Annotated in this window: 52 protein-coding genes (2 of these 52 running past the window's edge); 37 read left to right on the top strand and 15 right to left on the bottom strand. The window is 58.6% G+C overall.

The features are described from left to right. The 6 genes from DXZ77_RS00275 to DXZ77_RS00300 form a co-directional block, all read left to right on the top strand. Nucleotides 1–1158, top strand: partial view of a phytoene desaturase family protein gene (locus tag DXZ77_RS00275; protein ID WP_115029037.1) — the 3' portion only. 318 nt of this gene lie to the left of the window's left edge; the window shows 1158 of its 1476 coding nt (coding positions 319–1476); its start codon lies beyond the left edge, outside the window; its stop codon occupies nt 1156–1158. Next, on the top strand, nt 1155–2051 hold the full coding sequence (locus DXZ77_RS00280; RefSeq protein ID WP_115029038.1) for a phytoene/squalene synthase family protein: 897 nt from the start codon (nt 1155–1157) through the stop codon (nt 2049–2051). Before DXZ77_RS00275 ends, DXZ77_RS00280 begins: the two co-directional genes overlap by 4 nt. After that, nucleotides 2048–3154, top strand: a complete 1107-nt coding sequence (locus DXZ77_RS00285) for a lycopene cyclase family protein (protein WP_115029040.1) — start codon at nt 2048–2050, stop codon at nt 3152–3154. The genes DXZ77_RS00280 and DXZ77_RS00285 overlap by 4 nt, the downstream gene beginning before the upstream one ends. Continuing rightward, complete coding sequence (locus tag DXZ77_RS00290; RefSeq protein WP_115029042.1) at nt 3151–4425, top strand: cytochrome P450; 1275 nt, start codon at nt 3151–3153, stop codon at nt 4423–4425. Before DXZ77_RS00285 ends, DXZ77_RS00290 begins: the two co-directional genes overlap by 4 nt. Nucleotides 4426–4466: 41 nt before the next feature. Then, a complete protein-coding gene (locus tag DXZ77_RS00295) occupies nt 4467–4934 on the top strand; it encodes an SRPBCC family protein (RefSeq protein ID WP_115029044.1) in 468 nt (155 codons plus the stop codon). Between the two features lie 136 nt (nt 4935–5070). Then, nucleotides 5071–6417: a dicarboxylate/amino acid:cation symporter gene (locus DXZ77_RS00300; protein WP_115029045.1), complete on the top strand. Its 1347-nt coding sequence runs from the start codon at nt 5071–5073 to the stop codon at nt 6415–6417. Between the two features lie 98 nt (nt 6418–6515). On the opposite strand, the gene DXZ77_RS00305 is transcribed toward DXZ77_RS00300, so the two are convergent. Both DXZ77_RS00305 and DXZ77_RS00310 read right to left on the bottom strand, forming a co-directional pair. After that, entirely contained in the window at nt 6516–7571 is a 1056-nt protein-coding gene (locus DXZ77_RS00305) for an NYN domain-containing protein (RefSeq protein WP_115029047.1), read from the bottom strand. A 630-nt stretch (nt 7572–8201) separates the two neighbouring features. After that, nucleotides 8202–8627, bottom strand: a complete 426-nt coding sequence (locus DXZ77_RS00310; RefSeq protein WP_181815973.1) for an META domain-containing protein — start codon at nt 8625–8627, stop codon at nt 8202–8204. Nucleotides 8628–8874: 247 nt separating this feature from the next. Here DXZ77_RS00310 and DXZ77_RS00315 point away from each other — a divergent pair, with 247 nt between their 5' ends. The 4 genes from DXZ77_RS00315 (at nt 8875) to guaA (ending at nt 13008) form a co-directional block, all read left to right on the top strand. Continuing rightward, nucleotides 8875–9996: a GuaB3 family IMP dehydrogenase-related protein gene (locus DXZ77_RS00315; RefSeq protein ID WP_115029051.1), complete on the top strand. Its 1122-nt coding sequence runs from the start codon at nt 8875–8877 to the stop codon at nt 9994–9996. Nucleotides 9997–10188: 192 nt separating this feature from the next. Further along, nucleotides 10189–11007 carry an SURF1 family protein gene (locus DXZ77_RS00320; RefSeq protein WP_115029053.1) on the top strand — a complete coding sequence of 273 codons (819 nt, stop codon included), beginning with the start codon at nt 10189–10191 and terminating at the stop codon, nt 11005–11007. Then, nucleotides 11004–11345: a DUF3817 domain-containing protein gene (locus DXZ77_RS00325; RefSeq protein ID WP_115029055.1), complete on the top strand. Its 342-nt coding sequence runs from the start codon at nt 11004–11006 to the stop codon at nt 11343–11345. Before DXZ77_RS00320 ends, DXZ77_RS00325 begins: the two co-directional genes overlap by 4 nt. A 91-nt stretch (nt 11346–11436) precedes the next feature. Further along, nucleotides 11437–13008, top strand: coding sequence for a glutamine-hydrolyzing GMP synthase (gene guaA / locus DXZ77_RS00330; RefSeq protein WP_115029057.1), 1572 nt, complete (start codon nt 11437–11439; stop codon nt 13006–13008). Between the two features lie 98 nt (nt 13009–13106). Here guaA and hemG read toward each other — a convergent pair whose 3' ends face one another. Next, nucleotides 13107–14564 (bottom strand): protoporphyrinogen oxidase, encoded by a 1458-nt coding sequence (hemG, locus tag DXZ77_RS00335; protein ID WP_147279124.1) that lies wholly within the window; start codon nt 14562–14564, stop codon nt 13107–13109. Nucleotides 14565–14723: 159 nt separating this feature from the next. On the opposite strand from hemG, the gene DXZ77_RS11565 reads away from it, so the two are divergent. After that, the gene (locus DXZ77_RS11565) at nt 14724–15710 is read left to right on the top strand and encodes a hypothetical protein (RefSeq protein ID WP_147279125.1); all 987 of its coding nucleotides are present in this window, start codon (nt 14724–14726) and stop codon (nt 15708–15710) included. Here the strand turns inward: DXZ77_RS11565 and DXZ77_RS00340 are convergent. Together DXZ77_RS00340 and DXZ77_RS00345 are read right to left on the bottom strand one after the other, a co-directional pair. Further along, entirely contained in the window at nt 15707–17023 is a 1317-nt protein-coding gene (locus DXZ77_RS00340; RefSeq protein ID WP_115029061.1) for an anaerobic C4-dicarboxylate transporter family protein, read from the bottom strand. The two genes, DXZ77_RS11565 and DXZ77_RS00340, sit on opposite strands and share 4 nt — an antisense overlap. Before the next feature lie 78 nt (nt 17024–17101). Continuing rightward, a complete protein-coding gene (locus tag DXZ77_RS00345; protein ID WP_147279126.1) occupies nt 17102–18418 on the bottom strand; it encodes a GNAT family N-acetyltransferase in 1317 nt (438 codons plus the stop codon). Between the two features lie 98 nt (nt 18419–18516). Between DXZ77_RS00345 and DXZ77_RS00350 the strand changes: the two genes are divergently transcribed. Next, nucleotides 18517–19851, top strand: coding sequence for a Mur ligase family protein (locus DXZ77_RS00350; RefSeq protein ID WP_115029064.1), 1335 nt, complete (start codon nt 18517–18519; stop codon nt 19849–19851). Nucleotides 19852–19856: 5 nt separating this feature from the next. Then, nucleotides 19857–20783: a type 1 glutamine amidotransferase gene (locus DXZ77_RS00355; RefSeq protein ID WP_258553048.1), complete on the top strand. Its 927-nt coding sequence runs from the start codon at nt 19857–19859 to the stop codon at nt 20781–20783. Here DXZ77_RS00355 and DXZ77_RS00360 read toward each other — a convergent pair. Together DXZ77_RS00360 and DXZ77_RS00365 are read right to left on the bottom strand one after the other, a co-directional pair. After that, nucleotides 20672–21814 carry a lysylphosphatidylglycerol synthase transmembrane domain-containing protein gene (locus DXZ77_RS00360; RefSeq protein WP_181815974.1) on the bottom strand — a complete coding sequence of 381 codons (1143 nt, stop codon included), beginning with the start codon at nt 21812–21814 and terminating at the stop codon, nt 20672–20674. The two genes, DXZ77_RS00355 and DXZ77_RS00360, sit on opposite strands and share 112 nt — an antisense overlap. Continuing rightward, nucleotides 21811–22623, bottom strand: a complete 813-nt coding sequence (locus DXZ77_RS00365; RefSeq protein ID WP_258553049.1) for a PIG-L deacetylase family protein — start codon at nt 22621–22623, stop codon at nt 21811–21813. The genes DXZ77_RS00360 and DXZ77_RS00365 overlap by 4 nt, the downstream gene beginning before the upstream one ends. Here DXZ77_RS00365 and DXZ77_RS00370 point away from each other — a divergent pair. The 6 genes from DXZ77_RS00370 (at nt 22568) to DXZ77_RS00395 (ending at nt 30665) form a co-directional block, all read left to right on the top strand. Next, nucleotides 22568–23821 carry a glycosyltransferase family 4 protein gene (locus tag DXZ77_RS00370; protein ID WP_181815975.1) on the top strand — a complete coding sequence of 418 codons (1254 nt, stop codon included), beginning with the start codon at nt 22568–22570 and terminating at the stop codon, nt 23819–23821. The two genes, DXZ77_RS00365 and DXZ77_RS00370, sit on opposite strands and share 56 nt — an antisense overlap. 190 nt (nt 23822–24011) lie before the next feature. Beyond that, nucleotides 24012–25736: a fumarate hydratase gene (locus tag DXZ77_RS00375; RefSeq protein ID WP_115029072.1), complete on the top strand. Its 1725-nt coding sequence runs from the start codon at nt 24012–24014 to the stop codon at nt 25734–25736. A 108-nt stretch (nt 25737–25844) separates the two neighbouring features. Next, nucleotides 25845–26477: a class I SAM-dependent methyltransferase gene (locus DXZ77_RS00380; RefSeq protein ID WP_115029074.1), complete on the top strand. Its 633-nt coding sequence runs from the start codon at nt 25845–25847 to the stop codon at nt 26475–26477. 45 nt (nt 26478–26522) lie between these two features. Beyond that, a complete protein-coding gene (locus DXZ77_RS00385) occupies nt 26523–27551 on the top strand; it encodes a Gfo/Idh/MocA family protein (RefSeq protein WP_115029076.1) in 1029 nt (342 codons plus the stop codon). A gap of 62 nt (nt 27552–27613) precedes the next feature. Beyond that, nucleotides 27614–27964, top strand: coding sequence for a hypothetical protein (locus DXZ77_RS00390; RefSeq protein WP_115029078.1), 351 nt, complete (start codon nt 27614–27616; stop codon nt 27962–27964). A gap of 109 nt (nt 27965–28073) precedes the next feature. Then, the gene (locus DXZ77_RS00395; RefSeq protein WP_115029080.1) at nt 28074–30665 is read left to right on the top strand and encodes a UvrD-helicase domain-containing protein; all 2592 of its coding nucleotides are present in this window, start codon (nt 28074–28076) and stop codon (nt 30663–30665) included. Between the two features lie 506 nt (nt 30666–31171). Here DXZ77_RS00395 and DXZ77_RS00400 read toward each other — a convergent pair. After that, a complete protein-coding gene (locus DXZ77_RS00400; protein WP_181815976.1) occupies nt 31172–31744 on the bottom strand; it encodes a M23 family metallopeptidase in 573 nt (190 codons plus the stop codon). A gap of 441 nt (nt 31745–32185) precedes the next feature. Between DXZ77_RS00400 and sucC the strand changes: the two genes are divergently transcribed. Then, entirely contained in the window at nt 32186–33364 is a 1179-nt protein-coding gene (gene sucC / locus DXZ77_RS00405) for an ADP-forming succinate--CoA ligase subunit beta (RefSeq protein ID WP_115032324.1), read from the top strand. Nucleotides 33365–33389: 25 nt separating this feature from the next. After that, complete coding sequence (gene sucD / locus DXZ77_RS00410; RefSeq protein WP_115029084.1) at nt 33390–34280, top strand: succinate--CoA ligase subunit alpha; 891 nt, start codon at nt 33390–33392, stop codon at nt 34278–34280. Between the two features lie 102 nt (nt 34281–34382). Here sucD and DXZ77_RS00415 read toward each other — a convergent pair whose 3' ends face one another. Continuing rightward, complete coding sequence (locus DXZ77_RS00415; protein WP_115029086.1) at nt 34383–34886, bottom strand: prepilin peptidase; 504 nt, start codon at nt 34884–34886, stop codon at nt 34383–34385. A 181-nt stretch (nt 34887–35067) separates the two neighbouring features. Between DXZ77_RS00415 and DXZ77_RS11570 the strand changes: the two genes are divergently transcribed. Continuing rightward, on the top strand, nt 35068–36474 hold the full coding sequence (locus DXZ77_RS11570; RefSeq protein WP_147279127.1) for a cell division protein PerM: 1407 nt from the start codon (nt 35068–35070) through the stop codon (nt 36472–36474). A 4-nt stretch (nt 36475–36478) separates the two neighbouring features. Here DXZ77_RS11570 and DXZ77_RS00425 read toward each other — a convergent pair whose 3' ends face one another. Further along, complete coding sequence (locus DXZ77_RS00425) at nt 36479–37420, bottom strand: nucleoside hydrolase (protein WP_115029090.1); 942 nt, start codon at nt 37418–37420, stop codon at nt 36479–36481. Nucleotides 37421–37464: 44 nt separating this feature from the next. Here DXZ77_RS00425 and purN point away from each other — a divergent pair, with 44 nt between their 5' ends. Both purN and purH read left to right on the top strand, forming a co-directional pair. Further along, nucleotides 37465–38157, top strand: a complete 693-nt coding sequence (purN, locus tag DXZ77_RS00430; RefSeq protein WP_306746255.1) for a phosphoribosylglycinamide formyltransferase — start codon at nt 37465–37467, stop codon at nt 38155–38157. Between the two features lie 49 nt (nt 38158–38206). Continuing rightward, complete coding sequence (purH, locus tag DXZ77_RS00435; RefSeq protein WP_258553050.1) at nt 38207–39865, top strand: bifunctional phosphoribosylaminoimidazolecarboxamide formyltransferase/IMP cyclohydrolase; 1659 nt, start codon at nt 38207–38209, stop codon at nt 39863–39865. A gap of 63 nt (nt 39866–39928) precedes the next feature. On the opposite strand, the gene DXZ77_RS11960 is transcribed toward purH, so the two are convergent. After that, a complete protein-coding gene (locus tag DXZ77_RS11960; RefSeq protein WP_115029092.1) occupies nt 39929–40729 on the bottom strand; it encodes a hypothetical protein in 801 nt (266 codons plus the stop codon). 143 nt (nt 40730–40872) lie between these two features. Here DXZ77_RS11960 and DXZ77_RS00445 point away from each other — a divergent pair, with 143 nt between their 5' ends. From DXZ77_RS00445 to DXZ77_RS00455, 3 genes are read left to right on the top strand one after another with little or no spacing between them, the layout of a single operon-like run. Next, the gene (locus tag DXZ77_RS00445) at nt 40873–41730 is read left to right on the top strand and encodes a bifunctional methylenetetrahydrofolate dehydrogenase/methenyltetrahydrofolate cyclohydrolase (protein WP_115032330.1); all 858 of its coding nucleotides are present in this window, start codon (nt 40873–40875) and stop codon (nt 41728–41730) included. Next, complete coding sequence (locus tag DXZ77_RS00450) at nt 41730–42134, top strand: hypothetical protein (protein ID WP_115029094.1); 405 nt, start codon at nt 41730–41732, stop codon at nt 42132–42134. The genes DXZ77_RS00445 and DXZ77_RS00450 overlap by 1 nt, the downstream gene beginning before the upstream one ends. Then, on the top strand, nt 42127–42903 hold the full coding sequence (locus DXZ77_RS00455) for a siderophore-interacting protein (RefSeq protein ID WP_147279130.1): 777 nt from the start codon (nt 42127–42129) through the stop codon (nt 42901–42903). Before DXZ77_RS00450 ends, DXZ77_RS00455 begins: the two co-directional genes overlap by 8 nt. A 44-nt stretch (nt 42904–42947) precedes the next feature. On the opposite strand, the gene DXZ77_RS00460 is transcribed toward DXZ77_RS00455, so the two are convergent. Then, on the bottom strand, nt 42948–43928 hold the full coding sequence (locus DXZ77_RS00460; RefSeq protein ID WP_115029098.1) for a malate dehydrogenase: 981 nt from the start codon (nt 43926–43928) through the stop codon (nt 42948–42950). A gap of 207 nt (nt 43929–44135) precedes the next feature. After that, entirely contained in the window at nt 44136–44774 is a 639-nt protein-coding gene (locus DXZ77_RS00465; RefSeq protein WP_115029100.1) for a hypothetical protein, read from the bottom strand. A 140-nt stretch (nt 44775–44914) separates the two neighbouring features. On the opposite strand from DXZ77_RS00465, the gene DXZ77_RS00470 reads away from it, so the two are divergent. From DXZ77_RS00470 to DXZ77_RS11600, 6 genes are all read left to right on the top strand, one after another. Next, nucleotides 44915–47134 carry an NADP-dependent isocitrate dehydrogenase gene (locus DXZ77_RS00470; RefSeq protein WP_115029102.1) on the top strand — a complete coding sequence of 740 codons (2220 nt, stop codon included), beginning with the start codon at nt 44915–44917 and terminating at the stop codon, nt 47132–47134. 149 nt (nt 47135–47283) lie between these two features. Next, nucleotides 47284–47463 carry a DUF6767 domain-containing protein gene (locus DXZ77_RS12555; RefSeq protein ID WP_306747268.1) on the top strand — a complete coding sequence of 60 codons (180 nt, stop codon included), beginning with the start codon at nt 47284–47286 and terminating at the stop codon, nt 47461–47463. Nucleotides 47464–47511: 48 nt separating this feature from the next. Beyond that, complete coding sequence (locus tag DXZ77_RS00475) at nt 47512–48396, top strand: exodeoxyribonuclease III (protein ID WP_115029104.1); 885 nt, start codon at nt 47512–47514, stop codon at nt 48394–48396. A 162-nt stretch (nt 48397–48558) separates the two neighbouring features. Beyond that, entirely contained in the window at nt 48559–48792 is a 234-nt protein-coding gene (locus tag DXZ77_RS11590; protein ID WP_147279132.1) for a hypothetical protein, read from the top strand. A 185-nt stretch (nt 48793–48977) separates the two neighbouring features. Then, entirely contained in the window at nt 48978–49424 is a 447-nt protein-coding gene (locus DXZ77_RS11595) for a hypothetical protein (protein WP_147279133.1), read from the top strand. A gap of 21 nt (nt 49425–49445) precedes the next feature. Further along, the gene (locus tag DXZ77_RS11600; protein WP_147279134.1) at nt 49446–50378 is read left to right on the top strand and encodes a hypothetical protein; all 933 of its coding nucleotides are present in this window, start codon (nt 49446–49448) and stop codon (nt 50376–50378) included. A gap of 4 nt (nt 50379–50382) precedes the next feature. On the opposite strand, the gene DXZ77_RS00495 is transcribed toward DXZ77_RS11600, so the two are convergent. Further along, nucleotides 50383–51789 carry a D-alanyl-D-alanine carboxypeptidase family protein gene (locus DXZ77_RS00495; protein ID WP_115029112.1) on the bottom strand — a complete coding sequence of 469 codons (1407 nt, stop codon included), beginning with the start codon at nt 51787–51789 and terminating at the stop codon, nt 50383–50385. A gap of 380 nt (nt 51790–52169) precedes the next feature. Between DXZ77_RS00495 and DXZ77_RS00500 the strand changes: the two genes are divergently transcribed. The 4 genes from DXZ77_RS00500 to DXZ77_RS00515 all read left to right on the top strand — a co-directional run bounded on the left by DXZ77_RS00500 (nt 52170) and on the right by DXZ77_RS00515 (nt 56473). Further along, nucleotides 52170–53273 (top strand): mannose-1-phosphate guanylyltransferase, encoded by a 1104-nt coding sequence (locus DXZ77_RS00500; RefSeq protein ID WP_115032332.1) that lies wholly within the window; start codon nt 52170–52172, stop codon nt 53271–53273. Nucleotides 53274–53302: 29 nt separating this feature from the next. Beyond that, nucleotides 53303–54553, top strand: a complete 1251-nt coding sequence (locus DXZ77_RS00505) for an amidohydrolase (RefSeq protein WP_258553051.1) — start codon at nt 53303–53305, stop codon at nt 54551–54553. 77 nt (nt 54554–54630) lie between these two features. Continuing rightward, nucleotides 54631–56052: an NAD(P)H-quinone dehydrogenase gene (locus tag DXZ77_RS00510; RefSeq protein ID WP_115029114.1), complete on the top strand. Its 1422-nt coding sequence runs from the start codon at nt 54631–54633 to the stop codon at nt 56050–56052. A gap of 100 nt (nt 56053–56152) precedes the next feature. Next, nucleotides 56153–56473: an antitoxin gene (locus DXZ77_RS00515; RefSeq protein ID WP_115029116.1), complete on the top strand. Its 321-nt coding sequence runs from the start codon at nt 56153–56155 to the stop codon at nt 56471–56473. A gap of 49 nt (nt 56474–56522) precedes the next feature. Here the strand turns inward: DXZ77_RS00515 and DXZ77_RS00520 are convergent, their stop codons facing one another. Next, nucleotides 56523–57255, bottom strand: the 3' portion of a protein-coding gene (locus DXZ77_RS00520) for an acetyl/propionyl/methylcrotonyl-CoA carboxylase subunit alpha (protein ID WP_115029117.1). 1058 nt of this gene lie beyond the right edge of the window; only the last 733 of its 1791 coding nucleotides appear in the window; the start codon falls outside the window, past its right edge — the gene reads right to left on this strand; its stop codon occupies nt 56523–56525.

Below are 57255 nucleotides of genomic sequence, written 5' to 3' on the forward strand. Positions count from 1 at the left end.
GCACAACACATCCACCACCTCTGCGGCCCCCACGACGCACAAGCACTGCGAGAACTCGAACCCTTCCTCGCCGAGCTCTACACCACCGCCCTACCCCACTTCATCGACACCAACTTCGACTCCCCACTAGACCTACTCCGCTCACCACAAGCAGCACTCAAACTCCTCAAAATGGGCGCCTTCGCACCCATGGCAAAAATGATCAACACACGCATCAGCGACGAACGCCTCCGCCGCATGCTTACCTTCCAAGCCCTCTACGCCGGACTATCCCCAACCACCGCCCTGGGCGTATACGCCCTCATCACCTACATGGACACATTCCGCGGCGTCTACCTGCCCGAAGGCGGCATGGGCGCCATCCCACACGGCATGGCCCAAGCACTAGCACCCCACGTCACCATCCACTACAACACCACCGTCCACAGCCTCATGCGCGGACGCGGCGGACGCACCGTCGGCGTCAACACCAACGACGGCCCCATCCCAGCCGACGCCGTCATCTGCACCATCGACACCCCCACCGCCTACCGATACCTCCTACCCGACCTGCCCCTACCCCGCCCCCTACGCAACCCCACCTACTCACCATCAGCCGTCGTCTGGCACGTCGGTGCCCGCGGCCCCCTCCCCACCAACGCCGCCCACCACAACATCCACTTCGGCCACGCCTGGGAAAACTGCTTCACCGAACTCATCAACCACCAAACCCTCATGAGCGACCCAGCCCGCCTCGTCACCATCTCCTCACTCGGCGAACCGCAGCTCGCCCCACCCGACACCCACACCCTCTACATCCTCGAACCCGCCCCCAACCTCAACGGCAACATCGACTGGAACACCGAAACCACCCACATACGCGAACGACTCCACGCCTTCCTCGACGCACACAACTACCCCACAGACATCATCACCGAACGACTCATCACCCCCCTGGACTGGAAAAACCTCGGCATGGCAGCAGGCACCCCCTTCGCCCTAGCCCACCACTTCCGACAAACCGGCCCCTTCCGCCCCGCCAACCACGAACCACGCATACCCGGCCTCTTCTTCGCCGGATCCGCCACCATCCCCGGCGTCGGCATACCCATGGTCCTCATCAGCGGAAAACTCGCCGCCCAACGAACCAGAAACTACCTACGGAAAAAACACCTATGACCCCTACCCGCCGCGTCCCCACCCACAGCCACCTCACCCTCGGCTACCGCCACTGCCGCCACCTGACCTGGAAACACGGCACCACCTACTACTGGGGAGCAGCCCTCCTACCACCCCAACAACGCCGCCATGTCCACGCCATCTACGCCCTATGCCGCCTCGCCGACGACATCGTCGACGCCCCCAACGCCACCCACGACCCCACCCTCATCCCCACAACCCGTAAAGCCCTCACCACCTTCGCCAACCGCTTCCACAACGCCATCGATAACCCCGCCAACGAAACCCCCACCCTCGCCGCCATCGCCACCACCATCCGCCACACCCGCATCCCCATGGAATGCTTCGACCGCTTCTTCAACGCCATGGCCATGGACCTCGACACCAAAAAATACGAAACCTGGAACGACCTCCTCCACTACATGGACGGATCCGCAGCTGTCATCGGCGAAATGATGCTCCCCATCCTCGGCGCCACCCATCCCAACGCCCGCGAACCCGCCCGCGCCCTAGGAATCGCATTCCAACTCACCAACTTCCTCCGCGACGTCAAAGAAGACCTCGACCGCGGACGCATCTACATCCCCCAAGAAGACCTACGCCACTTCGGAGCCGACCCCACCCGAGGCCACGTCGACGAACCCTGGCGCCAACTCATGACCTTCCAAATCGCCCGCAACAGACAGCTCTACCAGCAAGCCGACACCGGCATTCCCCTCCTACCCAACGCCTCCGCACGCTGCGTCGCCACCGCCCGAGTCCTGTACTCCCGCATCCTCAACCTCATCGAAAACGCCGACTACGACATCTTCTCCACACGATTACGCCTACCCACCTGGCGCAAAGCACTCACCGCAACCCACGGACTCATCACCCCACCCCACCCCCAATGAACACCGACATCGCCATCATCGGCCTCGGGCCCGCTGGACGTGCACTCGCCCACCGACTCACCACCCACGGCGCCCACGTCACCGCCTACGACCCCCACCCCCACCGCCCCTGGAAACACACCCTCGGCGGCTGGGCCCATCAACTCCCCACCTGGCTCCCACCCCACACCGCCACCACCCGCGCCCCCAACACCGTCATTCACACCCACCACCGCGCACCCCTCTTCGACGAATACGTCATCCTCGACACCCCCGCCCTCCAACACGCCCTCCCCCTCGACAACGTCAACATCCACACCACCACCATCAACACCAACCAACTCCACACCCTCGCACCCATCGTCATCGACACCCGCGGCAACCACCACCCCCCACCAGCACACACCCCCATCCAAACCGCCTACGGCATCACCCTCCACCCCACCCAAGCCGCCCCCCTACTCCAAGACGCCGACGCCGTCCTCATGGACTGGCGCCCCCACGACGGCGCCCCAACATGGGGACACCGCACCGCCAGCTTCTGCTACACCATCCCCCTACCCAACGGCCGCGTCCTCACCGAAGAAACCATCCTCGCCGCCACACCCCCCATCCCCACCAAACACCTCGCCCAACGCCTCCACACCCGCCTCACCCGCCACGGCATACACCCAGACCCCACCAGCACCACCGAACACGTCCACATCCCCATGCTCCCCACCACCCCCCACCACCGACACCCACGATTCGGCGCAGCCAGCCACCAAAACAACCCCCTCACCGGTTACAGCGTCTTCGCCAGCCTCGCCGCCGCAGACACCGCCGCCCACACCCTCATCCACCACGGCCACCTCCCACCCGCACCCCCAGCCACAACCACCATCCGCCGCTTGGCACTCAACGCCCTCATCCGCCTCAACGGACACCACACCTTCAACCTCTTCGACGCCTACAACCACCTCCCCGCACACAAACAACGCGCCATCATGGACCCCACCACCAACGCCCCCGCACTCCTCAACGCCCTCACCACCCAATGGGCCAACCTGCCCCCACACACCCGCGCCACCCTCATCGCAGCCACCACCAACCTCACCCCACGCCACCACCAGGACACCCCATGAGCACCCCAAGCCACCGACGCGCCAACCACCCCAACGAACCACCCCCAACCAGCACCTGCCCCCTAACCACCTTTACAAACGGAGCCTGGCGAATCCGATCAGTCCACACCGCCCGCCACATACTCCGCGCCAGACACCACACCACCCAAGCCGGATTCACCGCCGAAAAAATCCCCCACATCCACACCAAGCACCGCCCCATCCTCATCTCCGACGGACCACTCCACGACGAACAACGCCGCCAGGTCGCCCGCTTCTTCGCCCCCACCGTCGTCGCCACCTACCAACCCCTCATGGCTCGCACCGCCGAAGCAGCACTCAACCCCACCCAACACCGCGGCCACATCCACCTGGATGAACTCGCCCTGCATTACGCCGTCGAAGTCACCGCCCACATCGTTGGCCTCACCCACGACCGCCCCGGCGAAACCGACACCCAACGCCACCAACGCATCACCGCCATGTCTCACCGACTCACCACCTTCTTCAACCAACCACCCTTCGACATCACCCGCAAAGATCTCGGCCGCACCCACAAACAATGGCTCCAAGCCGCCCGCAACGGCCTTAAACCCATCATCCAATTCTGGTGGCACGACGTTCGACCCGCCCTACAGCAACGCCGCCGCAACCCCAGCGACGACGTCATGAGCCACCTCCTAGCCCACAACGCCACCACCACCGACATCCTCATCGAAGCCATCACCTACGGCACCGCCGGAATGGTCACCACCCGCGAATTCATCTGCATGGCCGCCTGGCACCTCCTCACCAACCACGACCTACGCACCCACTACCTCACCAGCGACCAACCTGCACGCCTAGCCACCCTCGCCGAAATCATCCGACTCGAACCCGTCGTCGGACATATATGGCGCCGCGCCACCACCGACATCACCCCCAACCCCACCACCTGCATCAAAGCCGGCCAACTCATCGACATCAACATCCGCAGCGCAAACACAGACCCCAGCGCCGTAGGCGAAAACCCCCATCACCTACACCCAGGCCGCACCACCAGCCCCGGAATCGACGCCACCGGACTGGCTTTCGGGGACGGCGCCCACGCCTGCCCAGGAAAAACACTCGCACTACTCGAAACAGACGAACTCCTCACCCGCCTGCTCGCCCTCAAACCACACCTACACGCCCCACCCACGATCACCTGGGATGAACTCGTCGCCGGCTACCAAATCCGCAACATGCACCTCCTCACCCAAAAACCACCACACCCCAACCCTTCACCTCACCGCCACGCCCGCGCTACGTAAACACAACCAGATAAAGCCAACTCAATGCGTACCGTGGCCACATGAATATTCACGACATCGAAACAATCGACTGCTCGTCCCGCTGTGTAGCCAAACGCGCCCTCATCAACGCACCGGCCCACAGCCTCTTCGAAATGATCGCCAACCCCCACCGGCACCACGAATTCGACGGCTCCGGCACAGTCCAACCAACCGTCATTGGCCCACGCGAACTACACCTCGGTGACCGGTTCACCGTCGCAATGCGCCTAGGGCCAATCCGCTACAAAATCACCAGCATCGCCACCGAAATCACTACCGATCGCGTTATCGAGTGGCGTCACCCCGGCGGACACCACTGGCGTTACGACCTCGACTCCGTCGACGGCACCACCACCCTGCTGACCGAAACATTCCGCTACGACAGCACCCATCTACCAGCCTTCTACGAACTATTGCGCATTCCGCAACGCAACAGCCGCTCCATCCACCATACCCTCGCCACCATCCAAAGCATGCACAACAACTAGCCCCCTGGATACGGAACTGGCGAAATAAACACACATAGTGTTTGGTTATCCATAATGCATTGAGTGGCGTGGGGGCTAAAACACACCGACACGCGCCTAACCGCCACACCATCACACCGAGAACAAAGGCACACGCATGTCGACCGAAACCGCCCCACCCAAACGCCACATACTGCCCTCCTACACAGTCCAAGTACTCCTCGCACTCGTCCTGGGAGTCGTCCTAGGACTCATCGCCCGAACAGCCAACATCACCTGGCTCGCTGCCACCCTCGACATCACCGGCACCCTCTTCGTCCAACTCCTCAAACTCACCATCCCCATCCTCGTCTTCACCGCCGTTGTCAGCTCCATCGCCCACCTACGCGGCGTCACCGGCGCAGCCCGCCTCGCCGGCCAAACCCTCCTCTGGTTCGCCGCCACCGGGCTAGCCGCCTCACTCACCGGCCTCGCCGTCGGCCTCATCACCAACCCCGGCCGCGGCGTCACACTCGACATGAGCGCCGCACACGCACCCAAAAACACAGGCAGCTGGCTCGACTTCATCACCGGAATCATCCCAACCAACGTCGTCGGCGCATTCGTCGAAAACAACGTCCTCCAAATCGTCTTCATCGCCGCCGTCATCGGAGTAGCCACCATCAAAGTCGGCGACGCAGCCCAACCCTTCCTCGACCTCGTCGACTCCCTCCTCGAAATCGTCCAAAAAGCACTCTGGTGGGTCATCCTCCTCGCCCCCATCGGCACCCTCGGACTCATCGGCCGCGCCGTCGCCCAATACGGCTGGGACCTCATCGGCCCCCTAGCCACCTTCACCGCCGACATCTACATCGGATGCTTCGTCGTTCTAGCCATCCTCTACCCACTCTTCCTACGCCTGGGCGCAGGCCTATCCGTCCGCAAGTTCTACGCCGCAGCCTGGCCAGCCATCCAACTCGGCTTCGTCTCCCGATCCTCCGTCGGCACCATGCCCCTAACCCAACGCGTCACCATCGAACGACTCGGCGTCGACCGCGGCTACGCAGCATTCGCCATCCCCTTCGGAGCCACCTCAAAAATGGACGGCTGCGCCGCCGTATACCCAGCCATCGCAGCAATCTTCGTAGCCCAAATCTTCGGCGTCGACCTCACCCTGGCCCAATACGCCCTCATCGTCTTCGTCTCCGTTATCGGCTCGGCCGCCACCGCAGGACTCAATGGCGCTACCGTCATGCTCACCCTCACCCTCTCCACCATCGGACTGCCACTCGAAGGTGTCGGACTCCTCTTGGCCGTCGACCCCATCATCGACATGATCCGCACAGCCACCAACGTCACCGGACAAGCCGCCATCACCGCCGTCGTCGCAGCTCGCGAAAAACTCCTCGACCACGACACCTACCAAGCAGCCAACACAGACCTCAACGAAACCACCCCCAGCCACACCGAAAACACCGAAAACACCCCAACCCACAACGAAAACATCACCATGGCCCACAGTTAGCCCACCACACTCAACAGGTCCGCTGTTTTCCACGCCACCACCGTGGAAAACAGCGGACCACTCACATCCCCACCACAACACCCAACAAACCCACCCCGCTACACACCATCCTTCTGACGCTCATCCACCACCTGCCAAAAATGACCCCGCAACGCGTGCCGATCATTCTCACCCAACTCCGGGGTATCAATCCGCAACGACAAATCCCGCAACAAAGCCCGATCCACCTCCGGCGGAACCGTAGGACGACGCTGCAACAACCGATCCCAATCCTCATCAGTAGCAGCCTCCAACCACGCCGCCAACACACTGCGACACACCGCATCAATACTCTCCGGACTGGCCTCCACTGCACCAGAAACCTGCTCAAACACCCAGTCAGTACTCACCACATCACTCGAATACACAATCTGGGTTGGTTCCACCACCGGACTAGCATCCGCAGGAAGATGCACCCCCACCTCCACATCACCCGGATGTGGCCGCCGCCTATCCAACAAAGCCGGAGTCGGCCGACTCGACAATGACTCCTGCGCCGACTCTTCCAAACCCGCACCCAGCTCACACCCCTCTTCCTCACCCTCCACAGGTGAGGCAGGACGCGGAATCCGTTTCACCACCGCCGGAATAGTCTCCTGATCAATCACCGTCACCCCATCAGCCTCCATCTGCAGATGACGCGCCACCGCATACGCCTGTCCCTGCGTATCAGGCACCGCCAACACATTCACCTGCACCCCATGCAGCTGTGCCTCCTCCACTGCCTCGGTCAAATCATCATCACCAGAAAGCAAATACGCGACATCAACAGCCCGATTTCGGGCATGCGTTACCAAATCCAACCCCAACCGAAGATCGACGCCTTTCTGCTCACCGGAATAACTACGACGTCCCAAACGCACCTTGACCCGAGGAAGAAGAGCAAGCGCTTGCTGTGTCGCGTCCGCACGACCCGTCGCCGCATTACCGGAGTCGTACCAATTAATGCGCAGAAGAGGTAAGCCACTGTCGCGCTCCACCTGCTCGGTAAGTCTCTTCATGAGCAAAGCATGATCAATGCTCACCGCAGCCCGTAAAGAAGTGCCACTCACCAACATGGATGAGGAAGCAAGGAGGTATCCGGCGTCGACATACACCGCACAACAAGAACGCATACGTCCACCGTCTCACGGCTACAGGAACCCTCAACGCTCTTGAAACCCCGGAGTTTCGAGATGACTTCGCGAAAGATAAGGATCGAGCCGACAAAACACAGCCCCACCAGGACCTGCCCGCAGCACCCAATCCATTGAGTTCACCGCCGCAACCGATCCGCGAACCTCACACGCAGCAGCTGGCAAAGACCACACCACCGCAAAAGCTCCATCGCCCGCACGCCGCCCCACAGATGGGGTTCGGGAAGCACGGCAGAACGCGCGGGCAACGAAGGAAAAACACCACACATGCGAACGTGTGCAAAAACTCATCAAGAAAACTGTTCATCCATCACAGGCCGACAGTACTCTGAACTGAGAGCAAGCCACCTTCACATGACGTGAAATGAAGAACACACCGAGCAATATGCGGAAGCAACACGCACACAGCGGCAATCTTCACTGCGTTCACAAACGCACACCTGCACCACAACGGCAGGCACAGCACAACGAACTAACCGATAAACAAACTGCCAACTCTTAAAGCACGGTTTCGGTGCTGATGCTCACCGGAAGAAAAACTCAACTCCGGGGCGGCGCGGCACAAGCCGTCACCGAAACCGTGCGCGGTTACAACAGTCGAACGACGTATCAGTCGGTGCGGACCGCGGTGTACTTGGCTCCGTCCTTAGTGGTCAGCGTGAGCTTCTTGTCGCTGTATTCGAACTTCGCAGGCTTCTCGAAGATGGAGTGGTAAACATCTGCGACCTTGTTCACCTTGTCATCGACACAAGCAGCCTGACTCGTAGCGATATTCGAGGTGGTGATGGTCTTGTCAGCAACCTTGGCCTTACCGAAAACGTGGTTGCAGGCGTCTTCGCCCTCGAAGGTGCCGTCCTTCTTGATGGTGAACTTCGCGTCTTTAGTGATCTTGGAGTCGACACCCGGCACCACCAGGTGCCAAGAGTGCCCAGTGACCGGGTCCTGCGCAGACACGGCAGCGTGAGCGGCGTACGCGGCACCACCCAACACAAGAGTGGTCGCGGTGATCGCAGTAGCGATACGAATGCCCTTCATGACTATGCCCCTTTCTGTAGTTCCACCCATACAGCCTTAGCCAAGCCAAGACCCTACGAGAGTGAACCTTCCCGAAAATGTGACTAACGCTCTGTTACAACGAAAACCGTTAAACCAAGATTCCCGATGTGACACCAAACACACAAGATTTTTCCAAAAACGGGAATCACCACCGCGCACCCAGCACACACCCACCGCGCACCCAGCCGTCACCGCCACGACCCGATCTGCACGTTAGCCTTAACACGTGACTGAGATTGAGATCGGCCGGGGCAAGCGCGCACGCGCCGCCTATTCGCTTGACGACATCGCGGTAGTGCCCTCACGCCGCACCCGCGACCCGCGTGACGTCTCAACGTCATGGCAGATCGATGCCTACCACTTCGACCTGCCTTTCATTGCAGCCCCTATGGACTCAGTGATGAGTCCCGCCACTGCGATCCAATTCGGCCAATCCGGAGGACTAGGCGTCCTGGACCTCGAAGGCCTATGGACCCGCTACGAAGACCCCACCTCGCACCTGCAACAAATCATCGAAGCCGAGCCAGCCGAAGCTACCGCTCTACTCCAAAAAATCTACGCTGAACCCATCAAACCCGAACTCATCACCGCCCGGCTCAAAGAAATGCGCGAAGCGGGCGTCACCGTTGCCGGCTCCCTGACACCGCAGCGCACCCAAGAACACTGGAAAACCGTCATCGATGCCGGTGTCGACATTTTTGTGATCCGCGGAACCACTGTTTCGGCAGAGCACGTCTCCAGCGAAGCTGAACCCCTCAACCTCAAACGCTTCATCTACGAACTCGACGTACCCGTCATCGTCGGTGGCGCAGCCACCTATCAAGCCGGACTGCACCTCATGCGCACCGGAGCCGCAGGCGTCCTCGTCGGATTCGGCGGAGGGCGAGCGCTCACCACCCAGCAAACACTCGGCATCCAGGCACCATTAGCCACCGCTATCTCCGATGTCGCAGCCGCCCGTCGTGACTACATGGATGAATCCGGCGGCCGCTATGTCCACGTCATCGCCGACGGAGGAATGGGACGCTCCGGCGATGTCGTCAAAGCCATCGCTTGCGGAGCTGACGCCGTCATGCTCGGCGCGGCCCTGGCCCGGGCTACCGACGTCCCTGGCGGCGGATACCACTGGGGAGCAGAAGCCCACCACCCTGAACTCCCACGCGGCGAGCGCGTCGCCGTAGGTGCGCTCGGCACTATGCAAGAGATCCTCTTCGGCCCGGCCCACGCAGCCGGCGGAAAAACCAACTTCGTTGGTGCGCTCCGCCGCGCTATGGCCACCACTGGGTACGTCGACGTTAAAGACTTCCAGCGTGTTGGTATCGTCACCGGAGCCACATTTGGGAAGTAACCCCACGGGTAGGAACAGCTGCAGCAGGGCCTAAACCTGCTCATTTCTTACTTCCAGCGGGGCCGAGGGAACCGGAATAACACTCACCCTCGGCCCCAAAAACACTCCCAAAAAACAACAACGACGCTTCACCATGGCGTAAGCCACGCCAGCAAACCCCGCTGTCCTATCTCATCTCGATAGGGTGGACCTGTGCTGCGGACCGCCCTTAAACCCAAATGGCTCGGCCTGCTCCTGCTCGTGCTCCTGGTCGTTGTCTCTTTCACGTGGCTCGGCTTCTGGCAACTCGACGTCGCCCAAGCCAAACAGCAACGTGAGGCAGCCGAATACGCACGTTCACAGCCCTACGCCCCCATCAACAGCCTCCTGCCGCCCCATCACCCCCTCACTCAGCAGCTCGTTGGACGTAAAGTCACTGCCACCGGTACCTACGTACCCGAACATCAACTCATCGTCACCCCACGCTTAAACAACGGCCAGGCTGGAGCATGGGTCATGACACCGCTCAATACCGGTGATGCCTACGTACCTGTCGTGCGTGGCTGGGTCCCGGATCCCGCGCATGTGCAGCCCCCACCAACCGGCACCGTCACTGTCACCGGTGTGCTTGCTCCACCTGAATCTGCACCCAGCGAACCCAGCCCCCTTCCCAGTGGGCAAGTCGCCACCATCGACCTCGCCCATCTCGTCAACACGTGGAACACCCAGACATACAGCGCCTTCGTCATCACCGCTGCCGAAACCACACCCGGACCAGATGGGAAAGTCGCCCCCATCACCAGCTGGCGCCCTGAGACCATCCCTGCGCCACAGCCCGACACAGGTGGTATCCAGTGGCGCAACCTCGCCTATGCCCTGCAGTGGTGGTTCTTCGCCGCCTTCGCCGTATACATGTGGATACGCATGGTTCGGGACGATGCCGTCACCGACGCAGCGATAGCGCGAGGCGAGACTGTCACCACTGCATCTATCGACCCCTGGAAAGCCACCCCCACAGGAGAAAAATCATGACTACGCCCGCACTGCCTTACGACCAAGAAAAAATTGCTCGCTCACTCATGCTTTTCCGGGTCATGGCCTTCATCGTCGGTGTTGGTTTACTGCTTCTTTTGCTCGAAATGGTCCTCAAATACGGCTTCAACAATCACATGCTCGACTGGTGGCAGATCCCTCACGGTGTTCTGTACATGGTGTACATCGCTGTCACCTTCGCGCTGTCCAGTACTACCCGTATGCCGTTGGCTAAAACGTTGGGCATCATGCTTTCCGGGTGCGTTCCCTTTCTTTCTTTCTGGGTGGAGCACAAAGTCACTCAAGAAATTCGCACCCGTTTTCACCTGGACTCCTAAGGGGTGTAACCCGCAGGTGTAGCTATTCGGTGTCTTTCAATACCGGTGCTGGCATCGCACCTGTGGACACACAAGCACTACACTCACCGGAGTGAGCGCCGACCTGCATTCTCGCCCTGTCCTCGTCGTGGACTTCGGAGCCCAGTACGCGCAACTCATCGCGCGACGCGTCCGGGAAGCGAACGTCTATTCGGAGGTGATTCCGCACACCACCCCTGTCGCTGAAATCCTTTCCCGTAATCCGGGGGCAGTGATTCTTTCTGGTGGCCCGTCCTCTGTTTATGCCGATGGGGCCCCTGCCCTTGATCCGGCTCTTCTGGAAGCGGGCATTCCTGTGCTGGGGTTGTGTTACGGATTCCAAGCCATGGCGAACGCTCTGGGGGGTCAGGTAGCCCGTACCGGTAGCCGTGAGTACGGATCGACCGAAATTAGCCGCAACGGCCAAAGTGTTCTTCTTCAGAGCAGCCCTGACACTCAGGTCGTGTGGATGAGTCACGGTGATGCTGTCGCTGAGATGCCTGAAGGCATCACGGTTACTGCTACTTCTCCCGGTGCCCCGGTGGCTGCTTTTGAGGACCCGGTTCGTCGTCTGTTCGGTGTGCAATGGCACCCTGAGGTGCACCACTCTCACTATGGTCAGAAACTTTTGGAGAGCTTCCTTAAGGCTGCGGAACTGCCTGGTGACTGGAATGCTTCAAGCATTGTTGACGATCAGGTAGCGAAGATTCGTCAGGTCGTCGGTGAGGATCGCGTTATTTGCGGGCTTTCTGGCGGAGTGGACTCTTCTGTTGCGGCAGCGCTGGTGCAGCGTGCAGTTGGTAACCAGCTGACTTGTGTTTTCGTTGATCACGGTTTGCTTCGTTCTGGAGAAGCGGAGCAGGTTCAGCAGGATTTCGTTGCTGCCACAGGCGTTGATCTTGTGACTGTTGATGCAGCGGATGTCTTCCTGGAAGCTCTCGCTGGAGTGACGGACCCTGAAACCAAACGCAAGATTATTGGCCGTGAGTTTATTCGCGCGTTTGAGCGTGCTGCCCGTGACATTGTGACTGACCGCGGTGACGAAGAGCATCCAGTGAAGTGGCTCGTTCAGGGCACTCTCTACCCGGATGTGGTTGAGTCTGGCGGTGGTTCGGGAACAGCAAACATTAAGTCGCACCACAACGTTGGTGGGCTTCCTGATGATCTTGAGTTTGCTCTCATTGAGCCGCTGCGGGACCTGTTTAAGGATGAGGTGCGCCAGGTTGGTCTCGAGCTTGGTGTTCCTGAGGCAATCGTGTGGCGTCAGCCATTCCCTGGCCCTGGCTTGGGTATCCGCATTATTGGTGAAGTCACGCGAGAGCGTCTTGAAACTTTGCGAGACGCGGATCGTATCGCGCGCGAAGAGCTCACTGCCGCCGGACTGGATCGTGACATCTGGCAGTGCCCGGTGGTGCTCTTGGCTGACGTGCGCTCTGTAGGAGTGCAGGGCGATGGCCGTACGTATGGTCACCCGATTGTTCTGCGCCCTGTTTCTTCGGAAGACGCGATGACAGCAGATTGGACGCGCCTGCCGTATGAGGTGTTGGCACGTATTTCTAGCCGTATCACCAACGAGGTGGAAGAAGTGAACCGGGTGGTGCTGGACTGCACCTCCAAGCCACCGGGCACTATCGAGTGGGAGTGAATCCCCAAAGGAGTTGTCCTCTGCATTAATGCTGTAGAGGTGTAGCAAAGAGGGTGCGGGTGCTGTGTGCGGCGCTCGCACCCTCTTTGCATGGGTGATTAGGGCTGTGTTGTGTGTTCTGGGGTGTTGGTGATGCCGAGGTGTTTGAGCAAGCGCTGTGCGGCTTTGTTTGCGGAGGTGACGCAGGCTCCTACTCCTAGGCCGTCGTAGGAGGCTCCGGCTAGTTCTACTCCGGGTAGTGAGTTGGCTAGGTCGGTGCGAACGGCTGTGATGCGGTCGGTGTGGCCGACGGTGAGTTGGGGTAGTCCCGGTTGCCAGCGGTGGATGTGTGTCATGGCTGGTTTTGTGTTAATGCCGGTGAGTGTGTGGAGGTCGCGCAGGACTTGGTCGATGAGTGCGTCGTCGTCGAGGGTTGCGAGGAGGTTGTTTCCGGCGCGCCCTACAGAGAGCCTGAAGAGGGTGTGTTTGCCGTCGTCAAGGTGTGCCCATTTGCGGTCGAGGTGGGTTCCTGCTTTGAGGAGGGGGGCATGCGCGGAGGGAATGAGGAATCCGTTTGCGTTGAGCGCGGGTAGGTGTGCGACGTCGTGGCGGGGGAAGGCCATGACGATGGTGGCTGTGTGTGCGGTTTCGATGTTGTCGAGGGTGGCGGCTGTGGTGGGGGTGGTGGGGCGGATGAGGTTGGCGGCTGTGTGCGCGGGGGTGGCGATCACGATGGCGTCGGCGGTTAGCTGGCGTTCGTCGGAGAGGGTGAGGGTGTAGGTGGTTGTTCCGGTTTCGGTGGTGTTGCGGGTGAGTGTGGTGACGTTGGCGTCGAGTTCGATGGTGACGTTGGTGTCGCGTAGGAGGGCGTTGGTGAGGGTGCTTAGGCCGGTTGGCCAGCTGGCGAACATGGGGAGCGGGGTGGTGGTGTGTGTGGTTTTTGGTTGGCGGCGGCGTAGGAGGGAGCGTCCTTGGCTGGCTGCGGGGATGAGGGCTGGTGAGGTGGCGCGGAGGCTGAGGCGGTTGACGTCTCCGGAGTGGAGAGAGCCTAGGAGGGGGTCGACGAAGGCATTGGTGACGGCGTGGCCGAATCGGTTGGTGACGAATTCGCCGACGGAGATGTCGTGTCCGGGGGTGAGGTCGATGCGGCCGGTCAGGTGTGCGTAGAGGGGTTCGAGGCCGGCGCGGGTTAGGGCTGGGATGTTGAGGATGCCGGAGGTGAGAACGGGCAGGATTTTGGTGGGTCCTGCTGGGCCGACGCCTTCGGGTAGGGGGCGTCGGCGTGTGCCGGTCCAGAGCCAGCTGGTGCCTGGGCGTGAGCCGGTGAGGTTGGGGGTGAGGTTGAGTTCGTCGACGAGTTCGCGCATGCCGGGGTGGGCTAGGTGGATGGATTCGGCGCCGAGGTCGATGGGGAGGTTGTTGAGTTCGGTGGTGTGGATTTGGCCGCCGGTGCGGGGGTTGCGTTCGAGGAGGGTGGTGGTTAGGCCTGCTTGGGAGAGGCGGCGGGCGGTGAGGAGTCCTGTGACGCCTCCGCCGACGACGATGACGGAGGTCGGGGTGTCGGTGGCGGGGTTCATGGTTACCTCGGTGTGTGGGGGATAGGGGGTGTTTCCCACAGTAGCGGGGGTGTCTGTGTTGTGCGTGTGAGCTGGGTTGGGGTGGGGTGCGGGAACGGTCACATTGTGTTGGGCGTCGTGCGGGGGAGGGGTTGTTGCTGTTGCGTGGATGTGGCGTCGATGGCTCGGGTGCTGGTGGCGGATGCTGTTGGGGTTTTTGTGAGTGTTGATTTTTATGGAAGCGGAAGTATGCAGTTGAGTCGTTGTGAGGGTGTTGTGTTTTCGGTTTTTTTGGAACGGATTGGTGGTGCTGGGCGTCGGGCGTGTCTGTTTGGGGTGGGTTTGGTTGTTGCGGCGGTGGTGTTGCTTTGTGTGGTGATTCCGTTTTTTGTGTGGACGCGGTTGGGGCAGCGTGTGGATGAGCGGTCTCGTTGGTCTGCGCTGTTGCCGCCTGAGGTGAATGAGCGGTTTGATGCTGTGTTGACGCTTGTGAGTGTTCCTGCGGTGGCGGTGGGTTTGTTGGTGGTGGTGGGGATTGCGTTATTGCGTCGTCGGTGGGATTTGGCGGTGTTCGCGATTGTTCTTGTGGGGTTGGCGAATGTGACGACGCAGGTGGGGAAGGTGGTGATTCCGCGTCGTGATGTGGGGATTGGGGCGGAGAATACGTTGCCTAGTGGTCACATGACGGTGATTACGGGGTTGGCGTTGGCGTTGTTGGTGGTTGTGCCTCGGTTGGTGCGGGTGCCGTTGATGATGTTGTCGGCGTTTGCGTGCACGTTGGCTGGCGCTGTGATTGTGGTGATGCGGTGGCACCGGCCCAGTGATGTGGTTGCTGCGGTGGGAGTGTTGGCCCTGTGCTCTGGTGTCGCGGTGTTGGTTGCTGTGTGGTTGAGGTCGCGTGGTCGGGGTGTGGGGTTGGAAGGATCTTTGTCGGTGCGGGATGTGGTTGCGTATGGGGTGGTGGCTTTGGCGGGGTCGGTGGCTGCTGGGGTGGTGTTGATTGCGTTGGGTTTAGTGGCTCATGAGGAGCCGAGCAATGTGGTGGTTGCTGCAGTGACGTTCGGAGCGATTGGTGTGGCGACGTGTGTGTTGATGGTGTTGTCGGTTGTTGCGGTGGATGAGCTGGATTGTGTGTCGGTGGGCTCATCCACCGCGGTGGGGAGTTAGGCGACTAGTGGTGCGGTGATGAAGCCGAGGATGACGGTGACGAGGATGGCCACTGTTCCGGGTAGGACGAAGGGGTGGTCGAGGACGAATTTGCCTACACGGGTGGAGCCGGTGTCGTCCATTTCCATGGCGGCGACAGTGGTGGGGTAGTTGGGGAGGAGGTAATAGTTGGCGACGGCAGGGTAGCTGGCGAGGAGCGCGATTGCGGGGAGTTTGAGGTTGACCAGCAGTGGCATGAATGCGGTGGTGGTTGCTGCGTGGGAGAACATGAGTGGGGCGGCGAAGTAGAAGAAGACTGCTGCGAGCCAGGGTTGTGCCTGGAGGGGGCCGGCGAGGGCTGCTTTGATTTCTTCCATGTAGTTGCCGACGAATACGTTGCCGAGCCAGGCCAGTCCCATGATGCAGATGGCCGCGGTCATGCCGGAGCTGAAGGTGTTTTGGGTGGCGATGAGTTTGGTGGGTTGTTTGGCTACGACGCAGATAAGAGCTGCTGCGGCGAGCATGATTGCCATGATGGCCGAGGTGGAGTCGATGGGGGCGTGGGCGATGAGTCCGAGCTGTTTTGAGGTGACGGTGGCGTAGGTGACCACGAGGATGAGGGCGATGAGGAAGATGATGAGGCTGGGGGCGGCGCTGGGGGCGGGTTTGTATGTGTGGGTGGTGTTGGCTGCGTTTTTGCGGATGAGTCCTTGGGCTAGGCGTTCTTTGTAGATGGGGTCGTCTTCGAGTTCGCATCCTTGGCGGGAGGAGACGAATGCGCCGATCATGCAGCCGATGAAGGTGGTGGGGATGACGATGGCTAGGCATTGGAGGTAGCCGACGTTGAGGGGGGTTAGAGCGACGGCTAGGGCGACCATTGCCGCTGAGATGGGGGAGGCTGCGACGGCGACTTGGGATGCGACGACGGCGATGGCTAGGGGGCGGGAGGGCCGGATTTTGTGCTCTTTGGCGACGTCGACGATGACGGGGATGACGGAGTAGGCGGTGTGTCCGGTGCCGCAGAGCAGGGACAGCATGTAGGTGACGAAGGGTGCTAGGTAGGTGATGTGTTTGGGGTGTTTGCGTAGGAGTACTTCGGTGAGGTGGACGAGGTGGTCGATGCCTCCGGCGAGCTGCATGGCTGCGACGGTGCAGATGACGGGCATGATGATGCCGATGACGGACCAGGGGACGTCTTTGGTGGCGGTGGTGTGTAGGCCTGTTGCGACGAGGATGACGACGCCTGCGCCTCCGGCGAGTCCGATTCCTATTCCCCCCAATCTGGCGCCGATGACGATGAAGAGGAGGGCGATGAGTAGGTGGAACCAGATCATGAGGGGCTCCCAGGGGGTGGGGGTGTTAGGCGCTGGGTCGCGTCGTGGATTGTGCGGCGAGTCTAACTCTGTGTTGGTTTAGAAGTTGGTGAGGTCGTGGGGCGCATTGGGCCAGGTGAAAAGGGTTGCGACGCGGTGTAGATCACGTTTTTGGGTGAGGTGTGCTTTGTCTTGGAGGATGAGGTCGGGCAGGGTGGGGATTCCACCTCCTCCGCCGAGCCATAGGCTGGCCAGGGCGTTTATGTCGATGTGTAGGTGTGGGGTCTGGGGATTTGGGGTGTTTGTGGGGTGGCAGGTGGCTTGGCCGTTGGTGTTGATAGTGAGGATGTAGGTGCCGTCGGTGAGGTGGAGTGGGTCGGTGATAGTGAGGTTTATCTCACCGGGTAGGGGGTAGGTGCGTGCGTTGAGGGCGGCTGGCACATCGAGGATTCGGGTCCATAGGCCATCCCAGATGGGGCCGGATTGAGCAGCGCGGGGGTTGCTGAGGTACCAGGGCAGGGGTAGGTCGGGGTGTCCTAGGGCGTAGTCGATTTCGGTGATGAAGTCGGTGTTGGCGCAGTGGCGCCATAGTTCGCGTTCTGCGGTGGGGGTGCTGGCGCGTAGTTCGTGAATGGTCATGCGGTTTTCGTGGCGTCCCATTTTCCAGCCGTCGGGGAATGAATAGGAGACTGCTCCGTCGATGTTTCCGTTGTTGTCGGTGTGGGCGGCGAACCATCGTGCTGGGGTATTGGGGGAGTAGGTGGTGGGGTCGGTGTGGTGTTTCCAGCAGGTCAGGGGTGCGGTGATTGTTCCGGGGTGTGCTGCGCGCACGGCTGTTTCGATGTTGGTGAATATGGTGGCGGCTTCGTGTGGGGTGATGATGCGTATGTGTCCGCTGGGTTGGCTGAGGAAGTGGCTTCGGTCAGGTCGTAGCGTCCAGGCGGTTCGTGCTGCGGACATGCCGAATCCGTAGCGGCCGTAGATTTCCCATTCGGCTGCGTGGAGGGCGGCGCAGACGTTGCCTGCGTTTTTGGCGCGGTGTAGTTCGTTGGTCATCCAGCGTCGGAGGATGCCTTGCCTTTTGTGTGTGGGCAGGACGACGACGTCGCTGATTGCGGTGGTGGGGACGTCGGCTCCGCCTGGTAGGGAGCACATGGAGTCCATAGATAGGAAGGAGGCGACGGCGGGTGTGTTGGGGGCGGCGGTGTCGTGGATGACGGTGGTGCGGAATCCGTCTTGGCTTAGGGATTCGGCGTAGGTGTCGAGGTCTGTTTTGGTGAGTCGGGGTGAGTGGAATACGAGTGATTTGAGGTTGAAGACTTCGCGGACTTCATCCAGGTTGGTGGGGTTGATGAGGCTGGTGCGTAGTGTTTCTGAGTCCTGTTGGGTTGGGGGGTGTGGGGTGCGGTCGTTCATGTTTTCCACAGTATCGACGCTGGCGGTGGCGGGGGCGTGGAATAGCACCTTCGCTTCTGATGGCCTTTTGTGTGACCCACGGCCACTACTCTTGAGTTGTGCTAAGGACTAACGCAGCCGTCCTCGCGGGTAAGGCCACTCGGCTCGCTTCGCGTCTCCGTGCGGGTGGACGTTCGGGAGGGTCGGCGTTGCCCGGCCTGGTAGCCGAGCGTCTCGATCCAGGTTTTCTTCGTAACGCGCTCGCTGACACGCACGGCGGGATTGTTGTTGTCAGTGGTACTAACGGAAAAACCACTACGACGAAGATGCTGGTAGCGGTGGTGCGTGCCCACGGGTTCTCGGTTTTTTCTAACCCGACTGGCAGTAACTTCACGCGTGGGGTCATTTCCGCGATGCTCGATGAGATCGGTCCTTCGGGCCGGTTGAAGGCTGATTACGCGATTCTGGAGTTGGATGAGGCTCATTCGATTCGTTTCGCGGAGGCTGTTGAGCCTACGCATGCGTTGCTGTTGAACGTTGCTCGTGATCAGTTGGATCGTTTCGCTGAGATCGACTACACGGCGCGTCTTTTGGAGGATTTGGCTAGTCGCACCACGCACGGTGTTGTGTTGAACCGGGATGATTCTTTTATTTCTCGGGCTGCGCAGAATGCGGATGTTCCTGAGGCGACGTGGTTTGGTTTGGACCCATCAATCGCTGATCGGGTAGCTGAGCTGCAGGAAGCGGACGTGCGTGAAATTCCTGAGGGTGGTGCTGGTGCCTCAGGTCATGCAGGTGTTCCGGATCCGGGGCCTGCTGATGGTTTGCTGCGTACGATTGATGAGCGCAAGTTCGCGATCGATTTTCCTGGTGCCGACACGGTTGGGCCGTTGGAGCTTCAGCAGCGTGGTCTGGCAGCAATGATTAATGCCACGGCGGCCACGTCGATGGCTAAGCGTCTCCTGGGCGATCGGTTCGATGCGCGTGTGGCTGCGGCGGCGTTGGCGTCGGTGGCTCCGCCGTTTGGCCGTGGTGAGGTCATTCAGGCGGGCGATTCGAGTCTTGAGTTGGTGTTGGTGAAGAACCCGGCGGGTTTCTCGGTGGCGTTGTCCACGTATGGGGGAACTCCGGTTCCGACGATGGTCGCGATTAATGACAACACTGCTGATGGGCGTGACGTCAGTTGGTTGTATGACGTGTCGTTTGAGTCGTTGCGGGAGCAGGGTGTGTATGCGACGGCAGGTATCCGTGCTTATGACATGGCGTTGCGGCTGCGGTATGACGATGTTGAGGTCGGTAGCGTCATTCCTGATTTGACGGAGGCTCTCGATACTTTCTTGGCGGCTCATCCGGGGCAGCCGCTTCGACTTTTCTGCACTTACACCGCGATGATGTCGCTGCGCCGCACTCTTGCTGAGCGCTATGACCTTCCCGACATCGGACAGGACGCGTGAAAGCGATGACTATTTCGAGTACTTCTGTGTCCGAGGAGATGGATGGTTCGGGCACGTTGACCGCGGCAGATGCTCCGGGAGCGTTGCAGTCGGGGTCGATGGCTGACAGTTATCACGGCCCGGTGAAGGGCAAGTTGAAGATTGTTCACTTGTATCCGCGTGAGATGAGCATTTATGGCGACTTTGGCAACGTGCGTGCGTTGCAGGTGCGTGCGCAACGTCATGGGTATGAGGTGGAGGTGCTGGCGCATCATCCGGGAACGGTTTTGCGTGATGACGTAGACATCATCGTCGGTGGTGGTGGTCAGGATTCGGGTCAGGCTCGTGTTGAGGATGATCTGGCCGCCAATGGTGACATGTTGCGGCATTTGGCTGCTGATAAGGCGCCGATGTTGGTGGTGTGTGGCATGTACCAGTTGTTGGGCCGTGATTTCACGACGGTGGCTGGTAAGCGGTTGCCGGGGCTAGGCATTTTGGATGTGACCACTACTGGTGCGGAAACGCGCATGGTTGGCCCGGTGGTTATTTCGGGCAAGTTTGGTGAGATGGTCGGGTATGAGAACCATTCGGGCCGGACTTTGCGTGGGCCAGAGCAGGCTGCGTTGGGAACGGTGTTGTATGGCCAGGGTAATGATGGTCAGGATGGCACTGAGGGTGCGGTGAAAGACAACGTGTATGGCACGTACTTGCATGGCCCGGTGTTGCCTTCTAACCCTGCGTTCACTGATGAGCTGCTTCGGGCTGCTGTGGAGCGGCAGGATAAGGGTGGGTTTGAGCCTGAGGCGTTGGATGACACGTTGGCTGATGAGGCTCGGCATCGTCAGGTAGAGCGGTTGTTGGCTGGGTATGACGATGGTGGTTCGTCGGTGTTGCCTAGTGTCAGGGATGTGGCTCGGGCCGCTTTGCGTCGTGCTCGAGCGATGCGTCGCTGAGCGTGATTGTGTGTGGTGGTTGGTGTGTGACGTGAACGTGTCACTAACCAGAGAGTGAGTCCCACTGCACCAAAAGGGATTTCGAGTAGGTGGCTGAAGAGGGCGAAGAGTGCCACACCTGCTCCGGTTGAGGCCGGATCTGCTTCGAGTGCGATGAGCACTGCGGCGGATCCGGCCTCAGCTATTCCCAGGCCTCCGGGGGTGAGGGGCACTGCTGTGGAGAGTCTTCCGATGGCGAAGGCAGCGAAAGCTATTGGCAAGGAGACATGAACGCCGGAGAGAGCGATGCAGGCGGTGAACAGGAGGAAGTAGACAGCGAAGAAGCCCACTACTCCGAAGGTGAGTTGGTGCCAGCGGTCGTGGGCTAGGCCGATGATGCGGGTGCGTAGCGTGAGGGCGTTGGTGGCGAAGTGGGTGTGGTGGTTGGGGCGTAGGTGTTTGTTGATGGTGTCGGCGAGTGTGCCCAGTGTTGTGGTTGCGCGGCGTGAGGTGATGAGGGCGATTCCTGTGGTGACGGTGATGGTGCCGATGAGGGCGCCGAGGGCGACTCCGCCCCAGATGGTGGCAGGGAGCCTGGTGGAGTGGGTGAGTAGCAGGAGCGCAGCGAGGACGGGCAGGGCGGCGCGGATGAGGATGTTCCACACTGTGGTGATCAGCATGGATGAGGTGATGGTGGTGACTTCGAATCCCCAAGATCGCCACATGGCGAAGTTGAGTGCGGTGCCGAAGGCGCCGCCTGCGGGCAGAATGTTGCTGATGCATGAGCCGGCGAGGTTGCTGGTGAGGGCTTGGCTGTGGCTCAGGCCGGGCAGGGAGGCTTTGAGGGTGAAGGTGTAGCAGTAGAGCCCGGTCATCATGAGGGTGAGCAGGCCGAGGAAGTTGAGCCAGCCGACTCCGGTGATGGTGTGGAGAATTTCGGTCCAGGTGGTTTCGGTGAGGGTGGGGAGTAGCCAGCCGAGTAGGGCGATGGTGATGCTTAGGCTTGCGGCGGTGTGGAGTGTGCTGCGCAGGAGTGTTGATGGTGTTGTCACGGCGTGGTTTCCCAGATGTTGTGGGCGGGGTGTTTATGGGTGCGGGGGGTTGGCCCGGTGAACCATTCGCGTCCGAGGATGAGGTTGAACAGTGGTGAGGGCAGGTTGCTTAGGACGTTGAGTGTTCGGGTGGTGCGGCCTGTTGTTTGTGAGGTGTGGGCGCGTAGGGCGTTGCGTTTGGCTGTGCTGTATTGGCCGATGCTGATGCGGTGGGTGATGAGGTTGCGGGGAGTGTAGGCGGTTTCGAATGTGCTGCGGTCGAATTCGGGCGGGAAGGGGTAGAGGCGGGTTGCGATGCGTAGGGCTTGGGTGATGAGTTCGCGGGGGATTGTTGCTTCGAGGAGCCGGGTGCCTGTGGTGGCGGAGGCGGCGCGGACTACTTCGTGGAGTTTGATGTGGTCGCGGTGGCCGTATCCGCCGGCTTTGTCGTAGCCGATGACGAGGTCGGCGTGTTCGTTGCGCAGGATGTTGGCCAGTTGGGTGGCGGCGTGGTGGGTGTTGGTGCGTGCGAATCGGGTTGTGTGGGGAGGGTTGGGGGGGATGGTGGGGCCGGAACCGGAGTCTGCGTAGCCGAGTCGGATGACGTTGTGTGCGCCGATGGCTGCTGCGCTGAGGTGGAGTTCGTTGATTCGGGTGGTGCCGAGGTCGCCGTTTTGGTGGTAGCGGGGGTCGGCTTCGCCGAGTTCACCGTCGGTGGCCACGACGAGGATGACGCGGTCTCCTGCGGCGGCTGCTTTGGCGAGGGTGCCTGCCATGAGGAGTGCTTCGTCGTCGGGGTGGGCGTTGACGGCGACGATGGTGCGGCTCACATCGGTCAGTGTGCCATTGGTGGCTGGTGGTGGTTGGTGGCGTGTGGCGGTATGTCGGGCGTGGCAGGGTGTTTGGGTGCGTATTGCTTTGGTTTCGGATGTTTTTTTGCCGCGTCTGGGTGGGATTGAGGTGCAGGTGGATCGGTTGGCGCGGGGGTTGGTCAGTGCTGGGCATGAGGTGGTGGTGTTGACGATTACGCCGGGAGCGCAGGTGGATATGGTTGAGGGTGGGGTGCAGGTGTTGCGGTTTCCGTTGCCGGTGCGGTTGCCGGGGTCAGTGGTGGTGAATCCGGCGGGGGCGGGGTGGTTGCGGTCGGTGTTGGGTGAGGGTGGTTTTGATGTGGTGCATGTGCATATGGGGGTGGTGAGTCCGTTTGCGTTTGATGCGGTGCAGGTGGCGGCGCAGTTGGGGTTGGCGCATGTGGTGACGTGTCATTCGTTGGTTGGTGGGGCGGGCAGGTTGTGGTTGCGGTTGTCGGGGCGGGTGGATCGGTGGGTGCGTGGTGGTGCGGTGTTGTCGGCTGTTTCAGGTGTTGCGGCGCAGCGGTTGGCGGCGGCGGCGTCCGGGGATGTGGAGGTGGAGGTTGTTCCTAATGGGGTGGATACGCAGGTGTGGCGTCGGTGGTGTGGGGTCAGGCCGCGTGCTGGTGGGGTGCGGGTTGTGAGTGCGATGCGTTTGTCGAGGATTAAGCGGCCGGTGGCGTTGTTGGAGTTGGTGCAGGTGGCGCGGGGGTTGGTGCCTGGGGTGCCGATTACGGTGGAGGTGGCCGGGGACGGGCCGTTGCGGCCGGTGTGTGAGCGGTGGGTGAGTAGGCATGGTGCTGGTGGGTGGGTGCGGTTGCGGGGTCGGTTGTCTCATGCGGAGTTGGTGCGGATGTATGGGGGGGCGGATGTGTTTGTGTCTCCGGTGGTGGATGAGGCGTTTGGGATTGCTGCGTTGGAGGCGCGGGCGTGTGGGGTGCCGGTGTTTGGGCGGGTGGGTAGTGGGGTGGGGGAGTTTGTGCGCTCGGGTGTTGATGGGGTGTTGATGGATAGTGACGTTGGGTTGGCGCGGGCGGTTGCGCACTGTGCGGTGGATGGGGTGTGGATGGCTGGGTTGCGTGAGCAGGCGGGTGCTGAGTTGCCGGAGCGGTTTGGTCAGGGGGCGATTGTGGCTGGTGCGGTGGGGTTGTATGAGCGGGCTGCGCGGGGGGTGTGATGTGTTTGACGTGGATTTGTTGTGGTGAAAGGCAGCTTTGGGGCCGCGGCGTTGGGGGTGAGGGGACAGACTGGGTGTGTAGCTGAGCCGGTCGTGGTTTTTCCGTGATCTGTCAGATGGCGGCGTTGCCAGGGCGCTGTTACCGGCTGTTGTTGCCCGTGCACCCGGGCTGTTGTGAAGGAGTTGTGCCATGGCGGATTTCGCCTATGAGGACTTGCTGCCTGTTGGGAAAGACATACAGACCCCGTTTCGCAAGTTGACGTCGCAGGGCGTGCGTGTGTTGGAGGGGCCAGGTGGTCGTCGTTTTCTTGAGGTTGAGTCTGAGGCGCTGCGCCTGTTGACGGAGACAGCGATGCATGACATCGCGCATTATTTGCGGCCGGGGCATCTGCAGCAGTTGCGGAACATTCTCGAGGACGAGGAGGCCAGTGACAATGACAAATTTGTGGCCTCTGACTTGTTGAAGAACGCGGGGATCGCTGCCGGTGGCGTGTTGCCTATGTGTCAGGACACGGGGACGGCGATTGTTTCAGCGCATCGGGGGCAGCATGTGCTTACTGCTGGTGATGATGCTGAACCCATTTCGCGGGGAGTGTTTGATGCTTATACGAAGTTAAATTTGCGGTATAGCCAGAACGCTCCGGTGACGTTCTTTGAGGAGAAGAACACGGGCTGCAATCTTCCTGCGCAGATCGATATTTATGCGGATACGCATCCAGGGCATGAGCTGGAGTATGAGTTTTTGTTCATGGCTAAGGGCGGCGGTTCGGCGAATAAGAGCTACTTGTTCCAGGAGACGAAGTCCATTCTTACTCCGGAGCGAATCATGCCGTTCTTGGAGGAAAAAATCCGCAGTTTGGGTACGGCGGCGTGCCCGCCGTACCACTTGGCGATTGTGGTTGGCGGTACGTCTGCGGAGAAGGCGCTGCAGACGGCTAAGTATGCGTCAGCGAAGTACTTGGACAATCTCCCGACCACGGGTAACGCGGCTACGGGTCGTGGGTTCCGGGACCGTGAGATGGAGGAAAAGGTTCTTGAACTGACTCGTCAGATCGGTATTGGTGCCCAGTTTGGTGGTAAGTATTTCTGTCACGATGTGCGGGTGGTGCGGTTACCGCGTCATGGTGCTTCGTTGCCGGTGGCGATCGCGGTTTCGTGTTCGGCGGATCGGCAATGTCTGGGCAAGATCACCCCGGAGGGGGTGTTTGTGGAGCAGCTTGAGTTTGATCCGACCCAGTATTTGCCAGCCCCCACTGAGGATGAATTGGGTGGGGAGGTTGTAGAGATCGATTTGCGGCGTCCGATGTCTGAAGTTTTAGCGGAGCTGACGAAGTATCCGGTTAAGACGCGTTTGTCTTTGACGGGCACGCTTGTGGTGGCCCGCGATATCGCGCACGCAAAAATCCGGGAGCGTCTTGATAAGGGTGAGCAGATGCCCCAGTATCTGAAGGATTATCCGGTGTATTACGCCGGTCCTGCGAAGACTCCCGATGGGATGGCTTCGGGGTCGTTCGGCCCCACGACTGCCGGACGCATGGATAGTTATGTTGACCAGTTCCAGGCTGCGGGCGGATCGATGGTGATGCTTGCTAAAGGTAACCGTAGCCAGGCGGTGACGGATGCGTGTGCAGCGCATGGCGGTTTCTACTTGGGTTCTATCGGTGGTCCAGCTGCACGCTTGGCGCAGGATTGCATCACGAAGGTGGAAGTTTTGGAGTATCCGGAGTTGGGTATGGAGGCGGTGTGGAAGATTGAGGTGAAAGATTTCCCTGCCTTCATTGTCGTTGATGACAAAGGCGATGATTTCTTTGCTTCTGTCGCGGCGCCGGTGACGATGTCGATCGGGAAACGTCCGGGGGTGGATGCCGCGCACAACAACACGGATGTTGATGCCGCTGCAACACAAACGAATTGACCGCTACGGCTGGGGGTGTTCCTACGCCTGCAGATATTGCACGAGCGTAGGAGCACCACCGGTGCGATTGTGGGGGCGGGTCCGGGGGCTGCTGTTTAGGGTGGGCTCATGTCTCATGAGCACTCTGGTAATAGCGACGCCACATACTTCAATGACGCTGCGAAAACGTGGGACAGTCCTGAAAAGACTGCCCGTTCACAGCGCATCGCGGATGCTATCCGGCAGCGCATTCCGATGAGTTCGGCGTGGCGTGTACTTGATCTGGGTGCTGGTACTGGCCAGCTTGGCCGTGCCTTGGCTGAGCAAGTGGCGCATGTCCTTCTCATCGATACATCTGAGGGCATGATTGATGTTGCTATGGATGCGATTGCTGATCACCCTCGTGTTCAGGCTCGGGTTCATAACCTTCTCGATGAGCCATTGAACGATTCCTTTGATCTTGTTGTCAGCGCGATGGCTCTTCACCACATTCCTGACACCAGGGCTGCTTTGCGAAGCATTCGGGGAGCGCTCGCACCGGGAGGTTGGGTTTCGCTGGCGGATCTTGATCATGATCCAGAGAATCTTTTTCATGCGGATACGCACACTGGGCACCGGGGTATTGAGCGAGATGTGTTGCGGGAAGATCTGGTGCGGGAAGGTTTTGTTGATGTGCAGGTGGAGACGGTGGCCACGGTTGTGAAGGCTAAGGGTGGTGTTGCTCGCGAGTTCAGTGTTTTTCTTGCGACGGGGCATCTGTAGTGTCTTAGGTGTTCTTCCCCCGGGGCTGGTGGCAGGGTTGAGGGTATGCGTATTGCTCTTGCGGGTTACTCCTATGGTCGTACTTTGCATGCTCCGTTGATTGCGCAGGCGGGTGGGCAGATTGTTGCTGTGGCGACTTCGCACCCTGATCGGGTTGCGCAGGCGAAAGCGGATTTACCGGGGGCGATGGTGGTTCCTGATGTGACTGCGTTGGTGGATGTTGTTGTGCGCGTTGGTGCTGATGCGGTGGTTTTGTGCACTCCTACGGGTAAGCATGTTGAGCATGTGCGTCAGGTGATTGCGGCGGGGGTGCCGTGCGTGGTGGATAAGCCGATGGCTGTTTTTGCTGATGAGGCTGATGCGTTGGTTCAGCTGGCACGTCAGGAGCGTGTGCCGTTGACGGTGTTTCAGAATCGGCGGTGGGATGCCGGTCCGTTGGCGTTGGCGCAGGTGGTGCAGCGGGGTGATTTGGGGCAGGTACGTCGTTTTGAGATGTCGTTTAGTCGGTGGCGTCCGGAGCCGAAGCAGCGGTGGAGGGAGAACGCTGATTGGCGTGAGGGTGGTGGTGTTCTTAACGATTTGGGGCCGCATGTGATTGATACTGCGGTGCAGGTGATGGGGCCAGTTGCCAGCGTGTATGCGGAGGTGAACGCGTTTACTACTCCTGCGGATGATGATGTTTTGCTGTGGTTGCGTCACGTGCGTGGTGGGTCTTCGATTTTGCGGGCTAGTTCGTTTGATCCGTTTCCTGCGCCTCGGTTCCGTGTGACGGGAACGAAGGCGGCGTTTGTGTATGAAGATGGTCCGGACACGATTGGTGTTTTGCCGGATTTGGCTGATGCTCAGGGCGGAACAGGGTGGGTGTATGCGGGCTCTGAGCGGTGGCCCGGTCCAGCGGTGAGTGAGACGGGTGCGGAGTTCTATCGGATTTTGTCGGCTGCGTTGCAGGGTCAGGGGTATGAGGATAGGCAGGCGGGGATGCCGGTTGATCCTATGGATGCGGTGCATTCCATCCGGGTTGGGCAGGCGGCGCGCCTTAGTGCTGCACAGAGCCGGGTTGTCCAGGTGGAGTGAATCGGGGTCGGGGGTGTTCTGGTTGTGCAGGTAGGTGTTGGGCAGTCGTTAGTGTGGGTAGTATGGCAACTACTTTCACCGTCCTTGGTCTTATGCACTGGCTTGGGCTGCTGCTCATCCTGGTTGGTTGGGCGATGTCCTTCGCGGCCCGTCGGATTCATGCGTTGATGGTGTGGGGTGCACGCCTGCAGCTATTGATTGGTTTGGGTTTGGTGGGTGTGCTGGAGATGTCTGGCGGCACGGTGAACCACATGATGGTCGGGGTAAAGCTGCTTGTTGCGGTTGCTGTTGTTGGTTTGTGTGAGGCGTCGAATGCGAAGGCTAAGCGTGGTCAGGATTCGTTTACGTTGGCTCATGTGGCACTTGGGTTGACGTTGGTCAACACCGTGATTGGGCTGGGGTTTATGGGCTGATCTTCCTGGTGGAGTACGGCGTGTGATGCGCCGTGCGTGAGATTGTCGGCGTGTTGTCAGGCGGCTGTCCCCGCGTGCTGGTGGGGATGGCCGCCTACAGTTATCGGTGATGAGCAACCTGTTCGAGAATGTGCCTTTTGAGGCTCTGGGCGATGTTGTGCCGAAAGGGCCTGTAACTGCGAGTGACGTGGATGGAGCTGGGGGATGTGTGCCTGCTCCGCAGGAGTCACCTGATCATGATTTGGGGGGTGTGAGGCGTCCTGAGGGGCGTTCGGTGTTTGATGCTGCCGCGTTGGTGGAGGGATTGAACGAACCACAGAAGCAGGCGGTTTTGCATGAGGGTGGGCAGTTGTTGATCGTCGCTGGTGCGGGGTCGGGCAAAACGAGGGTTTTGACGCATCGAATTGCGTATTTGTTGGGGGCTCGTGGTGTCCAGCCGGGGCAGATTCTTGCGATCACTTTCACCAACAAGGCTGCTGGTGAGATGCGTGAGCGAGTTGAGCAGTTGGTGGGTGGTAGGGCGCGGGCGATGTGGGTGAGTACGTTTCACTCTGCGTGTGTGCGTATTTTGCGGCGTGAGGCCGACAAGGTCGGCATGAAGAGTGGTTTTTCTATTTACGATGCTGCTGATAGTCAACGTTTGATGGCGTTGGTTATGCGTGAGCTGAATATCGATACTAAACGGCATACTCCGCGCAGTTTTGCTCACCGGATCAGTAATTTGAAAAATGAATTAATTGATTCGGATGAGTTTGCTTCTCGGGCTCGCTCTGAGGGTGCAGAGGTCATTGATGGAATTGTTGCTGATGTGTATTCGGAATATCAGCGAAGGCTGAGGCAAGCGAATGCTTTTGATTTCGATGACCTCATTATGGTGACGGTTCATATGCTGCAAGCTTTCCCGGAGGTTGCTGAGTATTACCGTCGTCGGTTCCGGCACATTATGGTGGATGAGTATCAGGATACGAATCATGCCCAGTATGCGTTGGTTCGGGAGCTAGCTTCTCCTATCCCAGAGAAGCCTGCTGATCCCGAAAAGGGATTGCTGTCGCAATCCCGGGTTCCTGGGGCTGAATTAGTTGTCGTGGGTGATTCTGATCAGTCAATTTATGCTTTCCGTGGGGCAAGTATCCGAAACATCAATGAATTCGAACAAGATTACCCTGATGCCACCACGATTGTTCTTGAGCAGAACTATCGTTCCACGCAAACTATTCTTTCTGCAGCTAATGCTGTTATTTCGCAAAATAGTGAGCGTCGCCCGAAGAAGTTGTGGAGTGAAGGTGGTGCGGGGTCGAAAATTGTTGGTTATGTGGCAGATTCTGAGCATGATGAGGCTGCCTTCGTTGCGCGGCGGATTGAACAGCTTATAAAGAGCGAGTCTGTCAAACCGCACGAAGTTGCTATCTTTTATCGCACTAACGCGATGTCGCGTGCTCTTGAAGAGGTGTTGGTGCGAACTGGGCTTCCGTACAAAGTTATTGGCGGAACTCGTTTCTATGAGCGCCGCGAGGTAAAAGACGTTTTAGCGTATTTGAAAACAATCGCTAATCCTGCGGATACGGTTAACTTGCGCCGCATTCTTAATGTTCCCAAACGTGGTATCGGTGACCGCGCTGAAGCTCTTGTTGCTGATTTCGCTGATCGTGAGCGTATTACGTTTGTTGAGGCGTTGGGGCGTGCTGATGAAATCCCGATGATGGCTAAACGCTCTGCGAATGCGGTTCGCTCATTCACCACTTTGTTGGAGGCGCTCCGCAATGTTCTGGAGGATGGAGTTGGCGTAGCTGGGTTGGTCGAGGCAATTCTTGAACAGTCGGGATATCTTGACGAGCTGCGCGGAAGTAAGGATCCGCAGGATGAAACTCGCTTGGATAACCTTGCGGAGCTTGTTTCGGTGGCTCGGGAGTTCGATGAAGAACGCGAAAGTCGGCGGTTTGAGGCCCAGACTGCTGCGCATGAGGAAGCTGTCGCGGATGCGCTAGCTCAAGGGAAAGACTTACCCGTGAAGACAACGTCAGCAGAGGCAATGGCGGATGATCCTTTGGATGAGCTGACTGAGTTTCTTGAACGCGTCTCGTTGGTAGCAGATTCGGATGATGTCCCAGATGAAGCGGTTGCTGCAGGGGGCGCAGAAGCGCAAGCTTCGGGTGAGTATGAGGGCGCAGTTACGTTGATGACCATGCACACGGCGAAAGGGTTGGAGTTCCCCGTGGTGTTTGTGGTCGGGATGGAGGATGGGACGTTCCCTCATTTCAGGGCTTTTGAAAGTTCCCATGAGATGGAGGAGGAGCGCCGTTTGGCTTACGTGGGCATTACACGCGCGAGGGAACGGTTGCATGTATCGCGGGCTGTGGTTCGTTCTGCGTGGGGCACTCCGAAATACAATCTGCCTTCGCGGTTTCTTTCGGAGATTCCGCAGGAGTTGGTGGAGTGGGAAAGAACAGAGGCTGCTGTAAGTGGGGATTTGCGTGCGGCTCCGGCGGTGGCCACGTTGTCTTCGGCGTCGCGGGTGAGGCCAGTTGCGAATCGACCGATTATTGCGCTAGTTCCCGGTGATCGGGTAACGCATGATTCGTTTGGCCTAGGGCGTGTGGTTCAGATTGAAGGTGAGGGTGATCGCACAATTGCGCACGTTGACTTCGGTGAGAGCAAAGTGAAGAGGCTGTTGCTGAGGTATGCACCGTTAGAGAAGCTGTGATGCGGCAACGAATATGTTGATGGGGTCGCGATATAACGCGACCCCATCAACATGCTATTTATTGCCATTGTGATGCTCATGGAGCAGCGCGACGGAAGTCCATGTGCTCTACACGTGAGGTGCGGGTGTGGATATCGCAACGCGTCACGTGCCTGGGTGCGAGTGTGTACATGCCCCCGTCACTGCAGTTGCAGCGACAGTGAACGCACTTGCTCCCAGAAGGTGGTAAAGCGTGGATCGACGTAGCTGAGACACACCTAACACTCAACCATGGGCTAGAGGTAGCGCAGGTTTGGAGTATTCCCGCTCCCGGATGGTAGGCGCACTCGATGACAGCCTGGGCCGTAGGGCAGAAAAGCAGGATGAGATTTCTGACCTATTACCGGCTGTTGGTGCAGCCATTCATCGGAACGATTGTCTCAGCTGAACGTCGAGCCCGGGGAGTCAGGCCGCCTTTTTATACCCCCAGGCGACCCGATCTCCTCGTAAGAAGTCTGTGGATTTCGTCAGGGACGAACACCGCGGGCGTCAAGCCACGGCAGGGGGTTGATCGCACGACCCTTAATGCGGACTTCGAAGTGCAGGTGAGGTCCGGTGGAGTGTCCAGTGTTGCCGAGTTCACCGATCTTCTCGCCAGCCTTGACGCGCTCGCCGACCTTGGTGGAGAAGCAGTTCAGGTGTGCGTAGCGGGTCTGCGTGCCATCGCCGTGGTCGATGTAAACGACCTTGCCGTATCCAGCAAGGTTGCTTGCCACGGTGACGCGTCCGGCTGCAACGGCGCGGATCGGGGTTCCCTTACGGCCAGCGAAGTCAACGCCCTTGTGCATGCGGCCCCAGCGCATTCCGAAGCCGGAAGAGATATGGGTTCCGGTAACGGGAGCGGCGAAGGCGAAGGACTTAACTGCGGCCTGTGCTGCGCTGGAAGCAGCGGTCTGTCCGGCGATTGCGGGGGCGGCTGCTTCAGCGGTGCCGTTGCCCACTAGGCCGATGCCGGCTGCCAGAGCAGCTGAAGCGACAATTCCGCGTCCGACGTTGTTTTGCTGTTTTTGCGCTCGGTGGCGTCCCTGGTATTGCGACATCGTATTCCTTCTTAAGGGGTGCGGCAGTTGCTGCCGCGTTTGCACGCGGCGTACCCCACTTCCCCAGATGAAGCACAGGGAATCCTCGACCGACTCCTTCGACGGTGATGCGTGGTCGAGCAGGGCGGCATATGCCGATTCGCCATCAGGGGGGCGAACGGGGGTGACACTACCAACTCCGTTATGGATTTGTGACATGAGGTCACACCACATCGCCGCGACACGCCGATGATAACGTTTACAAAATTCTTTTTGGAAAAATATATATGTATATACGACTGTTGAATATGCTGGTCAATAACTATATTTCGCTGACCGCGATATCTTTCCGGTGTTGAAACTCACTTTTCCTGTACCTTCGAGATGTCATCTGCAGAAGTAAACCGCGGCAGAGTGCGCCAGTGACGCATGAGCCACCCGACGACAATGAGGTTGTCCCTCGTGGATCTTTTCGAATATCAAGCCCGAGACATGTTCGAGAAGCATGGTGTTCCCGTGCTTGCTGGTAAAACCGCTGATACTCCTGCAAAGGCCCGTGCTGCTGCTGAAGAAATCTCAAGCGGAGTAACTGTGGTCAAAGCCCAAGTGAAAACTGGCGGCCGGGGTAAAGCTGGGGGAGTTAAGGTCGCCAAAACCTCGGATGAGGCTGAAAAGTATGCTGAGCAGATCCTCGGGATGGACATCAAAGGACATACTGTACACCGAGTGATGATAGCGGCAGGCGCTCAGATTGAAGAAGAATACTACTTCTCAATCCTGCTAGATCGAACTAACCGCACCTATCTTGCCATGTGCAGCAAAGAGGGCGGTATGGAAATTGAACAACTTGCCGTCGAGCGTCCTGAAGCGCTAGCGCGTGTAGCGGTAGACCCGAACGTGGGTATTGACGAGGCAAAAGCAGACGAGATTACTGCTGCTGCAGGATTTGACGCTGATACAGCAACAAAAGTTGCGCCAGTACTTATGAAGCTGTGGGAGGTCTATCGTGACGAAGATGCCACGCTTGTTGAAGTGAACCCTCTCGTCAAAGTTGCTTCCGGCGAGATTGTTGCACTAGACGGAAAAGTCACTCTTGATGACAATGCAGTGTTCCGTCAGCCAGGCCATGCTGACCTAGTAGACGAAGCTGCCGAGGAACCTCTAGAAGCGAAAGCTAAGTCGCTTGGTCTTAACTACGTGAAGCTGGATGGCAACGTAGGCATTATCGGTAATGGCGCAGGGCTAGTGATGAGCACCCTCGATGTCGTTGCCTATGCAGGTCAAGAGCACACCGGTGGAGTGAGCAAACCGGCTAACTTCCTTGATATCGGTGGTGGTGCTTCTGCTGAGGTTATGGCAAATGGGCTGGACGTCATTCTCGGAGATGAGCAGGTCAAAGCTGTGTTCGTAAATGTGTTCGGTGGGATTACTGCATGTGATGCGGTAGCGAACGGCATCGTAGGTGCACTCAACAAGTTGGGGGATAAGGCGACCAAGCCTTTGGTGGTTCGCTTGGATGGCAACAACGTCGAGCAGGGGCGAGGCATTTTGGCTGACTATGGTCACGCTCTTGTCACCATCGAAGACACCATGGACGGCGGTGCCCGCAAGGCTGCCGAACTCGCTGCGGTGAGCCACTGATCTGCGAGCACTTGAGAGGGAACAAATGTCTATTTTCCTTAACGCCGACAGCAAGATCATTGTTCAAGGCATGACCGGCTCTGAAGGTATGAAGCACACGCAGCGCATGCTGGCAGCTGGTTCGCGCATTGTTGGCGGTGTTAACCCGCATAAGTCGGGCCAGCAGGTGACGTTCGATGCTGGGCACACTGTTCCGGTTTTTGGCACAGTGGCCGAAGCAATGGCCCAGACAGGTGCCAATGTCTCGGTAGTCTTCGTGCCCCCAAAGTTCGCTAAGGACGCGGTGATCGAGGCAGTAGATGCTCAGATGCCATTGCTCGTGGTCATCACAGAAGGTATTGCGGTCAAGGACACTGCCGAGTTCTTCAACTACGCGCAGGCCAAAGGGACTACACGGATTATTGGTCCGAACTGTCCAGGCATCATCACTCCTGAGGTGTCGAACGCAGGCATCACGCCGGCAGACATCGCCCCTACAGGAAAGCTCGGGCTTGTTTCTAAATCAGGCACATTGACGTACCAGATGATGTACGAGTTACGGGACCTTGGATTTACCACGGCAATCGGTATCGGGGGTGACCCGATTGTGGGAACCACGCACATTGATGCGATTGCGGCTTTCGAAGCTGACCCGCAGACCGAAGGCATCGTCATGATCGGTGAGATCGGCGGAGATGCTGAGGAGCGAGCAGCTGCCTACATTAAAGAGAATGTGACGAAGCCTGTTGTGGGGTATGTGGCCGGTTTTATGGCTCCGGAGGGAAAGACCATGGGGCACGCTGGCGCGATTGTCTCTGGTGGAGCAGGTACGGCTGATGCAAAGAAAGCCGCTCTTGAGGCTGCTGGAGTAAAGGTGGGGAAGACTCCTACGGAGACCGCAAATCTTATGCGCGAGCTCATGACTTCTGAGCTTTGATCCGTTTGCTTGCAGTGTTACCAGATGGGTGCGCGTGTAGGCGTCAGAGGGAAGAAGTTATAAAGGTCAGCCAAATAGGTGTAGTGGTTGTGTCTTTGTGACTTAGGTGAGGTGTCCTGCGCTGATGGCGCATGCAGCACCGATGAGCATGGCTGGGCCGTGGGGTATGTGCGTGTAGCGATGCGCTTGTCGAGTGAGCAGAAGTGCGAGGGCGGTGATACCGGAGAAAGCAAAGCCAAGCCAGGCACCGATTATGAGGGTGTCGATGCTGTGCCAGCCGAGGATGGCTCCTAGCGGTAGGGCAAGCGTTACATCTCCGCGGCCGAGGCTGCTAGGGGCGCAGTGGTGGAGTAAACGGTAGAGGAGGCGAAGGCTGAGTGCGCCTGCTGCTGCGGTGGCGAGGTGATTGTGCCGTCTGGAGGGGTCGTTAGTGATCAGGGTGGTTGTGGCCCATAGAAGAATGCCGGCAGCGAGCAGGACTGCGATGGCGCCAAGGGTCAGCGGTCGGGGTAAACGGTGGTAGCGGATGTCGTTGTAGGTGAGGGGGATAGCCCATAAGAGGAAACCAATGTCCAGGGTGATGGTGATGGTTATCGGGGTGAGCATGGTGTGTCTCCGCTGGTTGTGTTGGTGGCTTCATGGTGGTCGCTGTGAGGTTGGTGCCGCTGGGGTTGTCTGGGGTGATGTGTGAGTGCGGAGGGGTTGTGGAGTAGTTGTGTCTGGGGTGAATGTGTTTGGGGTGTCGTGGTGCTTGGGTGTTTGAGGGTTGGCGGGGAAGATGGGTGGGATGTCTGCGCTACGTATGCCTTCGTTTAAGTTCCGTCGCCGTGGTCCGCGTGGTTCCTCCGCGGGTGAACCGGGTTCGTTGTCGTCTGTGAGTGTGAAGAGGCCGCCGCTTATTGGTGGTGTTGTTGAAGCTGTATGGGCGGCGTTGGTGTCGAGTGTGTTGTTTGTGTTGTTTGTATTAGTGGGGTGGTTGGCTGGTTCGACCGGGTCGGGCTCGGGGCTGGGTGCAGTGGTTTTTGGGCTGCAAACGTGGTTGTTCGCCCAGGGAGTGCCGTTGTTGATTCAGGAGCAAACAGTCAGCGTGGTGCCGTGGTTGGCAGCTGTGGTGCCGCTGGGGTCGTTGGTGTGGGCTGGTGGACGTTTGTTGGGGCGCATGCCGGATGCAGGTGGTTCTGCTAGTTCGGTGGAGTTGACTGGTTCGGGTGCGCGGCGAGATGTAGTTCGTGGTGGGGTCGGTTTTGTTTCTGGGTATGCAGTAGTACTGGTGTTGGTGGCGGTATTGGCCAGAGTTGAGGGGATATCTGCGTCGGTGTTGTGGGCGCCGTTTGCTGGTGTGTGCTGGCCTGTGATTGCTTTTGTGGTTGCTGTTCAGCGTCGGTTTGAGGGTGGTTTGGGACGGGTTATTCCGCGGCTGGGGTGGTTTTGGCGGGTTGATGTTCCTGATTGGGGTAAGCGGGTTGTTGGCCCGGCCGTTCGTGGTGTGGTGGTGTTGTTGGCTGCGGGAGTTGTTGCGGTTGTGGCTGCGGTGGTTGTTGGGTGGCAGCGTGTTGAGGTGGTGAATAGCTATGTGAGTCCGGGTTTGGTTGGCGGTGTTTTGTTCACGGTTGTGCAGTTGGCGTATGCGTTGACGTTGGCTACGTGGGCGGTGGGTTTCGCTGCAGGGCCTGGTTTTTCAATTGGTGAGGACACGTTGATCACGTGGGGTAATGCGAGTGTGGAGCCGGTGCCGTTGGTGCCGGTGTTGGGCGCCTTGCCCGATCCTGGGCCATTACCGGGGTGGATGACGGCGTCGGTGGCTGTTCCTGTGGTGGTGGGGATGTGTGTGGCTGTGTGGGCGTTGCGGAGTGTGGGGAGTGCTTTGCCTGCGGTTGGCGTGCGTGAGGCTGGGCGTGCTGGTTTGGCTCCTAGATCTGGGCGTGGTTTGTTGTTGGGGCGTTTGTTGGTGGTTTCTGGTGCAGTGCTGTTGTGTGCGGTGATGATGGGCGCGGTTGGTGTGTTGACGGCTGGGTCGTTGGGTAATCAGCGTCTGGTGGATGTAGGAGTTAGTGGTGTGGCTATGGGAGCTACGTTGGCTGCTGAGATGTTGGCGGGTGCGTGGGTGGTGGTGTTTGCCTCGATGGTGTTGCGGGCTCGTTTTGTTTCTCCGGAGCAGAGCGCGAAAGAGCCCGCTACGTCAGGGCGTCGGTGATCTTCTAGGGGAGGTGTCGAAGGGCGGTACGGACAAGTTCCCAGAATCCGTCGGTATTGAGGTGGGTTGCGGTGCGGGTGTGGCAGTCGGCGGTGGTTGCTGTGCGTAGGTCGGTGACGGTCATGCCGCGGGTGAGTGTGCCGTGTTGCTCGACGTGGATGGGGGCAGGGATGCAGGTGATGAGTGTGGGGGCTAGGACACGTGCAACTGCGCAGGGGTCGTGCACGATTGCTCCGGTGTGGGAGCTACCGGTGGTGCGGTAGTTCGCGCTGTAGGTGTTGAGGAGGTCGGCTACAAGGGTTGCGGTGGTTGTGTTGATGTTGCGGATGGAGGTGATGACCTCGGGGGTGGCGATGGCTTGGCGGGTGAGGTCCAGGCCGATCATGGTGATGGGCCAGTCGGCGTTGAGGACGATAGATGCAGCTTCGGGGTCGGCGTGGATGTTGAATTCGGCGACGGGGGTGACGTTGCCGGTTCCGTGACTTCCACCCATAAAGACGACTTCGTGTATGCGGTTGATGATGCGGGGCTCGATGGTTATCGCGGTGGCGATGTTGGTCATCGGGCCAATGGGGACCAGGGTGATGGTGTCGGGGTCGTTGGTCATGATGGTGTCGATGATCAGTTGTGCGCCGTGGCGGGGATCGGTGGAGCGGTCAGGCGTGGGCAGTGTGATGCCGCCGATTCCGTCGGTGCCGTGGATGTGGGTGGCGTTTTTGTACGTGTTGTTGAGGGGCTGTGCGCATCCGGCTGCGATGGGTGCGGTGATGTTGCTGAGGGTTGCTAGGGCGAGTGCGTTGTGGGTGACGTTGTGGAGGGAAGAGTTGCCGCCGACAGTGGTGATAGCGGCGAGGTTGATGTCGGGGTGTCCTTGGGCGAGAAGGATGGCGATGGCATCGTCGATGCCGGGGTCGCAGTCCAGGATGATGGTGGGGGTTGCGTTCATGCGCGCAGAGTAGCGATTGTGGGTGTGGCAGTTAGGCTCGTTGTGTGACTAGTGATTTGTTGTGCTTGTTTCCAGGTGGCGTGTCGGTGGATAAGCCGCTGTCTGTGGTGGTGTTGGTCTCTGGTGGGGGCACAAATTTGCAGGCATTGCTAGATGCGATTGCCTCGCATGAGGACTATCCGGTGCGTGTGGTTGCCGTGGGTGCTGATCGTGGGGGGATTGAGGGTTTGGCTCGTGCTGAGCGAGTTGGGATTCCGACGTTTGTGGTTCCGGTGGGGGATTTTGCGGATCGGAGTGGGTGGGATGTGGCATTGATGGAGGCTGCTGCTTCTTTCGAGCCGGATTTGGTGGTGGGGGCTGGTTTTATGAAAATTGTTGGGCAAGCGTTTTTGGCCAGGTTTGGGGGGCGGTTTATCAATACTCATCCGGCGTTGTTGCCGAGTTTTCCTGGCGCTCATGGGGTGCGAGATGCGCTGGCGTATGGGGTGCGTGTGACGGGAGCTACGTGTCACTTTGTTGATGCAGGTGTCGACACTGGAGCGATCATTGATCAGCGGGTGGTTGCTGTAGCTGATGGTGATACTGAGGATTCGCTTCATGAACGTATCAAGGTAGTTGAGCGGGAGATGTTGGTGGAGGTGGTGCGGCGTTTGGCGGTGGATGGTGCGCGTGTTCAGGGGCGCAGGGTGCTGTTTGGTGGTGAGAGCAGGATGAGTGGTGGCTCGTGCGTGGTTTGATGCATTGAGCTTGTTTGTTTTGTTCGGGTTGTTGTTTTAGAGGAGAGTTGTGGCTGTCAAAGTGAGTGCAGCGTCTGGCCCTGCTGCTGGTAGTGATGCGCAGGGGCGTCGTCCTGTTCGGCGTGCCTTGTTGTCGGTGTATGACAAGACGTCTTTGATTGAGTTTGCTACGTGTTTGCACGATGCAGGTGTGGAGCTGGTGTCGACGGGTGGGTCGGCGCGTGCTATTGAGGCAGCGGGTCTTCCGGTGGTGAATGTTGAAGACATCACGAAGTTCCCGGAGTGTCTTGAAGGTCGTGTGAAGACTCTTCACCCAAACGTGCATGCAGGGTTGTTGGCGGATACGCGTAAGCCGGACCACTTGGAGCAGCTGGGTGAGTTGGGTGTGGAGCCATTTGAATTGGTTGTTGTCAACCTGTACCCATTCGAGGAGACGGTGGCTCAGGGGGCGGGTGTTGATGAGACGGTGGAGCAGATCGACATTGGCGGTCCATCGATGGTTCGTGGGGCTGCGAAGAATCATCAGTCGGTAGCGATTGTGACGGATCCGTCGCAGTATGCGCAGGCTGCTGAGGCTGTGCGTGCCGGTGGTTTTACGTTGGAGCAGCGTAAGAAGTTGGCTGCGCAGGCTTTTGCGATGACAGCTTCGTATGATGTTGCGATTGCGGCGTGGATGAGCCGTTCGGTGGTGGAGCAGGCGCCGGAAGATTCAGGTTTTCCTGAATGGGTAGGGGCGGGGTATCGGCGCGTTGATGTGTTGCGCTATGGCGAGAATCCTCATCAGAGCGCGGCGCTTTATGCCGGTGGTGTAGAGGGCTTGACGCAGGCTGTGCAATTGCACGGTAAAGCGATGAGCTACAACAACTATGTGGATACCGACGCAGCGTTGCGTGCTTGCCATGATCATGGGGATCAGCCGACGTGCGCTGTCATCAAACACACCAATCCTTGTGGTATAGCTATCGCTTCGGAGGAAGAGGGGATTGCTGTTGCTCACCGGAAGGCGCATGAGTGTGATCCGACGAGCGCGTTTGGCGGCATTATTGCTGTGAACCGTCCAGTGACGGCGGAGATGGCTCGTATGGTGAAGGATATTTTCACCGAGGTTGTTGTTGCGCCGGATTTCGAGCCAGAGGCTTTGGATATTCTTCGGATAAAGAAGAACATCCGGTTGTTGAAGACGCCTACGCCTGTGCGTGAGGGTTTTGAGGTGCGGCATATCTCGGGCGGTTTGCTGGTTCAGCAGCGCGACCTGATCGATGCTGAAGTTCCAGTTTCTGATGATGACAAGCCTTCAGCTGGGCATGGTGATGATGCCGCGCGGTGGATGCTTGTGGCGGGTGCTGCTGCCGATGAGGCGACGTTGGCGGACTTGCAGTTCGCGTGGCGTGCTGTGCGTGCGACGAAGTCGAACGCCATTTTGCTTGCTAAGGATGGCGCATCGGTTGGTGTCGGTATGGGACAGGTGAACCGTGTTGATTCGTGTCGTTTGGCGGTGTCGCGCGCTGGCCAGGAGCGGGTTCAGGGTTCGGTTGCGTCTTCTGATGCGTTTTTCCCGTTTGCGGATGGTTTGCAGGTGTTGATTGATGCTGGGGTGCGTGCGGTCGTGGCTCCTGGTGGGTCTGTACGTGATGATGAGGTGATTGCTGCTGCTGAGAGCGCGGGTGTGACTTTGTACTTCACTGGTACACGGCATTTTGCGCACTGAGTGATGTGATGCGGATGGCCCGGGTTCCTTTGAGAGGGGACCGGGCCATTGCGTTGGGTGAGTTTAGTGGCGTTTTTTCAAGTATGAGAGTGCGGCGTCGAGGAGGGGAACGGAGGGGGTTTGGTCGACGGCGTATGAGATCAGCATGACGGTGGTGTTACCGATTTTGGTTAGGGCTACGTCTTGGGTGAGTTGGTGGGGGGTGGGGCTGTTGGATGGGGAGGGTGTTGCAGCGGGTGAGGTGGGTGTTGTTGTGGCCGGTGGCGGTGGTGGTATGAGTTGTTGTCGCCAGGTGATGGTATCGGGGTCGGCGCTGCGGAGGGTGAGGCCGGAGACGGTGTAAGTGCTGGATCCGCCGTGGGTGTCGGTAGCGGTGTAGCGCTGGCAGTCGGTGATGCGTGTTTTGAGTGCGGTGATGATGTTGGTTGCGGTGTTGCCTTCGTAGGTGCGGATGTGTTGTTCAATCCATGGGCCGGTAGGGGTTTGTTGCCAGCGTTTTGCGGTTGTATCGACTGGAGGGTGCGGTTCGATGTCTACGCCGCAGATGTTCATGCGGTAGCCGCCGGAGTCTCGGGGGGTAGTGACGTTCCATCCCACGGGTAGGAACGATTCGCCGAGCATGTATTTCAAAGATGTGCCGTTTCCGCCGGTCATTCGGGCGACGGTGGTGGGGTCGATGGTGGGGGTGGTGCTGGTTGGTGTCGTGGTGTTGGGGGCGGGGGGTGTGTTGTTGTTTGTGGCGGCAGCGGTGGCGGTGGTGGTGATGGTGGGGGTGCTGTTGGGGGTGGGGCCGCATGCAGAGAGTGTGGTGAGTGCCAGAAGTGTGGTGGTCAGGCGTACTACAGGGTGGTTATGAGTCCGCACGCGTGGCTGCCTCTCTAGGAGTTGGGCTGTGTGACCGTATGTTGTGCTGGATTACTTTGGGGGAGAGGGTGATCAGAGTTCAGGTGGGGGATTGTTTTCAGGATAAAGCGAGAGCCGAGTTTGGCTGTGAAATGATGCATGCCATGACTGCTGGCATTCTCGATGGAAAGTCCACTCTTGCGACCATTAAGGAAGAGTTGAAGGTTCGGGTGGCGCGTTTGAGTGAATGTGGTGTTGTCCCTGGGCTGGCTACGGTTTTGGTGGGTGAGGATCCGGGATCGCAGATTTATGTGAATGCCAAGCATCGGGATTGTGAGCAGATTGGTGTGCGCGGCATGCGGCATGATTTGCCGGCTGATGCTTCGCAAGCGCAGGTTGAAGAGCTGATTGATCAGTTGAATGAGGACCCCAAGGTGACGGGGTTCATTGTGCAGCAGCCCACGGGGTTGGATGAGTTTGCGTTGTTGTCGCGCGTGGATCCGGCTAAGGATATTGATGGGTTGCACCCGTACAACTTGGGGTGTTTGGTGATGAATCGGCCAGCGCCGTTGCCATGCACTCCGTTGGGGTGTGTTGAATTGTTGCGTCGTTTTAATGTGCCTTTGGCTGGGGCGAATGTGGTGGTTGTTGGGCGTGGGCTGACTGTGGGGCGGCCTATTGGAATGTTGTTGACGCGGCGTTCAGAGAATGCGACGGTGACGATGTGTCACACGGGGACGAAGGATTTGGCTGCGCATACGCGTGAGGCAGATATTGTCATCGCAGCTGCTGGGGTACCGGGCATCGTGACGAAAGAGATGGTTAAGCCCGGCGCGGCTGTGCTTGATGTGGGTGTTTCGCGTGTAAACGGGAAAATTGCTGGTGATGTGGCTTTGGACGTTGCTGAGATTGCGGGTTGGGTTTCACCGAATCCTGGTGGTGTGGGTCCGATGACGCGTGCGATGTTGTTGAGCAATCTTGTTGAGGCTGCGGAGCGGCAGGCAGGGTTGGCTGAGGTCTGATGCGTAACCCGTTCGCGGGGCTGGGATTGTGGTGGGCTTTGGCGGCGGTCACTGTCGTTGGCCTGGTTTTTGCGGCTTTTGGGCGCGTGTTGATTGGTGGTGGGCTGGTCGCTATTGGTTTGGCGGTCTGTCTTTTGCTGCGCGTGTTTGGTGAGTCGCGTGGGTTTGATTTAGGTGCTGTGCAATTACGTTCACAGTCGATGGATGTGTGGTTGTACAGCACTGCTGTCATTAATATGGCCGGCGCTTCCATGTTGGTGACTCGAAATATGAGTGTGCGCTGGCTAGTAATCGCTGATTTTGCCCTGGTCATGTGGGGTTTAGTCATGTTGGTGTTGTCGAGAAAGAATGCACGAGCGGCGGTCTCGGCGTCGCAAAGTGAATTGGGGGATGTGAGTGACTGAACGGGTTCGTCGTGCCCGCGAGGGGTTGGGTGTATGCGTTGTGACGGCAGTTGAGGATGTGACTGCGCGTATGCGTCGTGTGACGTTTAGCGGGTCTGGGTTGGCTGAGGCGGTGGCGACGGGCCCGGATCAGCGGGTCAAGTTGAGTTTTCCTGATTCACATAGGTTTACCGGTGATGCGGATGAGATGTCGCGGGCTCGGCGAAAGCGTCGTACATACACGCTGTTGTGGCTTGATACGCAGGCTGGTGAGGCGACTGTCGATTTTGTGTTGCACCCCGGGGGCGTGGCCGCAGCGTGGGCGTCGCAGGTGCAGGTGGGCGATGAGCTGATGTTGACTGCGCCTGTCGGGGGTTTTGTTCCAGTTGAAGGAGCCGAGGAGGTAGTTCTTGTTGCTGATGAGACGGGATTGCCTGCCTTGCAAGCAATTGTTGCTTCTTTGACTGCTGAGCTGCCGGTGCGAGCGTTTATTGAGGTTGCGGATGCAGCTGAGCATCAGCCGGTGAGGTCTGTGACGGGTGCTGAGGTGGATGTTGTCTGGATGGATCGGGATGGTGCTGCTCATGGTTCGCGTATGAGTGAGCTGGCCGCTTCGTTGCCTGGTGAGGTCTCTTCTCGTAGTTCTGTGTGGATTGCGGGGGAGTCTGCGGCAGTAAGGCAACTACGTAACGCTCTTGTTACGCAGGGTGGTTTGGATCGGCATCAGGTTGATGCGGTTGCGTATTGGACGAAAGCTGAGGGACGTAACGCTGGCCGACCGGAGCAGTGATGAAGTGAGGCGGCCACCTGGGTGGCCGCCTCACTGTGTTGGGGTTATTTGATCAGGCCAAGTTCTTTGACTTGGTCGCGCTCGGCTTCCAGGCGCGCGGCCGATGCCATGATGCGCTCTTTACTGAAGTCATTGAGTTCGATGCCTTGAACAATTTCGTATTTTCCGTCTTTTACGTGGCATGGGAAGGAGGAGATGATGCCTTCTGGTACGCCGTAGGAGCCGTCGGAGGGCACGGACATGGAGACGATTTCGTCGGTGCCGAGCATCCAGTCACGCATGTGGTCGATGGTGGCGTTAGCAGCCGAGGCAGCGGAGGATGCACCGCGTGCTTTGATGATGGCTCCGCCGCGGGTTGCGACGGTGGGAATGTATTCCTCAGTGATCCAAGTCTGTTCGACCAGTTCAGTGGCGGCTTTACCGTTCACTGCGGTGTTGAACAGGTCTGGGTACATCGAGTCGTCGTGGTTACCCCAAATAGCGAGGTTTTTGATTTCTTCGACTGTCACGCCGAGTTTTTTGGCCAGCATGGATTTGGCGCGGTTGTGGTCCAGGCGAGTGAGGGCGTTAAATTGCTCTGGGGCCATGTCGGGGGCGTTTTTCATGGCGATGAGGGCGTTGGTGTTGGCTGGGTTTCCGGTGACGAGAACCTTGGCTTTGGGGGCGACCTTGTTGAGTGCGGCGCCTTGACCGGTGAAGATTTTCCCGTTGGCGGCAAGGAGGTCGGCGCGGTCCATGCCTTCTTTGCGGGGCATAGCACCTACGAGCATGGCACCGTCGACGTCTTCGAAGATTTCTTCGGGGCTGTCACCGATTTTGATGTTGGTGAGGGTGGGGAAGGCGCAGTCGTCGAGTTCCATGACGACGCCTTTGAGAGCCGGTAGGGCTGGGGCAATTTCGAGGAGTCGCAGTTCGATGGGGGTATTGGGGCCGAGAAGGTCTCCGGCTGCGATTCGGAATAGGAGGCTGTAGCCGATTTGCCCGGCGGCTCCGGTGACGGCGATCTTGACGGGGGTAGTGCTCACAGGTTCATCAACCCTTCCAGCGACGGTGCTGCTTTGGTGTGAGTGTCCGTGCGGTTTGGCTCCGTTAGGTGATGCCTGCCGCGCGATCGGACCGAGTCGGTCTTGGGTTTGACGCTACCAAAATGGGGGTGTCTGGGTGTTGTGTAGCGGGTTACAGATGGTGGAGGTCGGCCCGTGCGTGGGCGGGCCGACGCTTGGTGTGGTGGGTCAGCTTCTGCCGAAGAGTTTTTTGAAGAATCCGGGTTTTTTGTCGGGTTTTGCTTCGGGTTGGGGCGTTGGGTGTTGAGGGGGCAGAGGGCTGTTTTCTGCGGTTGTTTCTGTTGTGCTGGGCTGTTCGTCTTTTGGTGTTGTGTCTTCTTTGTCGTTGGTTTCGGGCGGTAGCGATTCTTCGGTGGTTAGTTCGGGGGTGGGGGGTTCTTCGGTGGGGGTGGCGAATGGGTCGGTGTAGTCCATCGCAATGAATGTCTTTTTTTCTTCGGAGAAGACGTAGGTATCGGGCAAGGATGCGAGGTGTTCGATGATTGTGCGTGCGGCTTCGTTGTGTTCGTTAGCGGGGTCGTGGTCGCCGGAGAAGTCGATCATGGTGGTGCAGCGTGAGATACGTCGTTGTTCGAGGGCGGGGGCGTATTCGGCGTAGCGGTCGCCGAGTCCTTCGGCTTCGTCGTCGTACCAGAAGGTGAAGGTGTAGCTGCCGAGCGAGAGTGTGACGTTGAGGACGCTGGTGGTGGTTACTGGTGGTGGTTCGTGTCCGGTGAACAGGTCGCCGAGGATGGTTTCGAGTTTGTCTTTGGTGAGGGTTGTGTCGGTGGTGGTGAAGATGATGTGGGGGTGTGCGGATCCGGCCATGGTTTCTATGGTGTCGCATTGGGGCGCTCGTGGTGGCGTGCGGGGTGCGGTAGATGCTCTGTCGTTTCTTAGCTTGGTGAGGGGTTTGGGGAAGTAGGGTCGGCACTGATTGTGTTTTGTCGTGTCTCAAAGGAGAGCCTGTGAGTAGCAAGATTGTTTGGACGTTGACCGATGAAGCTCCGGCCTTGGCGACTTTTTCACTTCTGCCGATCGTTCGTGCTTTTGTGAAGGATGCTGATGTTGAGGTGGAAACAAGCGATATTTCTTTGTCGGGAAGAATTTTGGCTCAGTTTCCGGAGAGATTGACGGATGAGCAGCGCGTGCCAGATTATCTAGCTATTCTGGGTGAATGGACTCAAGATGATTCTGCCAACATTATTAAGTTGCCGAATATTTCTGCGTCGGTTCCACAGTTGAAGGCTGCGATTAAGGAGTTGCAGGATCAAGGTTTCGCTGTTCCTGATTTTCCTGTGGATCCTTCGACGGATGAAGAGTGGGATATTTCGTCTCGTTATGCAAAAGTTTTAGGTTCTGCTGTTAATCCTGTTTTGCGTGAGGGGAACTCGGATAGGCGGGCTCCTGCGTCTGTGAAAGCGTTTGCGCAGCGGCATCCGCATCGCCTTCGGGAGTGGGATGCAGGTACTAAAGCGCGTGTAGCGCATATGAGTGATGGCGATTTTTACGGCAACGAGAAGTCTGTAGTCGTGGCTGAGGGGTGTGGTTTTGAAATTCGTTTCACAAATGATGCTGGTGAAACTCGTTCTTTAGTTGATGGTTTGCAAGCGTCTCCTGGAGAAGTCCTTGATGGCACTTTCATGAGTGTTTCTGCATTGCAAAAATTTTACGCAGAGCAGATTGAGGAGGCGAAGCGTGATGATCTCCTGTTGAGTCTGCATTTGAAAGCAACAATGATGAAGGTTTCAGATCCGGTGCTGTTTGGGCATGCGGTAAAGGTCTTTTTTGTTGACGTATTTGCAGAATTTGGCGATGAGCTGCGTGAGGCAGGCGTAAATCCGAACCTGGGTCTAGGTGATTTATTGTCTGCTATTCAGGTACTTCCCGATGAGACCAGGAAAGCTATTGAGGAAGCGATTGCCGAGGCGTTTGCCGAACGCCCGGCGCTAGCGATGGTTGATTCGGATAAAGGGATCACCAATCTTCATGCTCCAAATGACATAATTGTGGATGCATCGATGCCGGTTGTGGTGCGTGATGGTGGTCAGATGTGGAATGCGAAGGCTGAACGCCAGGCAACATTGGCAATGGTTCCTGATCGCAGTTATTCAACAATGTATGCGGCAATTATGGAGGATTGCCGTATTAATGGGGCATTGGATCCAGCGACGATGGGTGATGTTCCTAACGTGGGGTTGATGGCTAAAAAGGCTGAGGAGTACGGGTCACATCCGACGACGTTTGTGATGTCAGAGTCGGGCAAGGTGGAGGTGATCGCTGAAGACGGGTCGGTTTTCATGTTTCATGATGTTGAGGCCGGTGATATTTGGCGTATGGCGCGTACACAAGATGTGTCAGTGCGTGATTGGGTGCGTCTTGCTGTGGAGCGGGCACGGTTGTCGGGTACTCCAGCAGTATTTTGGTTGGATTCCGCTCGTGCTCATGATGCGAATCTCATTGCGAAGGTTCGCGAGTACTTGGGAGAACACGACACATCTGGTCTGTCTATTGAGATTCTGGCGCCGGTTGAGGCTATGAATTTCACTTTGGAGCGCATCCGTCGTGGCGAAAACACTATTTCGGTAACAGGAAATGTGCTTCGTGATTACTTAACTGACCTTTTCCCAATTCTTGAGTTGGGCACGAGTGCGAAAATGCTATCGGTGGTTCCTCTGCTGGCTGGCGGTGGACTTTTCGAGACTGGTGCTGGGGGGTCTGCTCCAAAACATGTGCAGCAGTTCGTGAATGAGGGCTATTTGAGGTGGGATAGCTTGGGTGAGTTTTCTGCTCTGGGGGCTTCATTGGAGCATGTGGCGAATAGGTCAGGTAACCCGAAAGCACAGGTTTTAGCTGATGCTTTGGATCGTGCTATTTCTCGTTTCTTAGAAGAAAACAAATCTCCCGCGCGTGTTGTGGGTGAAATTGATAACAGAGGTAGTCATTTCTACTTTGCTTTGTTCTGGGCTCAGGAGTTGGCTGGGCAGTCAGTGGATGCTGAGTTGTCTGCAAAGTTTGCAGCTGTTGCTGATGAGTTGTCTGGCAAGGCAGGGGAAATTGATCGTGAGCTCATCGCTGCCCAAGGGGTTGCAGTGGATTTGGGTGGTTACTTCCGCCCAGATGTGGCGAAGGTGGAAGCGGCTATGAGGCCTAGTGGCACGTTGAATACGATTATTGACGCTTTGTAAGCGCTGAGATCGTGTGATTTGTAGCATACGGGTGCGGTGGTTCCTGGGGTTTTGCAGGCAGCCACCGCACTTATTTTGTGTAGTCGTTTTCATCGCGCAAATGTGTGGCTGTGTAGCGAACTTTAACTATCTACCGTGGATTTATGCAGATGAGTAAGGGTCCGCGTGGTGAAGATCAGTGTGTGGTGCGAGTTGGAGAGCCGTGCCGTTTGTGTCAGCCGGGGGCATCGGGGCCAAAGGATTGTCAGTTGGCTTACTTGGTTCTTAATGATCCGGAGTTGCGTAACTTGTTGCAGGAAAAACTTACAAGGCTAGAAGAGGCCGCCTGAGGTCCTTCTTGACGTTGGCGTGGGTGATGCTGCGGGCATGATGGATTCATGCGAGTAGTGAGCGCCAACGTGAACGGTATTCGTGCAGCTGTGCGTCGAGGCATGCTGCCTTGGGTAGATGAGTCGGCGCCGGATGTTATGACGCTGCAAGAGGTACGTGCCTCGCGTGCGCAATTAGATTCTGCTTTGGAGCAGAGCGCGCTGCAGGGGTGGTCAGTGGCGTTGCATGAGGGGGAGGTAGCAGGGAGAGCGGGTGTTGCGGTCCTGGTTCGCCCTGGTTGTGGTGTGGGAGATGCGGTCACGGGTTTGCCGATGGAGGGATCGATCGCTCTGCAGCATGCGGGGGATTTTTCAGAGCGGATGCGTCTTAATGATTCGGGGCGAGCGTTCGCTTCGGCAGGTCGTTGGTTGGAAGTGCCTGTTTTAGGGCAGTGGGGCAGCGGTATTGAGAAGGTGACAGTTGTTTCGGCGTATGTGCATAGCGGTGATGTGGATAGGTCGGAGGTGATGGCTGAGAAATATGCCCTGATGGAGGCTATGTCGCAGCGGTTCCAAGCTGCTTTAGCTTCAGGGGAGCATCTTCTGGTAACTGGGGACTTGAATGTTGCTCATCGTGAGGTGGATCTAAAAAACTGGCGGGGGAATCTGAAAAAAGCTGGCTTTTTGCCTGAAGAACGGGCTTTTTTCGACCGTTGGCTGGTGGACTGGGGAATGGTGGATTTGGGGCGCCGGTATGGCGGTGATGGTCCTGGGCCGTATACATGGTGGAGTTGGCGCGGTAAGGCTTTCAATAATGATGCTGGTTGGCGTATTGACTATCACTTGGCGACACCTGAATTAGCGGAGGTTGTTAAGTCTGTATGGGTGGGACGAGCTGAAACTTATGAGGAGCGCTGGAGTGATCACGCTCCGGTAATTTCGGATTTTTGCTGAGTTTTATGTGATTTCTCCCTGGGAGGGTTCACTTTGGTGCGGTTCCGTGTTTGGGATAGTTCTGCACTGGCCTCTTTTGGCGCCGTATGTGTTTGTTGTTTTCTTTCCGGTTTTATAGTTGCCCGTTTATTGAGAGATCTATTTTCTATTTAGGATGATGGTGTGAATGAAGGTGAAGTAACTTTTGCGCGGGCGTTGCGCTCTGCTGTGGCAGAGGCTGGATTCACGTTGACGGGGCTGCGTGCGGAGCTAATGGAGCGGGGGCTGGCTGTCTCAGTGGGCACATTAAGTCAGTGGCAGACGGGGCGTTCGGTGCCTTTGAAAGATCGATCTTTGGTGGTTGTTGGGGAAATCGAGCGGATTGTGGGGGCTCCGCCGGGGGGCTGGTGTCGATAATTTCGGGTGTACCTGGCCGGTCAGTAGGTGGTGAGGATTTATCGTGCGCTTGTGATGGCCAGGAGGGGGCGGGCTCTTCCTTGGATTTTGTTTGGCGGGGGGATGTGCGGGATGACCCAATTAGGTTGTTGTCTCTTCATGAATCTTTTCGCCTTAATGCGTTTGGGGCGATATCTAGTTTTCGTGTGCGGATTACTTTGACTGCTGAAGCGGATGGAGTTGATCGTTTGTCGGTGGTGACGCTTCGTCCGCCTGATGGTGCTCAAGTGTTGTTGCGAGCGATGTCGAATTGTCGTTTTGGAAGACGAATGTTGACTGCCTCTGGCCAGGTCAGTGAAGTGTTTTTAGAGCGTCCATTGCGGTTGGGTGAGGCGGCTGTGGTGGAGTTTCGAGGTGAGGTAGTGGGGGCGGTGGATGCTGAGTACGGGGTGTCGCGTGCGCTTGGGGTGGATGTGGGGGAGTTGGTGTGGTGTGTGGATTTTGAGGAGGGGCAGGGGCCGTTGTCGGTGGAGTCGTGGTGTGTAAATGGAGAGGAAGAGCTGGTCAAGCCGGTGTGTGTTGCTGGTGCTGGTTTATCTGTGGTGTTTTGTGCGGCGAAGCCGGGAAAGTATGGGGTGCGTTGGGTGTGGTGATGGGTTTGTTGTCTATGTGGAGTGGTGGTTTTCGTGTGTGAGTCGGGGGATGTTTTTGCTGAGGTGTTGCGGGGGGCGGTTTCTGCTCGGGGTTTGTCGTTGGAGAGGGTTCGTTATCACTTAGCTGTGCGGGGCCATGACGTTAGCGCGGCGACGTTGAGTTATTGGCAGTCTGGTCGTTCGCGTCCGGAGCGGTCGAGCTCGATTGCTGCGTTGGGGGATTTGGAGGATGTGTTGGGGGTTGATGAGGGGGTGTTGGTTGATGCGTTGGCGCGTGCTAGAGGCCGACCGGTCCCTGTGCTGGCTGTGTGTGAGGAACAGTCTCGTGATGTGCCGATTGTGAATCCGATGTTGTGGGGTGCGGGGCGTTCTGTGGAGTCAGAGCGGGTTCGGGAGGGTTTGGCGAGAGGTTTAGGTACGTCGTTTGATGATGTGCCTGCGATGGTGAGTGAGCATGTGGAGGTGATGCTGCGGCGGGATCGGTCGGTGGGGTCGTTGCGTGTACGGCTGGTTGTGGGAGGTGCTTCCGGTGGGGTGGTGCGCTTTCCGATAGCTGTTCATGCTGCGGGTGGTGCTGGTGATTTGGTGTTTGTGGTGGAGAGGGGTGGTGTGGTGGATGGTGTGGTTTCTTCTTCGGACGGTCATGCGTTGTCGGTGGCGTCTATTCGGTTGGATGCGCCTGTGGGGGTGGGGGAGTGTGCGGTTGTTGATGTTCGGGTGGATCGATTGTCGGCTGGGGCGGATGAGGGGATGTTTTCTTTTTTGTCGTCGTCGGCGGAGTTGTTGGTGGTGATGGGGATTTTTTGCCCGGGGGATGAGCCGTTGGCGATGTCGGTTGCGGCGAGCTGGCAGGGGCGTTCGCGAGTGTCGCGGGTGTCAGTGAAGGGCGAACGTCAGGTGATGATGTTGTCGGAGGTGGATGCTGGACCTGTGGGAGTTTCGTGGTGGTGGTGAGGGTTTAGTGGCGTCGGTGGAGTATGAGTGCGCCTGTTGCTGCGAGGGTTGCGAGACCGCTTAAGGCGAGCGCGAGGTTGGTGGGAAGGCTGGTGTGTCCGTGGAAGCTGGTTGCTGCTACGGGGCTGGCGTCTTGAGCACTGGTGATGGGGGTGTCTTTGGCATTGTCGGGTTTGTTGCTTCCACCTTTGGGAGTGGTGGGTTTTCCTTTGGGTGGGGAGGGTTTTTCTTTGTTGGGGGGTGGCGCGTCGAGTTCGCCGGGGTTGACGAGTCGTCCGATGGGGCGAGCTTTTGATCCGTGGTTGAAGGCCCAGTCGAGCATTGCTGCTGAGCTGCGCCAGTGGCCGTCAAAGGAGCTGAGGTAGCTGATTACGTAGGCCTTATCGCCGCGGCGGGCGGCACCGATGTAGGTGTGGCGTGCGGCTACGGTGTATCCGTTTTTGACGCCGATGGTGCCTTGGTAGTTCCAGAGGAGTCGGTTGTGGCTGCCGATTTCGATGGATTTGCGTTGTTGGCCGGGTTTGGGGGCTCCGGCGGGAAAGTGGGCGCCTTTGAGGGTTAATAGGGGGGCGAGTTTGGGGTGTGAGACTGCTGCTCGTCCGATGAGGGCGAGGTCGTAGGCGCTGGTTACTTGTCCTTTGGCATCGAGGCCGCTGGTGTTCATTGCGTGGGTGTCTTTTGCGCCGAGGTGGGCGGCGAGTTTGTTCATTTGTTCGGTGGTGATGTCCATGCCGCCGTTGGCGCGGGCGAGTGCGTTTGCTGCGTCGTTGGCAGAGGAGAGCATGAGGGCTTGGAGTAGGGCGGAGATGGGGTAGGTGGCGTTTTTTTCGATGCCGACTTTGGTTCCGTCGACGGCCATGTCTTCGCCGCTGCCTTCGATTTCTTGGTTGGGGTCAAGTTTGTCGATGACGGTGAGGGCGGTGAGGGTTTTGAGGGTGCTGGCGGGCAGGAACCGGGAGTGTGGGTCGTGTGCGGCGATGATGTCGCCGGTGTTGAGGTCGGCGATGACCCATGCGCAGGCGTGTAGGGGCGGGGGCGGGGGAGTGCCGGTTGGGAGGTTGAGGATGGTGCCTTTGTTGGCGAGTGCGTTGCCGCCGATGACGTTGGTTTTGGGGTCGTTGACAGGGGTGGTGGGTGTGCCTGGTGCGGGTGGTGTTGTGGTGGTGGCTGTTGGTGTTGCGGGGGTGGCTGTGGGGTCGGTTGGGGTGTTTGGGGTGGGGGTGTCTTTGTCTGGTTGTGTGCTGGGGGCTTGGGGGGAGCAGGCGATAGAGGGTTGGATGGCGTTAGCGGTGATGCTGGCGGTGAGGCTGGGGGCGATGCCGAGGGTGGTTGCGGTGGTGAGCGCGGCGATGTGGCGTGCGTGTCGCTGCGCGAGGCGTCGTCGTCGCGGCGCGTCGGTGGGGTCGGCCATCGGGATTGCTCCTTGTGGGTTTGGCGTGACAGCCGTTGTTTGTCGGGGTGGTCTCGCCGGGCATGCGGACCCTAGTGTACGGAGACTGTCTGCTTGCTGGGCCCTTGTTGTGTGTTCGTGGGTGGGATTGAGGGGGTTGTTGGGCTGGTGATCTTGTGTTGGTCCTGTTTCGGGTGGGGTGGTTGTGCGCTGATAGCGTGGTGGTGAGTCTGTGATGCGGGTTTATAGGTCATGGGCTGGCGGCGGAGTTGGGATGGCGGGGGCGTCGCGTGGTGAGCGGGTGTTTTGCCTGTTCGTGTTGTTGCCGTTGTGTGGGTTTCCTGCGTTTGCGGGTTGTCTTTGGCGGTGTTGGTTTCTTTTTCTGGGATTGTGGGGGCGTGATGTTTACCGAACAGGCACAGGTTATTGAGGGTTTTTGGGGTGTTGTTCCTGCTGGTGGGTCTGGAACGCGGTTGTGGCCGTTGTCGCGTTCGGGTGAGCCGAAGTTTCTTTTGGATTTGTTGGGGGATGGGTCGTCGTTGTTGCAGTCGACGGTGGCTCGGTTGGAGCCGTTGACTGGGACGAATGTGGTTGTTGTTACGGGTGTGCGGCATGAGGAGGCGGTGCGCGCTCAGTTGCCGCAGTTGGGTGAGGGTGGAGTTGTGGCTGAGCCTTCACCGCGGGATTCGATGGCTGCGATTGGGTTGGCTGCGGCGATGATTGAGGCGGTGGAACCTGAGGCTGTGATTGGGTCTTTTGCTGCGGATCATGTGATTGGGGATGAGGGGCGTTTTCGGGCGCGGGTTCGTGAGGCGGTGGAGGTTGCTCGTACGGGCAAATTGGTGACGTTGGGGATTGAGCCGACTTTTCCGTCGACAGGTTTTGGGTATATCCGGACGGGGTCTGTTTTGGAGGTGCGGGGGGCGCCGCATGCGCGTGCTGTTGCGGCTTTTGTGGAGAAGCCGGATGCTGCGACGGCTGCGCGGTATTTGGCGACGGGCGAGTATCGCTGGAATGCGGGCATGTTTGTTGTGAAAGCGTCTGTTTTGTTGGATATGTTGGCGGACTTTCATCCAGGGTTGGCTGCTGATTTGCGGGGGATTGCTGCTGATCCTTCGTCGTTGGCGAAGCGGTGGGAGTCTTTGGAGAAGATTGCGATTGATCATGCGGTGGCTGAGCCGGCTGCGGATCGTGGTGATGTGGCTGTGGTTCTTGGGGATTTTCCGTGGGATGACGTGGGTGACTTTGCGTCGTTGCATGAGTTGTTGGGGCGTACTGGGGGTGAGGATGCGGTGCGTATGTTGGGGTCTTCGGATGTTCTTGTTGATGATGCTTCGGGGTTGGTGGCTTCGACATCGGGTCGTACTGTGGCGGTGTTGGGGTTGGATGATGTCGTCGTTGTGGACACGCCGGATGCGTTGCTGGTGACGTCACGGGCGGCTGCGCAGCGGGTAAAGGGGATTGTCGACATGTTGAAGGCGGATGGCCGTGCTGAGCTGACGTGAGTTGGGATGTTCTCGTTAGACTCTTGTTGGTGGAACCGTCGATGATCGATGTCTCTGGTTTGCCCGTGCCGTCTGGTCCGTTGGGTGAGGTGTTGCGGTCTATTCGGGCGCGGGCGAATGAGATTGTGCGGTTTCAGCGGTGGTTGCATCGGTCGCCGGAGTTGTCATGGTGTGAGGTGGGGACGACTCGTGCAGTTGAGGAACGGTTGCCTGCGGGGGTGTCAGCGCAGCGTTTTGTGGGTTCGACGGGGTTGTTTGTGGATGTGGGGGCGCAGGTACCTGATTTCCGTGTGGGGCTGAGGGCGGATATGGATGCGTTGCCTTTGGCTGAGCGGACGGGGTTGCCGTGGGCTTCGAGGGTGGCGGATGTGTCGCATTGTTGTGGTCATGACGTGCATACGGCGTCGTTGTTAGGTGCAGTGGTGGGGCTTTCTGGGGTGGCGGATGTGTTGCGTGATGCGGGTGTGGGGGTGAGGTGTTTTTTTCAGCCTGCTGAGGAGTCACATCCTTCAGGTGCGCGGATGGTGCAGGGGTCGGGTGCGGCCGATGGTGTGGATGTTTTTTATGCGTTGCATTGTGATCCGGCGACGGATTTGGGGCGTGTGGGTTTGAGGGTGGGCCCGATTACTGCTGCGGCTGATCGGGTTGAGGTGAGGGTTTCTGGTGCTGGGGGGCATACGTCGCGTCCGCATTTGACGCAGGATGTGACTTTTGCGTTGGCGAAGGTGGTGACGGAGTTGCCGGCGTTGTTGACGCGGGTGGTGGATGCGCGCGCGTCGGTGGTGTTGGTGTGGGGTTCTGTTCATGCTGGTGATGCGGGGAATGTGATTCCGGATCGGGGGGTGGCTCGGGGGACGTTGCGTGTTGCTGATGCGGGGGTGTGGCAGACGTTGGAGCCGTTGGTGAGGCGTTTGGTCTCTCAGGTAGTGGCGCCTTTTGGGGTGGAGGTGGAGGTGGAGTACGTGCAGGGTGTCCCGCCGGTGGTGAATACGCTTCATGGGGTGGAGGGTGCACGGTTGGCGGTGTCTTCGGCGTTTGGTGTGGATGCTGCGGTGGATGCGGTGCAGTCGATGGGTGGTGAGGATTTTGCGTGGTTGTTGCAGGGTGCGGAGGGGGCATTGTTGCGGTTGGGTACGCGGACTCCGGGTGGGTGTACGTATGACTTGCATCGGGGGGATTTGGTGGTGGATCCGGCGTCGGCTGTGTTTGGGGCTCAGTTATATGCGGCGTTGCCGTTTGCTGCGGCGAAGGTTGCGGGGAGGGGGTTTGTGGACGTGTGAGTGAGTGGTTTTGCAGGGGTGTGTTTGATTGTGGCGACTGACCGGTTTTCGGTGGTGTGGCGTGGAACACTTGCGGTGTGTCTAATCGATCTCACAGGTTTGTTGTAGTTGGTGGTGGCCCGGGGGGTTATGAGGCGGCGTTGGTGGCGGCCTCGGGTGGGGCTGAGGTAACGTTGGTTAATTCGCAGGGTGTGGGTGGTGCTGCGGTGTTGATGGATTGTGTGCCGAGCAAGGCATTAATTGCCTCTGCGGGGTATTTGGGGCGTTTGGTGGCCAGCGCTCAGCATTTGGGGGTGCATTATCGGGCGGTTCTTGATGGGGCTGCTGAGGGTGATCGTTTTGATTTGCGTGAGGTGAATGATCGGGTGCGGTCGTTGGCCGCGGCACAGAGTGGTGATATTGAGGCGGGGTTGGTGGCTAAGGGGATTGAGGTTGTTAGGGGTAGGGGGCGGTTGGATGGTGCCCGGCGTGTGGTGGTGGATGTGCAGGGGGGTGGTTCTCGTGTGTTGGAGGCGGATACAGTTTTGTTGGCGACGGGGGCGCGTCCGCGGCGGTTGGGGTCGGCTATGCCTGATGGTGAGCGGATTTTGACGTGGCAGGACATTTGGTCGTTGGAGGGGCTGCCAGATCATTTGGTGGTGATTGGTTCTGGGGTGACTGGTGCGGAGTTGGCTCAGGCGTATTTGCATTTGGGGTCGCGGGTGACGTTGGTGTCTTCGCGTGAGCATGTGTTGCCGAATGAGGATGAGGATGCGGCGCGTGCGATTGAGGAGGTTTTTCGGGGTCGAGGTATGGAGGTGTTGGCTCGTTCGCGTGCGGAGTCAGTGGAGCGTGTGGGTGATGGTGTGGTGGTGCGTTTGCAGGATGGTCGTGAGGTGGTGGGATCTCATGCGTTGATGGCGGTGGGTTCGTTGCCGAATACGGAGGGGATTGGGTTGGAGGAGGCCGGGGTGGAGGTGAATGAGCGTGGCCAGATTGTGGTGGATCGGGTGTCGCGTACGTCGGTTTCGGGGGTATATGCGGCGGGTGACTGTACGGGTGTATTGCCGTTGGCTTCAGTGGCTGCGATGCAGGGTCGTATTGCGGTGGCGCATGCGATTGGTGATGAGGTGCGGCCGTTAACGACGACGGGGATTAGTGCGAATATTTTTACGGATCCGGAGATTGCGACGGTGGGTATGTCTGCAGCGGAGGTTGCGGATGAGTCGGAGTATCGGACGGTGGTGATGCCGTTGGATACGAATCCTCGGGCGAAGATGGAGCATATTGAGAATGCGTTTGTGAAGTTGTTTGCTCAGCGGCGGACGGGGCAGTTGGTGGGGGGTGTGGTGGTGGCTCCACGGGCGTCGGAGTTGATTTTTCCTATTGCGTTGGCTGTGGAGCATCGGTTGACGGCCGATGATGTGGCGCGGACTATCACGGTTTATCCGTCGTTGTCGGGGTCGTTGGCGGAGGCTGCGCGGAGGTTGCACGCTGTGGATAGCTTGCCAAGCGCTTAGTCTGTTTTCACTGTTTCGGTTGCTGCCGTGCGTGTTTCGTGGTTTCCGTCAGATCGCGAGGTGGTGGTGCCGTGTGTTGGCGGTGTGAGAAGGAGTTCTGATGGATTTGGGAAGTTTTGTGAATAAGGCGAAGGACTTGGCTGAGCAGGGGTTGGGTAAGGCTCGTGAGGTTGCTGCTGATAACTCGGAGAAGGTGACTTCTGGGTTGGAGAAGGCCGAGGAGTTTGTGAATGAGAAGACGGGGGGAAAGTATGCGGAGGTGGTGGCTAAGGGCAAGGATGGTTTGGAGTCGGCGTTGGGTGTTGCTGGTGATGCGAAGGAGGCATTGAAGGAGGAGTTGCAGGGGGAGCACAAGCCTGAGGCTGTGTCGGTGGATCCGATTGATGCGCCTGAGGGAGTTGAGCCGCCTAAGCCGGTGTGATTGTGGTTGGGGCCCGCCTCGTGGGAGGCGGGCCTTTTGTATGGGTGGGTTAGGGGGTTTTGATTTCGGTGAGGATGGTGCCGCTGGTGACGGTGTCGCCGACGTTGATGGTTACGCCTGTGATGGTTCCGGATTTGTGTGCGGTGAGGGGTTGTTCCATTTTCATTGCTTCGAGAACGAAGATGAGGTCGCCTTCGGCAACGGTGTCTCCGTTGGAGACTGCGACTTTGACGACGGTGCCTTGCATGGGGGCGGTGAGGGCGTCGCCGGAGGTGTTGGTGGTGTTGTTGCGGTTGTTGGTGCGGCGGTTGGTTGTTTTCTTTTTTGGCGTGTTGGTGGTGTTGGTGGGGGTGAGGTTGTCGGGGAGGGTTACTTCGATGCGTTTTCCTTCGATTTCGACGATGATGCTGTGACGTTCTGGTGGTGGGGTGTCTCCGGGGGCGCTGGCTCCGGTGTAAGGGGGGATGGTGTTGTCGAATTCGGTTTCGATCCAGCGGGTGTGGATGGAGAAGGGGTGGTTGGGGTCTTCGGGGGCGTAGGCGGGGTGGTTGACGATGGCGCGGTGGAAGGTGAGTGCGGTGGCCATTCCGTCGATGGTGAATTCGGTCAGGGCGCGTTGTGAGCGTTGGAGTGCTTCTTGTCGGGTGGCGCCGGTGACGATGAGTTTGGCGAGCATTGAGTCGAATTGTCCGCCGATGGTGTCGCCTTGTTCGACGCCTGTGTCGAGGCGGATTCCGGGGCCTGTGGGTGGGGTAAAGGTGGTGAGGGTTCCAGGTGCGGGG

The organism is Dermatophilus congolensis, from assembly GCF_900447215.1.
GTDB lineage: Bacteria > Actinomycetota > Actinomycetes > Actinomycetales > Dermatophilaceae > Dermatophilus > Dermatophilus congolensis_A.

Excerpts from the sequence above, each read along its gene's own strand:
- DXZ77_RS00280 (WP_115029038.1), top strand. The coding sequence starts at position 1,155 with ATGACCCCTACCCGCCGCGTCCCCACCCACAGCCACCTCACCCTCGGC.
- DXZ77_RS00285 (WP_115029040.1), top strand. The coding sequence starts at position 2,048 with ATGAACACCGACATCGCCATCATCGGCCTCGGGCCCGCTGGACGTGCA.
- DXZ77_RS00290 (WP_115029042.1), top strand. The coding sequence starts at position 3,151 with ATGAGCACCCCAAGCCACCGACGCGCCAACCACCCCAACGAACCACCC.
- DXZ77_RS00295 (WP_115029044.1), top strand. The coding sequence starts at position 4,467 with ATGAATATTCACGACATCGAAACAATCGACTGCTCGTCCCGCTGTGTA.
- DXZ77_RS00300 (WP_115029045.1), top strand. The coding sequence starts at position 5,071 with ATGTCGACCGAAACCGCCCCACCCAAACGCCACATACTGCCCTCCTAC.
- DXZ77_RS00305 (WP_115029047.1), bottom strand. The coding sequence starts at position 7,571 with ATGCGTTCTTGTTGTGCGGTGTATGTCGACGCCGGATACCTCCTTGCT.
- DXZ77_RS00310 (WP_181815973.1), bottom strand. The coding sequence starts at position 8,627 with ATGAAGGGCATTCGTATCGCTACTGCGATCACCGCGACCACTCTTGTG.
- DXZ77_RS00325 (WP_115029055.1), top strand. The coding sequence starts at position 11,004 with ATGACTACGCCCGCACTGCCTTACGACCAAGAAAAAATTGCTCGCTCA.
- hemG (WP_147279124.1), bottom strand. The coding sequence starts at position 14,564 with ATGAACCCCGCCACCGACACCCCGACCTCCGTCATCGTCGTCGGCGGA.
- DXZ77_RS11565 (WP_147279125.1), top strand. The coding sequence starts at position 14,724 with ATGGCTCGGGTGCTGGTGGCGGATGCTGTTGGGGTTTTTGTGAGTGTT.
- DXZ77_RS00340 (WP_115029061.1), bottom strand. The coding sequence starts at position 17,023 with ATGATCTGGTTCCACCTACTCATCGCCCTCCTCTTCATCGTCATCGGC.
- DXZ77_RS00345 (WP_147279126.1), bottom strand. The coding sequence starts at position 18,418 with ATGAACGACCGCACCCCACACCCCCCAACCCAACAGGACTCAGAAACA.
- DXZ77_RS00355 (WP_258553048.1), top strand. The coding sequence starts at position 19,857 with ATGACTATTTCGAGTACTTCTGTGTCCGAGGAGATGGATGGTTCGGGC.
- DXZ77_RS00370 (WP_181815975.1), top strand. The coding sequence starts at position 22,568 with ATGAGGAGTGCTTCGTCGTCGGGGTGGGCGTTGACGGCGACGATGGTG.
- DXZ77_RS00375 (WP_115029072.1), top strand. The coding sequence starts at position 24,012 with ATGGCGGATTTCGCCTATGAGGACTTGCTGCCTGTTGGGAAAGACATA.
- DXZ77_RS00380 (WP_115029074.1), top strand. The coding sequence starts at position 25,845 with ATGTCTCATGAGCACTCTGGTAATAGCGACGCCACATACTTCAATGAC.
- DXZ77_RS00385 (WP_115029076.1), top strand. The coding sequence starts at position 26,523 with ATGCGTATTGCTCTTGCGGGTTACTCCTATGGTCGTACTTTGCATGCT.
- DXZ77_RS00390 (WP_115029078.1), top strand. The coding sequence starts at position 27,614 with ATGGCAACTACTTTCACCGTCCTTGGTCTTATGCACTGGCTTGGGCTG.
- DXZ77_RS00395 (WP_115029080.1), top strand. The coding sequence starts at position 28,074 with ATGAGCAACCTGTTCGAGAATGTGCCTTTTGAGGCTCTGGGCGATGTT.
- DXZ77_RS00400 (WP_181815976.1), bottom strand. The coding sequence starts at position 31,744 with ATGTCGCAATACCAGGGACGCCACCGAGCGCAAAAACAGCAAAACAAC.
- sucD (WP_115029084.1), top strand. The coding sequence starts at position 33,390 with ATGTCTATTTTCCTTAACGCCGACAGCAAGATCATTGTTCAAGGCATG.
- DXZ77_RS00415 (WP_115029086.1), bottom strand. The coding sequence starts at position 34,886 with ATGCTCACCCCGATAACCATCACCATCACCCTGGACATTGGTTTCCTC.
- DXZ77_RS11570 (WP_147279127.1), top strand. The coding sequence starts at position 35,068 with ATGTCTGCGCTACGTATGCCTTCGTTTAAGTTCCGTCGCCGTGGTCCG.
- DXZ77_RS00425 (WP_115029090.1), bottom strand. The coding sequence starts at position 37,420 with ATGAACGCAACCCCCACCATCATCCTGGACTGCGACCCCGGCATCGAC.
- DXZ77_RS00445 (WP_115032330.1), top strand. The coding sequence starts at position 40,873 with ATGACTGCTGGCATTCTCGATGGAAAGTCCACTCTTGCGACCATTAAG.
- DXZ77_RS00450 (WP_115029094.1), top strand. The coding sequence starts at position 41,730 with ATGCGTAACCCGTTCGCGGGGCTGGGATTGTGGTGGGCTTTGGCGGCG.
- DXZ77_RS00465 (WP_115029100.1), bottom strand. The coding sequence starts at position 44,774 with ATGGCCGGATCCGCACACCCCCACATCATCTTCACCACCACCGACACA.
- DXZ77_RS12555 (WP_306747268.1), top strand. The coding sequence starts at position 47,284 with ATGAGTAAGGGTCCGCGTGGTGAAGATCAGTGTGTGGTGCGAGTTGGA.
- DXZ77_RS00475 (WP_115029104.1), top strand. The coding sequence starts at position 47,512 with ATGCGAGTAGTGAGCGCCAACGTGAACGGTATTCGTGCAGCTGTGCGT.
- DXZ77_RS00495 (WP_115029112.1), bottom strand. The coding sequence starts at position 51,789 with ATGGCCGACCCCACCGACGCGCCGCGACGACGACGCCTCGCGCAGCGA.
- DXZ77_RS00500 (WP_115032332.1), top strand. The coding sequence starts at position 52,170 with ATGTTTACCGAACAGGCACAGGTTATTGAGGGTTTTTGGGGTGTTGTT.
- DXZ77_RS00515 (WP_115029116.1), top strand. The coding sequence starts at position 56,153 with ATGGATTTGGGAAGTTTTGTGAATAAGGCGAAGGACTTGGCTGAGCAG.